The sequence below is a fragment of the Curtobacterium sp. MCLR17_034 genome, from assembly GCF_003234485.1.
GTDB lineage: Bacteria > Actinomycetota > Actinomycetes > Actinomycetales > Microbacteriaceae > Curtobacterium > Curtobacterium flaccumfaciens.
Map to the genome: position 1 here is coordinate 1 of NZ_QKTH01000008.1, position 57,671 is coordinate 57,671.

The window sequence follows — 57,671 nt, forward strand, 5'->3', positions numbered from 1 at the left end:
AGCGAGAGGGAAACGCCCGGTCACATTCCGAACCCGGAAGCTAAGCCTCTCAGCGCCGATGGTACTGCAAGGGGGACCTTGTGGGAGAGTAGGACGCCGCCGGACTTAACGGAGAAGAACCAGGGAACCCCTGACCATTCGTGGTCAGGGGTTTTCTGCGTTTGCGGCCCGTCCACAGGGCAGGTGGCAGGGACAGGCTCCGCGGTAGGGTTGTCGGGTCATGACTGCGCCATTCACCACTGCCTCCGGCTCCGACATCCGTGTCCGCTTCTGCCCGAGCCCGACGGGGACCCCGCACGTGGGGCTCATCCGCACCGCGCTCTTCAACTGGGCCTACGCCCGCCACACCGGCGGCAAGCTCGTGTTCCGCATCGAGGACACCGACGCCGCCCGCGACAGCGAGGAGTCGTACGCGCAGATCCTCGACGCGCTCCGCTGGCTGCGGCTCGACTGGGATGAGGGCGTGGACGCCGGCGGCGAGCACGGACCGTACCGGCAGTCCGAGCGCACCGCGATCTACGACGACGTGATCGGGAAGCTCAAGGAGTCGGGTCACATCTACGAGTCCTTCGTCACGCCGGACGAGATGGAAGCCCGGAACAAGGCGGCCGGTCGTGACCCCAAGCAGGGCTACGACAACCACGAGCGTGACCTGACCGATGCCGAGCGCCAGGCGTTCCGCGACGAGGGCCGCGAGCCGGCGCTCCGCCTGCGCGTCCCCGACCGTGACCTGAGCTTCGACGACCTGGTGCGCGGGGAGATCACCTTCAAGCAGGGCACGTTCCCCGACTTCGTGGTGGTCCGCCCGAACGGCAAGCCGCTGTACACGTTCACCAACCCGGTCGACGACGCCCTGATGGGCATCACCCACGTGCTCCGGGGCGAGGACCTGCTGTCGTCGACCCCGCGCCAGATCGCCCTGTACGAGGCGCTGTACGAGATCGGCCTCGTGCCCTCCATCCCCGTGTTCGGACACCTGCCGTACGTGATGGGGGAGGGCAACAAGAAGCTCTCGAAGCGTGACCCCGAGTCGAACCTGTTCCACCACCGCGCCGCCGGCATGATCCCGGAGGGGCTCGTCAACTACCTGGCGCTCCTCGGCTGGTCGATCGGCCCCGACCGCGACGTGTTCTCGATCGACGAGATGGTCGCGGCGTTCGACGTCACCGACGTGAACCCGAACCCGGCCCGTTTCGACCACAAGAAGGCCGAGGCGATCAACGGGGACCACATCCGTCTGCTCGCTCCCGAAGACTTCCGGTCGCGTCTGCTGCCGTACCTGTCGGAGTTCATCAGCGACCCGGCGACCCCGGAGCAGCTCGAGGTCCTGACAAAGGCCGCCCCGCTCGTGCAGGAGCGCATGCAGCTGCTCGGCGAGGCGCCGGCGATGCTCGGCTTCCTGTTCACCTCCGACGCCGACCTGGTGGTCGAGGACGACGCACTGGCCTCGCTCAAGGGCGACACGGCGACGGTCCTGACCGCGAGCACCGCCGCGCTCGAGGGCGTCCAGGACTGGACCACCGAGGCCATCGAGGGTGCGCTCCGTGCGGCCCTCATCGACGAGCTCGGCCTGAAGCCCCGCGTCGCCTTCGGCCCGCTGCGCGTGGCGGTGTCCGGACGCCGGATCAGCCCGCCGCTGTTCGAGTCGATGGAGATCCTGGGCAAGGAGTCCACCCTGACCCGGCTCCGCGCCCTCGCGGCGCGCTGACCGACCGTGAGCAGTACGGAGCACGCCGACCAGGTCGTGTACGACGTCGCGGTCATCGGCGCCGGGCCGGCCGGCCTGAGCGCTGCGCTCAACCTGGTCCGGGCGAAGCGCACCGTGCTGCTCGTCGACGCCAACCGTCCCCGGAACGCCGCGACGCTGCGGTCGCACGGTTTCCTGACGCGGGACGGCATCTCGCCGCTCGAACTCCGCAAGCTCGGGCGGACCGAGGTCGAGGGGTACCCGGAAGCGACGGTCGTCCAGTCCGTCGTCGACCTGGTGGCCCCGGACCCCGACACGGACACCTGGCAGGTGCACGGCTCGTGGCGCGGCACCGAGCTCGAGGCCCGCGCCCGGACGGTCGTCGTGGCGACGGGGTTGCGTGAGGAGTTCCCGGCGCTGCCGATGCTCCGCGCGTTCTACGGCACCGCGGTGCACAGCTGTGTCGAGTGTGATGCGTACGACAAGGCCGGGCAGCCGCTCGCCTTCATCTGCGAGACCGACGACGTGGTCGACCGGGCGCTGCTCATCGCCGCATGGACCGACGACCTGATCGTCTACACGAACGGGGTGGCACCGCTCGACGACGCCGGCCGCGCTCGACTGTCGGCCGCGGGGGTCGTCGTGGACGAGCGGGTCGTCGAGGACCTCGAGGGCGATCGCACCGGGATGACCGGCGTCCGACTCGCCGACGGCCACGTCGAGCCACGGACCGGTGGGTTCGTCCGACCGGTGTGGCACGCCGACCTCGACTGGCTGGGCACCGGCGCCACCACGAGTCCGAGCGCAACGAGCGGGAACACGGCCGCGAACGGCGACACGCCCGGAGCGCTCGACGGGCTCCAGCGCGACACGCAGGGACTCCTCGTGGTCGACCGGGTGGGCCGGACGTCCGTCCCGGGGCTCTACGCCGTGGGAGACGTCACACCTCCCGGGCCGGAGCAGCTCATCGTCGCCGCCGGACACGGAGCCGCGACCGCCGCCGCCGTGCACCGAGACCTGGTGGGTGGTCTTGCGGACCTCCGGGATGCTGTACAGTAGTTGATCGTGCCCCGGGTGACCGGGCCAGAAGGCCGACAGGCCTTTTGGGGTATGGTGTAATTGGCAACACAGCGGTTTCTGGTACCGTCGTTCTTGGTTCGAGTCCAGGTACCCCAGCACTCGACGAACAGCCCCCGGGACATCCCGGGGGCTGTTCTCGTTTCCGGGACCTTCTCGTTCCGAGCGTCCTCATCGGCGATGCACGGCGCATCCACGGTCACGCCACGGCTCATCCGGAGGTTGCGCGGAACCGCACGATCCCCGAGCCGGGCGAGCCGCCGTGCGGGAGGCGCCCACGGCGGTGCACCGGTCGTTCCGGAGTCGTACCGTCCGTGGCGGGCGCAGGCCGCGCCTCCAGGCCGGTTGCGGTTCCCCGCACCGGGCCGGAGCCTGCTCGCGGGTCGGGGGAGCGCGGACCTACGGTCGGAGGACCGTCGCGGGAGTCGTGGCGGTCCGCTGCTGAGCACCCGAGGTGTCATCGTGACCTCCGTCGACCCGCTGACGACCGTCGATCCCTGGAACCACCCCGCAGCCGTGCCCGCGGCGGCCGACCACTCCGTGCTGGACCGCTGGGACCGCGTGGTGGCGCTCCGGGGCGACGCCGCCGCGCTCGCGGGGGACGGTCGTCCGTACACCTACGCCGAAGCGGACCGGGCCTCGCGCGCGCTGGCCGCAGACCTGGCCGTGACGCTCCGACCCGACGACCACAGCGGCGCCGGTGTCGGCGACACCCCGGGCGGGGCATCGAAGCCGGTCGGCCTGATGGCGGGGCAGTCGACCGAGGCCGTGATCGGCATCCTGGCGCTGGTGCGTGCCGGACGGACCGTGGTGGTGCTCGACGACCACCTGCCCGCAGCACGCCTGGCACACGTGGCCCGGCTCGCCGGCGTCGACGAGATCGTCGCCGACACCGAGCGTGCAGCGCTGGCCGCCGACGTGGTCGCGGAACGGGACGGCCGGGTGCACGCACTCGGCGAACTGCTGGACGCGGGCGAACCGGGCGCGGCCCCGTCGGCGGACACCGTCGGCGTGCGCCCCGGCGGGCGGGACCCCTTCGCCATCGTCTTCACCTCCGGCTCGACCGGCATGCCGAAGGGCGTCGTCCTGACGCACCGGCAGCAGATCGCCGACGCCGAGCAGGACGCGGTCGCGCTCGGCCTCGGCCCGGGTGACCGGCTCGGTCTCGTCCTGCCGCTGTCGTTCGCCGCCGGGCTCCTGTTCTCGTTCGACACGTTGCTCTGCGGCGGCACCATCGTGCTGCTCGAGCCGCGTGAACTCGGTGTCGAGCGGCTGCTCGGGCGGTTCCGGGACGACGACGTGAACGTGCTCGTCTGCACCCCGCACCTGCTGCGCTCGATCATCGGGTCGCAGAATGCCCCAGGGGCGCACGGGACCGCCGCCGGGACCGCGCCGGTGCTCGGCGGGCTGCGTTTCCTGATGACCACGGGCGAGTCCGTCACCGGCGCCGACCTCGCCGCGGCTCGACGCCACCTGGACCCGGACACGCTGCTCCTGAACGCCTTCGGCTCGAGCGAGACCGCGTGCGTCGCGTACTGCCCGGTGGCGCCTGGGGAGCCGGTGCCCGAGGGCGTCGTGCCCGCAGGGTGGCCGTTGCCCGGCAAGACGGTCCTCGTGCTCCGTGAGGACGGCAGCCCCGCCGACCCGGGGGAGACCGGTGAGCTCGTCGTCGTCTCCGACGCCCTGACCGCGGGCTACTGGGGCGCGCCGGAGAAGACCGCCGAACGGGCCGGACGCACCGGCGAGGCCGAGGCCGTCGTCGGCATCCCCGTCGGGACCCCGAGCTGGCGGCAGGGCGACCTGGCACGCGTCGACCCCGACGGGCGGCTCGTGCTGCTCGGCCGGTCCGACGACGCCGTGAAGGTCCGCGGCTACCTGGTCGAGCCGAGTGAGGTCGAGGCGGCGCTCCGCGCGGTCCCCGAGGTGCACGATGCGGTCGTGACGGCACAGGTCGACCCCGGTTCCGTCACCCGGCTCGTCGCCTACGTGGTCGGTCGCCCGGGGCACCGCACCCCGGCACCGGGTGCGCTCCGACGGGCGCTCCGTGAGCGGCTGCCCGAGTACATGGTGCCGGCGTCGATCGTGCCGATGACCGAACTGCCGCGGAACGAGCGCGGCAAGGTCGACCGGGCCGAACTCCCCGGGGCACCGAGCGTCGAGACCGAGATGGTCGAGGGCGAGTACGACCAGTGGGAGCTCGTCGTGGGGCAGATCTGGGCCGAGGTGCTCGGCCTGCGGGGCGTGCACCTGGACGAGGACTTCTCCGCCCTCGGCGGCGACTCGCTGTCCGCCGAGGAGATGCTCGCCGTCGTGCAGGACCGGCTCGGGGTCGACCTGCGCTCCTCGGACGTGCTCGAGCACCCGACGCTCCGCGCCTTCGCCCGACGGGTGCGGAGCGGGACGAGCGCGCTGCCGAGCCACCCGGACGTCGTGAAGGTCTCCGAGGCGCGCGAGGGCGGCCGTCCGCCGGTGTTCTGCTTCGCCGGTGGCGGTGCCCTGGCGCTGACGTTCCTGCCGCTCTCGCGGCACCTGCCCGCGCACGACCTGTACGCGTTCCAGCAGCACGCCCTCGAGCGCCGTGGGATGCCGGACTGGAACATCGAGCGGAGCGCCCGCCGCTACCTCGCGCTGATGCGCATCGTGCAGCCCCGCGGCCCGTACCTGCTCGTCGGGCACTCGCTCGGCGGACTCGTCGCGCTCGAGATCGCCCGGCTCCTGACCGAGAGCGGCGAGCAGGTGGAGCACGTCGTCCTGCTCGACACCTACCTGCCCCGCACGAAGTCCGAACAGGCCCGCCTGCACTTCGGCCGGATGGAGCCGCGCGACCAGCCGAACACCGCCGTCCGCGCCGTGCAGCGGGGGCTCGACCGCGCCGTCAGGCGGGTGCTGCCCGCGGGTGTGCCCTACGGAGCGCTGTTCGCCAAGCGGCTCCGGGCGTACACCGCCGGCGTGCTGCGGCACGGTGGGCAGAAGGACTTCGACGCCTTCTTCGACCAGGCCGAGATCGTCACCAGGCGCCACCACCCGACGCCGTTCCACGGGCGCGCCACCTACGTCCTCGCCGACGCCAACCCCGACGCCGCCGGGTGGTCCGCCCTGCTGCGCGGGCCCACCGAGATGGTGCGGATCGCGAGCGAGCACACGTCGCTGCTGCGGGAACCGCACGTCGCCGAGCTGGCGGTCGCGCTGCGGGCCGCCTTCGAGACGGCGGACGTGCCGCAGGTCTGAGATTGGCCCACGACCGGACGGGAGGCGCGGTGCCGGCTGGCACCGCGCCTCCCGTCCGCTCGTCCTGCGTCCACCACCCGCCGGCCGCCGCGCCGGACCGCCAACCTGCACGACCGTTGCGGGTTTCCGTATCCGCACCCGGGTGTCCGCAAGGGACCGCACCGCGCATTGACCCTCCCGCTGGCCACGGCGATGGTTGGAACCGCGGGGGAGAGTACCCACTCACCCGCGGCAAGCAGGCGGCGTCGTACCCGCGTCCCGCTGCTCGACCGACGACGGTCACCGTCGTCGATGCGTCATCCGAGGACGCGCCGCTCGTCTCGACGAGCCACCACCCGACAGCAACCCTGACCCGACAGGACCGCGCCATGCCCGCACGTACCGTTCGCCCTGCAGACCCGAGGGTCTCCGTCGTCATCCCGGCACGGAACGAGGCCCGCAACCTCGAGATCATCCTCCCGAAGCTCCCGCCCGTGTACGAGGTGATCCTGGTCGACGGCAACTCCGTCGACGACACCATCGCCGCCGCGCAGCGCGTGATGCCCGACATCCGCGTCGTGCACCAGACCCGCAAGGGCAAGGGCAACGCCCTGGCCTGCGGCTTCGAGGCCGTCACCGGCGACATCGTCGTCATGTTCGACGCCGACTGCTCCGCGGACCCAGACGAGATCCCGCGGTTCGTCCAGGCACTCATCGACGGCGCCGACGTCGCGAAGGGCACCCGGTACTCGCTCGGCGGTGGCAGCGACGACATCACGATCGTCCGGAACATGGGCAACCGCGGTCTGAACATGCTCTGCAACATCATCCTCGGCACCCGCTACAGCGACCTCTGCTACGGCTACAACGCCTTCTGGGCGGACGTCCTGCCGGAGATCGGTCTGCTGTCGTCCGAGCTGCCGAAGCCGGCCGACGGTTCGATGCTGTGGGGCGACGGGTTCGAGATCGAGACCGTCCTGACCTGCCGCTGGTCGGCCGCCGAGCTCGCGATCACCGAGGTGCCGAGCCACGAGAAGCTCCGCGTGCACGGTTCGAGCAACCTCAACGCCGTGACCGACGGCATCCGCGTGCTGAAGTCGATCATGCACGAGCGTCGTCGCGCCGCGATCGGCCGTGCCGAGGTCCGTCGCGCGGCGATGAGCGTCGTGCCGCCGGCCGAGCAGCTCGCCGCGCCGGCTGCTGCGCCGGTTGCTGCTGCTCCCGTCGCTGCGGCGCCGGTCGCTGCGTCCGTCGCGACCCCCGTCGCTGCGTCCGCCGTCGCCGGGGCGTCCGTTGCCGGGGCAGCCGTCGTCGCGTCCGTCGTCGCCCTCGAGGAGGACGTCGCGTGACGACCGTCGCGGTCGTCATCTGCGCCTACACCCAGCAGCGCTGGGGTGACCTGCAGGACAGCGTCGAGTCGGCCAAGCGCCAGCCCGAGGGCCCCGAGGTCGTCGTCGTCATCGACCACGAGCCCGAGCTCCTGGCCCGCGCCGCCGCGCGCTGGCCGGAACTCCGGGTCGTCCCGAACACCGAGGACCGCGGACTCTCCGGGGCCCGGAACACCGGTGTCGCCCTGACCGACGCCGACGTCGTCGCGTTCCTGGACGACGACGCCACCGCGGACCCCGACTGGCTCGGGCACATGCTCACCGCGCTCGAGGACCCCGGCGTCGTCGGTGTCGGCGGTCGTGCCACGCCGTCCTGGCCGACCGCGACCGGCCCCGGCCCGTACGCCGACGAACTGCTCTGGATCGTCGGGTGCTCGTACCGCGGGCTGCCCGAGACCCCGGGCGACGTCCGCAACGTCATCGGGTCGAGCATGGCGTTCCGCCGTGACGCGATCCTGCTCGCAGGCGGCTTCCGCTCCGGCATCGGCCGCGTCGGCAACCAGCCGCTCGGCTGCGAGGAGACCGAACTCTGCATCCGCATCGCCCAGGCCCGTCCCGGCGCGCGGATCCGGCACGAACCGCGCTCGAACGTCTCGCACCGGGTCTCGCCGGACCGCGTGACGATGCGCTACCTGCGCCGCCGCAGCTACTACGAGGGCATCTCGAAGGCCGTGCTGAGCCGTCGGGTCGGCACCGGCGACTCGCTCGCCAGCGAGTCGACCTACCTGACCCGGGTGATCCCGGGCGCCGTGTTGCGCGAACTGCGCCACGTCGGTCGTGGCGGAGGACTGCGGGCGTACGCCATCGCGCTCTCCGTCGTCTCGACGGTCGCGGGCTACGCCGTCGGCCGGGTCCTCGGCACCGTCGTCGTGCGGACCCCACCCGCACCCGCCCCGCTCCCGCAGCCGGTGGGCACACCGTGACCCGCGCGACCCTGGCGATGGTCCTCTCGCCGGTCGTGACCGGGCCGCTCGTCCCCACCTGGGACGGCGCGCTCTGGGTCGGCGAGGTCGACCGTGCCGACGTGCACGCGTCGAGCCACCGGGACGTCATCGCCCTGCAGGGATCCGCCGGGTACGGGCGTGCCCGCCTGCTCGTCCGCGACCACGGCGAGCCGCTCGGCTTCGTCGAGGCCGAGATCACCGAACGCCGTCGCATCGGCGGCACCATCGACGTCCGTGCGCTCCAGCGCGCGATCCGGCCCATGCCGGCACCCGAGCGTCGGCCGGCAGCAGGTCTGGTGCTGCCGTCCGTCACCGTGGTGCTCTGCACGGACGGCGCCGCCGGCACGACCATGCGGTCGGTGCTCGCCAACGGGCACGCCGACTTCGACGTCGTCGTCGTCTCGCACGGCGCCGACGACGGCGGCGTGGCGACGGTCGACATCAGCGGACGTCACGTCACCACCATCCCGGCGCCCGAGGGCGGCCTCGCCGCCGCGCGGAACGCCGGCCTGCTCGTCGCGACCGGCGACGTCGTCGCGTTCGTGGACGAGGGTGCCGTCGTGGACGGCGACTGGATCGCCGCCATCGCCCGTGCCTTCGCGGCCGACCCCGACGTGGCCTGCGTCACCGGGCTCGTGCCGAGTGCCGAGCTCCGGACGCCGGCGCAGCGCTGGCACGACGACCGCACCCCCGGTGGGCGGACCGTCCGCCGGCGGGTCTTCCGGCTCGACGACCCGGTCCACGACCTCCCGCTGCACCCCTTCGCCGCCTCGGCCTACGGCACCGGCGCGAACCTCGCCGTGCACCGCGCGACCGCGCTCCGGATCGGCGGGTTCGACACCGCCTTCGGTCCCGGCACGCGCGTCGGCGGTGGCGACGACCTCGACCTCTTCACACGACTGCTGTTCGCCGGATCCGCGATCGCCGTCGAACCGGCCGCGATCGCGTGGCAGCGATCGGCGGACGACGTCGCGTCGCTCCGCGCCGCCGCTGCCGCGCACGGCCACGGACTCGGAGCCTGGATGACCAAGAACGCACTCGACCGCGACACGCTGACCGCCTCGGTGGACGCGGCGCCGGAGGCCATCAGCGCCTTCGCACGCCTCGGCCTCGAGCAGGGCGACGACGCTGCCGACGCTGCTCCGGCGAACGGCCACGGGACGGGCGCCGCGCGTGACGCGGACACCGTCGACGCCGTCGACGCGGAGTTCGCGGCGACGAAGCGCCGGTTGCGTCGCGTCGAGCGGCGATCCGTGCTCACCGCACCGGTCCTGGCGCTCCGCGAACGCATGGGCGGCGCGGGGACGATCGACCGGACGGCGCACGGTCGCCACGAGCTGCAGCGCGGCCTCGACACCGCGGGTCCGGCACGACCGATTCCGGGTGGCGCGATGGGCCCGGTGGCCCGACTCGGCGCCGCCGCGATCGTCGTGCTGACGCTCGTGCTGGCCGCCGTCGGCAGCGTCGTCGAGTTGCCCACCCTGCGGGCGAGCGCCGTCGCGGTCTTCCTGTTCGCGCTGCTCGGGGTCGCCCCGATGCTGCTCGTCCGTCCGATGTCCCTCGCCCGGTTCGCCGTCCTCGCCGTCACCGGGTCGCTCGTCGGCACGATCGGCATCGGCTACACCATGGCGACCTTCCACATCTGGGCGCCGACGGTCCCCTTCGTCGGTGTCGTCGTGCTCACCGCGGCGGCGCTCGCCGTCTCGGTACCCCGTGACGTGGCGGAGCTCCGTCGCGCCGGTCTCGTGCGCCGCGAGACCGCCCGGCCCCGGTGGAGCACGACCGCCACGGTGACGGCGCTCTCGCTCGGCGGGCTCGTCGTGGTGGTCGTCGCCGCGCTCACCCACATGGGCGACCCGGTGCCCGCAGGCCTGTTCGGCTCGCTCGGCCCCGGCCTGGTCGTCGGCCTCGTGCTCGTCGTCGCCGCGGCGGTCATCGCCCTGGTCCGCGGCCGCGCGCTCGCCGTGCCCGTCGTCGTGCTCGGCGGTGTCGTGCAGCTCGCCCAGGCGATCACGTACGGCGTGCCCACCGTGACCGCCGCCGCGCGGCACATCGGTGTCGTCGAGTACATCCGCCAGTTCGGTGGGACCAACCCGTCGGCCGACATCTTCCAGACCTGGTCCGGCCTGTTCGCCGGCGCCGCCTGGGTCGCCGACGTCGGGGGCATCGTCAACACGATCCTCATCGCCGCGTGGGTGCCGGTCCTGCTCGCCTTCAGCACGACCATCGCCGTCGGCGTCCTGGCGGCGCACTGGCTGCCCGGCGCCCGTCGGCCGTGGATCGCAGCGCTGCTGACCGCGATGACCGGTTCGCTCAACACCACGTACTTCTCGCCGCAGTCGACCGGCATCCTGATGTCGATCGTGATCCTCGTGCTCGCCACCGGACCGCTGCGCGATGCCGCCGTCACCACCGCCGACGGCTCCGTCGCCGCCAAGCCGCGGGCACGGCGCGTGGGGCTCTCGCGGATCGTCGCGATCACCCTCATCGGCATCGTGCTCGCCGTGACCCACCAGATCTCGCCGTACCTGACGGTCGCCGCACTCGTCACGCTCATCGTGTTCCGGATGCTCCGCCCCTGGTGGCTGCCCGCCGTCGTGCTCGTGCCGGCGGTGGTCTTCGCCGCGCTGAACGGCGACATCCTCGGACGGTTCCTGTCGCTCGCGGCGGTCGGACGCGTGCTCGACAACGTGCAGCCGCCCGCGCACGACATGACGGTCCTGCCGAAGCCGCTCGTCACGCGTCTGGCGTTCGACATCCCCGCAGCCGCGCTCGTGGTGCTCGGGCTCATCGCCGTGGTGACCGTCCTGATGCGGCGCGACCGGACGCACTGGGCGCTCCTCGCCACCGCCGCGAGCCCGATCTCGCTGCTCGTCGCCACGAACTACGGCCAGGAGGGCGTCTTCCGCGTCGTGCTCTTCGCGACGCCGTGGATCGCGATCCTGGCGGCGGCGCTCCCGATGCCCGCCGGTCGGTTCGCCCCGGTCGGGGCGGTCCTGCAGCGGGGGATGCGTCCGTCCGCGGTGCGGTTCGCGGTCGCCGGAGCAGCGGTGGCGGCGCTCGTCGCGATCGGTGCGTTCGGGCAGACCTCGCTCGACTGGAACCGCGTCATGACCCGGAGCCAGTCCGCGGCGACGCAGTACTACGACCGCACGGCACCCGCGGGCTCCGTGATGCTGCTCACCGGGTCGGCCAACGCCGTCCCGAGCAACACCGGCGCACGGTACTTCGACGTGGGCTACCTGTCCCGCGAAGCACTCGGCCCGTACCCGGACCCGACCGGCGGCTACGACGCCGAGGCGGACCTGTCGAACGTGACGCGGGAGCTCGTCGTGAACTGGTCGGCCACCGGCTACTACGCCCTGGTCGCGGAGCCCTTCGGCGCCTACGACGAGCGGTACGGCTACCAGAGCGACGCCGACTACCAGGAGCTCGCCGCCGCCATGGCGTCCTCGCCCTACTGGAAGCGGGTCTGGTCGTCCGGGACGACCGCGATGTACGAGCTGACGACGGAGGGCCTGCGCCATGCAACCGACTGAACCGACCTCCGACAGACCGCGACGGACGCGACGGGCCACCGTCGCGTCCGTCGCGGGCGTGCTCGCCACCGTGCTCGCCGTGCTGGTCGCGCCGAACCTCGTGGTGCAGCCCGCCGTGGCCGCGGCGGCCGACTGCAGCGCCGGGCGGGTGCTCAACGTCGTCGCCCACCCCGACGACGACCTGCTCTTCCAGGGCACGGACCTGCGGAAGGACATCGACGCGGGGCGCTGCGTGCGCTCCGTCATCGTCACGGCCGGTGACGCCGGCAAGCCCGACTGGTACTGGCAGGAACGCCAGGTCGGGCTGATGGCCGCCTACGCGAGCATGGCCAGCGTCGACCCGGCGTCGACGACCGGCTCCACGACGGTCGCCGGACGGACCCTGCTCACCGAGACCCTGACCGCCGACCCGCGGATCAGCCTGGTCTTCATGGACCTGCCGGACGGCAACGTCGAGGGCAACGGCTTCTGGGCGAACGGCTACGAGAGCCTCCAGCGCCTGTACACGGGCGACATGGACACGCTGCACACCGTCGCCGATGCCCCGCACGCCGCCACGTACACGCTCGCGCAGCTCCGGGCGACGCTGCAGGGGATCGTGCAGGACTTCGCGCCGACGGACATCCACACCCTCGACCACGAGGGCGAGTACGGCGACGGGGACCACAGCGACCACCACACGGTCGCGTACCTGACCGACCAGGTGCAGCAGCAGTACACCGGCGCGCACGGCTTCACCGGGTACATGGGGTACCCGATCGCCGACCGTCCGGCGAACCTGACGACGGCCGAGACCCAGGCGAAGGCCGACGCGTTCTTCACCTACGCCGCGCACGACAGTGAGACCTGCGCCTCGTACGAAGCCTGCTCGGCTCGACCCGAGACCTCGTGGCTCAGCCGGCAGTACACCGCCGGCTCGCCGGTGCCGACGGACCCCACCGACCCCACGGACCCGACCCCCGCACACAAGGACGTGACGGGTTCGGCGTCGGTGACGGCGAGTGCGGAGAACCCGGCTGATGGTCAGACGGCCATGAAGGCGGTCGACGGTGTGGTGAGCGGGTACCCGGATGCGCCGACGGCGGAGTGGGTTGCGCCGTCTGGTCGTGCGGGGACGTGGATCCAGCTCGGGTGGGCGGGGGCGACGGCGTTGGACGCGGTCGACCTCGCTGATCGGCCGAACGCGGTGGACCAGGTGCTGGGTGGGACGTTGACGTTCTCGGACGGCTCGAGTGTGACGGTGCCGGCGTTGAACAACGGTGGTGCGGTGCAGCGGATCACGTTCGCGGCGCGCAGTGTGAGGTGGGTGCGGTTCACGGTGACGGCGGTGAGCGGCGGGACGCAGAACGTGGGGCTCGCCGAGATCCGCGCGCTGGCCCCGGCCGACACGACGACGCCACCGACCCCGACCCGGACGGACGTGACGGCTTCGGCGTCGGTGACGGCGAGTGCGGAGAACCCGGCTGACGGTCAGACGGCTGTCAAGGCGGTCGACGGTGTGGTGAGCGGGTACCCGGATGCGCCGACGGCGGAGTGGGTTGCGCCGTCTGGTCGTGCGGGGACGTGGATCCAGCTCGGGTGGGCGGGGGCGACGGCGTTGGACGCGGTCGACCTCGCTGATCGGCCGAACGCGGTGGACCAGGTGCTGGGCGGGACGTTGACGTTCTCGGACGGCTCGAGTGTGACGGTGCCGGCGTTGAACAACGGTGGTGCGGTGCAGCGGATCACGTTCGCGGCGCGCAGTGTGAGGTGGGTGCGGTTCACGGTGACCTCGGTCAGTGGCGGGACGCAGAACGTCGGACTCGCCGAGATCCGGGCGTTCTCCCCGGCGAGCAACGGCGGTACGACCCCCACGCCGACGCCGACGCCGACTCCCACCCCGGGCCTGCGGGACGTCACCGGCTCGGCCACCCCGACGGCGATCGCCGACAACCCGGCCGACGGCCAGACCGTCGCGAAGGCCGTCGACGGCGTGGTGTCCGGCCACCCGGTCGACCACACCGCCGAGTGGGCCGTGCCCTGGGGACGGACCGGCATCTGGATCCAGCTCGACTGGGCCACCCCGGTCGCGCTCCAGCGCATGGTCCTGCACGACCGTCCGAACAGCGACGACCAGATCACGAGCGGCACGCTGACGTTCTCGGACGGCAGCCAGGTCGCCGTGGGCGAGCTCCCGAACGACGGCAGCGCCCGGACGGTCGACTTCACCGCCCGCAACGTCACCTGGGTGCGGTTCACCACCACCGGAGTGTCGAACAGCACGATCAACGTCGGTCTCTCGGAGATCCGCGCATGGACAGCTGGATGACCCCGGACGAGGACGGCCCCCGCCCCGTCGCCGAGCAGTCGGCCGCCGCGCACGGTGCCCCACCCGCGCACGGCCTCGGCGCCTCCCGTCACCGCACCCCGCTCCGGACACGGGGACGACGGGTCGCGATCGTGGCCGCCGCCCTGGTGGTCGCGGTCGGTGCCGTCGCCGCGGCGACCACCGGCACGACGTCCGTCGGCCCCGGACCCAGCGGGGTCGCGATGCCGACCGGCGACGGGGACGGCTGGAAGCGGGTGTTCTCCGAGGACTTCGACGAGTCCGCCCCGTCCGGCGGGTTCGAGGCGGCCTACGACGACCGGTTCACCGTCTACCACGGCTTCGCGGACACCGCGGGGACCGGTCGGTACCAGGCGTCCACGCTGAGCGCCCACGACGGGATGCTCGACATGCATCTGCGCACGACGAAGGCGGGCACCCCGCTCGCCGGCGGGGTCGTGCCGCTCGTCGACGGACGATGGGGCGGACAGACCTCCGGCCGCTACAGCATCCGGATGAAGAGCGACGAGGTCGACGGCTACGGGGTGGCGGTGCTGCTCTGGAGCGACGAGAACGTCTGGGCGCACGGCGAGATCGACTTCCCCGAGGGTGCGCTCGGAGCGCCCGCCTGGCTCAACGTGCACTGCCTGGTCGACCCGGCCGAGAAGTGCGTCCACCACGAGACCGACGCGTCGCTGGCCGACTGGCACACGTACACGATCGAGTGGACGCCGTCGCGGATGTCGTTCCTGGTCGACGACGAGGTCGTCGGGAGCACCACACAGGACATCCCCGTCGAACGCATGCACCTGGTCGTGCAGACGGGATCGCTCGAGGGCCTGCCGCCCCGGGACGCCGCCGGGTCGTTGCTGGTCGACTGGATGACGATCGACGTGCCCGCGGACGGCGAGAGCCCCCGGGCCACGCTGCCGTCCACGGAACCCACCGCCGGCTGACAGCGCCGAGCCCGGCGCAGACCGACGCCGCCGCCCGGTGCACGCAGACGACGCCGGGCCCGGCCCGGTCAGCGCCGGGCGTGTGCCAGCAGCGCCTGCAGCAGCGCGCGCACGTGCGGCTCGCGCCCGTAGCGGTCACGCACCCACGCGCGGCACCGTGCGGCGAGGGACGGGTCGAGCTCGGCGTCGTCGAGGGTGTCGAGCAGCTTCTCCGCCAGTGCGTCGGGGTCGGCCGGGTCGACGGTGTACCGCGCCCAGTCACCCGACAGGATCTCCCCGGTGCCGCCCGATGCGGCCGCGACGACGGGACGGCCGGTGGACATCGCCTCGACCACGACCCGGCCGAAGCCCTCGGGCTCGATGGACGGCGCCACCACGACGTCGGCGGCGTGCAGGAGCGGGACGACATCGTCCCGCTCGGGGAGCACGAGCACGGAACCGGCGGGGAGCGCGTCGATCGCGGCGTGCACGGCGTCGGCTTCCTCCGGGTAGAGGGCACCGGCCAGCACGAGGAGCGGCGCGGGCGCCGTGTGACCGGCCACGGGGGGAGTGGTGACCGGCACGCGTGCCGCGGCGGTCGTGCGGACGCGCCCCCACGCCTCCAGGAGGGCGAGCACGCCCTTCGACCGGGTGAGCCGACCGTAGTAGAGCACCGTCGGGGTGTCCTCGGCGATGCCGAGTGCCGCGCGGGCGTCGTGCACCGACGCCGGGGTGGCGGCCGGGAACGCGTCGGTGTCGACGCCGTTCGGCACGATCGTGATGCGGTCCGTCGGCACGCCGGACGCCGCCCAGGCGCGCGCCATCGCGTGCGAGACGGCGAAGTAGCGGGTGCGGCCGCCGGCTATCGGTCCGAGCCGCCGGTAGTTCGGCGCGTGGTGCAGGTGCACCGCGAGCGGGACTCCGGAGACGAGCGACGCGACCCGGCCGAACGGCAGGTACTCGGGGCGGTTCAGCCAGAGGACGTCGAGGTGTGATCGTCGGATCCGCAGTCCCTCGCGGGCGAAGCGCCAGGCGTCGCGGAGTGCCGTGGTGATGCCGAACCGGTAGTCGGTGGCCTCCACCAGGCGCACGCCCATCGCCTCGTAGGGCGGCGGGCCCTCGGCGGCGCGCGGGGACTGGGCGTTCCGGTGCCAGACCTCGACCTCGTGGCCGGCGGCGACGAGCTCGTGGGTGTCCTCGAGCACGCAGCGTTCGAGTCCGCCGGTGATGGCGAGTCCGGTCACCAGCACGCCGACGCGGAGTCGGCGGGTGCCGTCGGTTGCAGTCTGTCGCGGTCTCACGAGACACCACCCCTTGCGGTCTTCAGTCGGCGGAGGAACCAGGGGAGGCAGGCGACCACCCCGGCGATGCGGACCCAGTTCCAGAGCACGTCCTGCGGCAGGAGCAGGGACGCGGCGGCCACGACGAGCGCGGCGAGGGTCGTCAGGACGATCCGGGCTCCCGGTCCGCGCCATTCGCGGCGGTCGGGCAGGGCCAGCAACTGCATGGCGGCCAGGATCGCGTAGGCGACGACGGTGGCGAGGCCCGCGCCGGCGATGCCGAGCACGGGCACGAGCACGAGGTTCGCGCCGATGTTCACGGCGCCGGCGATCGCGGCGATGACGCCGACGGCGACACCGCGGCGTTCGACCAGCAGCAGGCGTCCGGTCGCACCGCTGGCGACCACGGGGAACGCGGTGATCGCGACGACGAAGACGACGACGGAGAGCTCCTGCACGCGGTACGACGCCGGGGCGAGGATCGGCAGCGCGACCGGTGACACCAGGGTCACGGCGAGCAGGACCGGTCCGAGCATCTTGTACAGCTCGTCGCGGGAGTGCATCGCGAGCTGCCGGCGGGCGACCGGGTCGCGGAGGGCGGCGAAGTGCGGAGCCCACGCTTGGTTCGTGAAGGTCAGGAGCAGGATGACGGCCGAGCCGACGACGTAGGCGATCTGGTAGCGGGCCACCTCGTCCGGGCCGAGCAGCCGCTGGACGACGATCCGGTCGCCGGCGTTCAGCACGAAGTACGACAGGTTGCCGAGGGCGATCGGCACGCCGAGGCGGAACGCCCGGGCGGTGGTCTTGCGGTCGAACAGGCCGGCGAGACGCGGGCGGGTCGCCGCGATGCCGATGACCATCGCCACGCCCTGGGCGACGACGCCGCCCCACGCGTAGGTGGTCGCGTCGGCCTGCACCCAGGTGAGGAGCCCGAGGCCGATGACCGAGCCGCCGATCGAGGACAGCAGGCTCGTGACCGCGAAGACCCGGATGCGGTCCTGGGCGACGAGCAGCGCGAGGGAGATCTGCACGATGGCGGCGGGGCCGGTCCAGAGCACGGCGACGAGGAGCAGCGGGTGGTTGCCGACGAAGCCAGCTGCGTCGGCCCAGACCGGGATCGTGGTGAGCGCGGCGACGGTGACGACGATCGCGGTGACCATGCCGACGGCGAGCAGGCCACGCGCCCGGCGGTCGTCGCCGTCCTCGGCGCGCTGCAGCACCGACGCCTGGTCGATGCCGAGGACTGCCAGGACGACGAGCGCCTGGTACAGGGCGATGGCCGAGGCGAGGACGCCGAACTCGGCCGGCGGCATGAGGTGCGCGAGCACCGGGGAGATGAGCGACGAGACGACGAGCTGCATCGACCAGACGACGACGTACAGCAGGCCGCGGCCGAACAGGACGGAGGCGCCCTTCCGTACCGCGACCGACCCGGTGTCGAGCGACTCGGGCACGGCGGCGACGGGTACGGGTGCCTCGCGCGCTGCGCGGGCCTCGCGGCGGGTCTGCGGGGGGAAGCTCACGGCGCGACCACCGCTGCCGCATCCTGCCGCGCCGACGCCGACGCCGACGCCGACGCCGACGCCGACGCCGACGCCGACGCCGACGCCGTCGCCGCGCCCGCGTTCTGGCGCAGCCCGGAGGCAGCGTCAACGACGTCGAGCAGGTCACCGCTCCGGTCGGTCGAGAACTTCCGCGCGAACAGGTGCTGCACCTCGACGTCCGCGTCCGTCCGACGCTCGAGCAGCTGCCCCGCGTCGGCGACGGTCAACCACGGCGGGCTCTTCCGCGCGGTGCCGTCCCACCCGATCCACCAGAGCGGCTGGGAGACGTGCTCGTCGGCGAACCCCGGTGTCAGCGACGGCGAGTTGAGCACCGACGGCACGAAGGTCTCGTCGGCGACCCAGGTGCGCTGCCAGAACCGGACCAGGTCGGGGCGCTGGTCCACGGTGTCCACGACCGCGGCGGCGTGCCGGCGGGCGAGGACCTTGAGCTGTGAGCCCCCGGCGAAGGAGACCTTCGCCGGCACGCGGCGGGGGACCGGCAGCCGGAGCATGTGCTTGCGCCACGCCCAGTGCCGGAACCGGATGCGGGAGATGCCGCCGTCACGGCCCCACGGTGCGAACGGCAGCGGGTTGACCGAGATGAACGACTCCTCCCGGTGGGACTCGAGCAGGGCCGTGATCTCGGCGGGGTTCGCGAGCGGGTAGTCGCTGCCGGTCAGGACGGCCACGTGCGAGGCGTCGGTCTCGGCCAGGGCGGCCCGGTAGCCGGACACCTCGGCGGCGACGTTCTCCCAGCGGGCCCAGCCCGTCCGGATGCGGGGGAGCAGCCGGACGCGGTCCGGCAGTCCGTCGGTCATGGCGCGGAACACCGTCTCGGGCGTGCGCGCGTCGCAGTGCAGGAACACCGGGAACGGGTCGAGCGCCTCGACGAGTCGGCGCACGTGTGCCGGGTCCTCGTGGGCGAGGACGATGCACGCGGGGACCGCGGGGGAGATGGCCATGGACGCGACGCTAACCGCGGCGTTCCGGGGCCGACAAGGCGACCCGTGCCCGTCTGCGGGGAAGCGGCGGTTTCCCGCACCGCCCCCGATCGGTCAGTGCTCGAAAGCGCCTGATCAGCGCTTCTTGCGGAACTTCTGGCAGTCGCAGAGTGCGCAGTCCGTGCCCGGACGGTAGTGCTCGTGGGCGTCCTGCACGTGGCCGCAGACGCAGGTCACGGCGTCGACCACGAAGACGCTCTGTTCCGAGTGGAGCACGGCGCCGAGCTCGTCGGTGGGGCCCATCGACATGCGTCCTCCTCGTGCCCGGCGTGCTGCCGCCGAGTCGTCCTCACGATCCTACCGTCCGGGGGTGTGCACTGGCGGCAAACCGCAAGTCGGACGACCGTCGCCGCAACCGCGGGCGGCCGCCGTTGACCCCGCAGCAGCCCCACCGGAGCATCGGACCATGACCGACCAGCAGGCCACCACCACCCGCGTGCTCACGCTCACGCCCGCGATGCCGTCCCCGGACGTGCCTGCCTGGGCCGGCGCGGCCTGGGTCGGCGCCGTCGACCGGCAGGAGGCGCTCGCCGCGTCCGCCGTCGAACTCGCCGGTGCCACCGGCTTCCGCCGCGCCCGCCTGCTCGTCCGTGACGGACGCGAGATCGCCGGGTTCGTCGACGTCAGCGTCGACGCGGACGGCGGCGTGGACCCGGCCGAGCTGGGACCGGCCCTGCGCGCGCTGCGCACCACGGGCCTCCCGGCCGCCCCCGCGGGGACGCCGGTCGGGCGCATCTCCGTCGTCATCGGTACCCGCGACCGGCCGGACGACCTGCGCCGCTGCGTGCGCTCGGTGCTCGCGTCCGAGCACGACGACTTCGAGGTCCTGGTCGTCGACAACGCGCCCACCACCACCGCGACCCGCGACGTGGTCACGTCGCTCGCGGACCCGCGCCTGCGGTACGTCCTGGAGGCCCGACCCGGCGTCTCGCGCGCACGGAACGCCGGACTCGCCCTCGCGTCCGGGGCCGTCGTCGCCTTCGTCGACGACGACGTGGTCGTCGACCGGCACTGGCTCGCAGCGCTCGCCGACGCGTACGCCCGCGACGCGGACGTCGTCTGCGTGACCGGCCTCGTGCCCAGCGGCGAACTCCGGACTCCCACGCAGCGGTACTTCGACGAGCGCGTCACCTGGGCGCGCAACACCGACCGCCGGGTGTTCCGCACGTCGGCGCCGCCGGCCGACCTGCCGCTGTTCCCGTTCTCCGTGGGCGCGTTCGGCACCGGTGCCAACATGTCGCTCCGCCGCTCGGCCGCGCTCGCCCTGGGCGGGTTCGACGTCGCGCTCGGCCCGGGCACCCTGGCCCGCGCCGGCGAGGACCCCGACCTGTTCACCCGGGTGCTGTTCTCCGGCGGCGCGCTCGCCGTGGAGCCCACGGCCGTCGTCTGGCACAAGCACCGGCCGGACCGTGCGGCGCTGCGCTCGCAGGCGCTCGGCTACGGCACCGGCCTCGGCGCGTGGGTCGCGAAGCTCATGCTGCGACCGCGCACCGCACTGGCCGTGCTGCGTCGGGCGGTCGGGGCGCTGCGGCAGCTCGGCGCGCTCGGACAGGGCACCGGTGCCGACGCCGACCAGGTGTCCGCCGCGGTGGACGCCGTGGGCGGGTGGCCCGTTGACGACGCGTTCCGCGAGGCGACGGCCGGCCTCAAGCGCGTCGAGCTCGTGGCGGCGCTCGGTGGTCCGTGGCGGTACGTCGTCGGGCGGTCGCGACGCGGGTGACCGCGGCGCGGGCGACCGCGCTCCGCGTGCGCGGTGCGCACGGTAGGCACCGCGTGCACCGCACGCACGTACCCGACGGACGGGAGGCCCGTGGCGACGCTGCCACGGGCCTCCCGTCCGTCCGGTGCGGACGTCTGCTGCACGCCGCCTACGGGCGGAAGCGGCCCTCCTCGACCTCGCGCCAGAACCGACGGCTGCGGAAGTACGCCGCCGGACCCGCCGGGAAGCCGCGGAACTCGTGGTACGCCAGCGAGCGCGGGATCCGGGTCGTGGAGGCCTCGGTGATGCTCTCCGCCGCGGCGTCACGCCGGCCGGCCAGCCTTGACACGAGCTGCTTCAGCTTGATCTTGCCGGCGCGGGGCATCAGCCGCGCGAGCACGATCGCGTGCCGGCGGTCCTTCGCGATGAGCTCGCACATCAGCGCCGTGAACCCGACGCCGTTCGAGTGGAGCTGCCCGTGCAGCCCGGCGAGGTCCTGCCGGTGCCGGTGGTGCACGACCGCGCGTGGTTCGAAGCCGATCCGGCCACCGCTCCACAGGATGTCGATGAAGATCGCCAGGTCCTCGCCGCCGCGGGCCGGCACACCGGCACCGAGCACGGGGTCGAACCCGCCGACGGCGTCGAACGCCGATCGTCGGACCGCCCAGTTCGCGCCGGCGCCGTAGCCGCCGATGCCGTACACGGCGAAGTGCTTCTGCACCGAGCCGTCGGGTCGGACGGCGCGGGCCTGCGCGTGCCGCATGACCCCGGGGACGTCGTCCGGCACGATCGTCACCGGCTGGAAGGTGCGCTCGCCGCTGAAGCCGCCGTAGTACGCCTCGTACCAGATCTGCGCGGGGGTCTCGAGCTCGACGGGCAGGATCATCCCGGTGACCGCGGCGACCTCGGGCTCGCGGACGAAGCGCGTGCCGATGGACCGGAGCCACTGTGCGTCGACCCGGACGTCGTCGTCGGTGAACGCGATGATCTCGCCGTGCGCTGCGGCGACCCCGGCGTTGCGACCGGCGGAGCAGCCCGGACGGCGTTCGGTGACCAGCCGGACGTCGCGGCCCTCGAGCAGCCCGGGCAGGGCGTCGACCTCGGGCAGCTTCACGCGGTTGTCGACGAGGATGACCTCGTACCGCGGGTAGTCGAGGTGCTCGAGGAAGTCGAGCAGCTTCCGGATGTCCTCGACCCGGGTGACGATGGTCGACACGACGATCGAGATGAGCGGGAGCTCGAGGTCGGGGATGGGGGTCTCCGTCGCACCGGAGGTCCGTGCGATGCCGTCGACCAGGGGCGCCATCGCGCGTGCGGCGTCGGCCGGGTCCGCGGTGAGCAGCACGTCGAGGGTGGTGACGGGGAAGCCGTCGCGGTAGCCGACGACGAGCGCGGAGGAACCCGACTCGTCGGCGACCAGGCGCGGCAGCGGAGCGTCGAGGTCGACGCTGACGACCCGACGGGGGCCGGGCACGGTGACGGAGGAGTGCAGGGTCATGGTCGGGACGCTACGACCGCCCGCGGTGTCCGGACAACGGACCGGACCAGCAGTGGCGGGGTTCGTGCGGGGTTCCGCAGCGCGGTGCGTGTGCCCCCGACGGGGGTGAGCGCTCACCCAGGAAGCCACGGGAACCTCATGGGTCACGCTCAGGTCACGGAACCGATGCAACCGGTTGCGCTCCCGCCGGACCGGGCGTAGCTTCCTCCACCAGCAGGCAGCGGCGCCTGCTCCAGGGCAGTGTCGTCGAACCCGGTCGATGCCCCCTGGTGATCTCAATGAGGAGACAACGCTGTGAAGACAACACGCTCCAGGGTGCGGTTCGCATCCGTTGCCGGGGTCGCCGTCATCGGCCTCGTGCTCACCGGCTGCTCGAGCGGGAGCTCCGGCGCCGGATCGGACGACGCCAAGAGCGGCCAGGACAGCCGCGGCCCCATCACCTACGTGCAGGGCAAGGACAACTCGAACGTCGTCCGCCCGCTCATCGCGAAGTGGAACAAGGCCCACCCGGACGAGAAGGTCACCTTCAAGGAACAGTCCGACCAGGCCGACCAGCAGCACGACGACCTCGTGCAGCACTTCCAGGCGAAGGACGAGAACTACGACGTCGTCGACGTGGACGTCGTCTGGACCGCCGAGTTCGCCGCCAAGAGCTGGCTGACGCCGCTGACCGGCGACATGAAGCTCGACACCTCGAAGCTCCTGCCGTCGACGGTGAAGACCGCCACCTACAACGACACCCTCTACGCCGCTCCGCAGACCTCGGACGGCGCACTGCTCTACTACCGCAAGGACCTCGTCAAGACGCCTCCCACCACGTGGAAGGAGATGATGGACGACTGCAAGATCGCGAAGGACGCCGGCATCGGTTGCTACGCGGGGCAGTTCGCGAAGTACGAGGGCCTGACGGTGAACGCCTCCGAGGCGATCAACGGCTCCGGCGGTTCGGTGCTCGGCAGCGACGGTGCGCCCGACGTCGACACCGACAAGGCGAAGGCCGGCCTGCAGAACCTGGTGGACGCGTTCGAGGACGGGAACATCCCGGCCGAGGCGATCACCTACCAGGAGGAGCAGGGCCGCACCGCGTTCGAAGCCGGCAAGCTGCTGTTCCTGCGCAACTGGCCGTACGTCTACAGCCTCGCCAAGACCGACGGCTCGTCGAAGGTCAAGGACACCTTCGGCATCGCGCCGATCCCCGGTGCCGACGGCGTCGGTGCCTCCACGCTCGGCGGCCACAACGCGGCCATCAGCGTGTACTCGAAGCACAAGGCCACGGCGCACGACTTCCTCGAGTTCCTGACCTCGGACGAGACGCAGAAGTTCTTCGCGACCCAGGGCTCGCTCGCCCCGGTCGTCGGTGACCTGTACACCGACCCCGAGCTGACGAAGCAGCTGCCCTACCTGCCGACGCTGCTCAAGTCGATCGAGTCGGCGGAGCCGCGCCCGGTCACGCCGTTCTACCCGGCCGTCACGAAGGCGATCCAGGACAACACCTACGCGGCGCTCAAGGGATCGAAGTCGGTCGACGAAGCCATGAAGGACATGCAGGACGCCCTCAAGTCGGCGACCAGCAGCTAGCGGCGCACGCCGCTTGATGGACGGGAGGCCCGTGGCGGGTCCGCCACGGGCCTCCCGTCCGCCCCCTACTTGCGTTCCGACACCCCCGGCAAGGAGGCCGACACGTGTCAGCAGCAACCGAGATCCCCGCAGCCATCCCCAACCCGACGGGCACGGAACCGAAGCGCCGACGGCGCAAGGGCGGACTCAACGCCGAGCACGGCCGCTGGGCCGTGTACCTCATCGGCCCGACGATCGTGCTCCTGGCGGTCGTCATCGGGTACCCCGTGGTCAGCGCGGTCATCCAGTCGTTCCAGCTCGACCAGGGCCTCGACAAGGCCACCGGCCTGTTCGTGCAGGGCGGGTTCGCCGGCGTCACGAACTACGTGCACTGGCTCGGCCAGCGGTGCGGGGACGTCGCGTGCCCGCCCGGCAACCTCGGTTCCCAGTTCTGGGTCGCCTTCGGGAACACGTTCTTCTTCACGTTCGTGACCGTGATCCTCGAGACCGTCATCGGTCTGTGGATGGCCATCATCATGAACCGCAACTTCAAGGGCCGCGCCCTCGTCCGTGCCGCGATCCTGGTGCCGTGGGCGATCCCGACCGCCGTCACCGCGAAGCTCTGGTACTTCATCTTCGACGCGAACGGTGTGCTCAACCACGTGATCGGGCACCAGGTCCTCTGGTTCTCCGACGAATGGGCGTCACGGTTCGCGATCGTCATCGCCGACACCTGGAAGACCACGCCGTTCATGGCGCTGCTCATCCTGGCCGGCCTGCAGCTCATCCCCGAGGACGTCTACGAGGCGGGGAAGATGGACGGCGCCTCGACCCTCCAGCGCTTCTTCCTCATCACGCTCCCGCTCGTCCGGCCGGCCCTGATGGTCGCCATCCTGTTCCGTGTCCTCGATGCCCTGCGCATCTACGACCTCATCGCGATCATGACCGGCGGTGGTGGTGGTTCCGGGAACGCGACCGTGTCGCTGTCGGTGCTGGTCGTCGACCAGATCCGGCAGGGGTTCAACGCCGCATCGGCCCTGTCCACCATCACGTTCCTCATCGTCTTCATCGTCGCGTTCGTCTTCGTCCGGTTCCTCGGCGCGAACGTCGTGCAGACGCAGGCAGCCCAGCAGAAGGGTGAACTCAAGTGACCCTCGCAGCAGATCGTCCCCGCCGCACCGCCGAGACCCGCGACCGGGCGACGGACCGTCCCGACGTGCGGGTCCGGCGCGAGACGGGCCCGAAGCTCCGGACCGCCGTGCAGGCCGTCGTCATCGCCGTGTGGTGCCTCCTGCCGTTCTACTGGATGGTCGTCACGAGCTTCCGCGAGGTCGGGTACACGTTCGACGCCACCCCGTGGTTCACCCACGTGACCCTCGACAACTACGCGACCGCGTTCTCGACCGCGCTGGGCAACCACCTCGGCCGAGCGCTCCTGAACAGCGTGTTCATCGGGGTCGCGGTGACCGTCATCGCCCTGCTCGTCGGCACCACGGCGGCGTACGCCCTCGCCCGGCTCGAGTTCCGCGGCAAGTCGCTCATCGCCGGCGCGATCCTGGCCGCGTCGATGTTCCCCGGCGTCGCCCTCATCTCGCCGCTGTTCCAGCTGTTCACCGACATCGGGTGGATGGGGTCGTACCAGGCGCTCATCCTGCCGAGCATCTCGTTCGTGCTGCCGCTGACCGTGTACACGCTCGCGTCGTTCTTCCGCGAGATGCCGTGGGACCTGGAAGAGGCAGCCCGCATCGACGGGTGCACCCGGGTGCAGGCGTTCCGGCGGATCATCCTGCCGCTCGCGGCGCCGGCGGTGTTCACCACGGCGATCCTGGCGTTCATCTCGAGCTGGAACGAGTACCTCATCTCGTCGCAGCTGTCGAGTGACGCGACCCAGCCGGTGACCGTGGCGATCGCCTCGTTCGCCGGGTCGCAGCCGCACCAGGAGCCCTACACGGCGGTGATGGCCGCCGGCACGATCGTCACGATCCCGCTGGTCATCCTCGTGCTGATCTTCCAGCGGCGCATCGTGGCGGGGCTCACCGCCGGCGGCGTGAAGGGCTGACGACCATGGCCCAGCGCGGACCCACCCGTCCCACCGCCCACATCGAGGAGTCGATCGGCTTCGTCGGGATGTTCGGCGTCCTGTTCCTCGGCGTCACGGTGTTCTGCGAGCTCACCGGGCGACCGGCGCTCGGCTGGGCGCTCACCCTGCTCGTGTGCGTGCTCGGTGTCGTCGCGCTCGACCGGTGGCGGGTCGCCGTCCTCCGCCGGACCGCACCGCAGGACGGCACGGGTGCGTCCGTGCCCCGGGGCGTCGGTGCTGCGCCCGCGGTCGCCCCGGTGCACACGTCGGTCACCGACCCCACCGGTCGCCGACCCCGACCCGGCGCGGACGGACGGGTGCACCAGCACGCCGGCTGGGACGAGGTCGCACCGGCTGCACGACGACCGGCGCGCCCCGCACGGGTCCCGCAACGCCGGGCGGACCGCGGCGTGCCCGCGGTGGCGGCCCGACGGGGTGGACCCGACGCACCGGCGGACGTGACGCACGGCACGGACGGCTGACGGGCCTCCCGGGTCGCACCGATGGGGATCCAGGAGATCGCGACCGTCACGGGGCTGTCGAAGTCCACCGTTTCGCGGGCGCTCCGCGGCATGTCGAACGTGGCCGACACCACGATCGAGCAGGTGCAGCGGGTCGCCGACGAACTCGGGTACGTCCCGAGCTCGGCGGCGGCCGGCCTCGCCACCGGGCGTCAGCGCGCCGTCGGGGTGGTCGTGCCCGTCATCGACCGCTGGTTCTACGTGAAGGCGCTCGGCGGTGTCGACGCGGAGCTCCGCCAGGCCGGGTACGACCTGGTCCTCTACAACCTCGGCGGCCCGGGCGGCGACCGCGACCGGGCGTTCCGGCGCTCGATGCTGCGGCACCGCGTCGACGGCCTCGTCCTGCTCTCCCTGGTGCTCGACGCCACCGAACGGGCCGAGCTCGAACTCAGCCGGCACCCCATGGTCGTCATCGGCGGCCCGGCACCGGGCCTGCGGAACGTGGGCGTCGACGACCGCGAGGTCACCCGGATAGCGGTCGAACACCTGCACGGCCTCGGCCACCGACGCATCGCCTACGTCGGCGGGCAGGACGAGGCCGGCATGAACGTCGCCGTGCCGCACCTGCGACGAGACGGGTTCCTCGACGCCGTGCGGTCGTCGGGACAGGCGGTGCCGGAACGGTGGTCCCTCGACGGCCGGTTCTCGTTCGCCGGCGGGACCGCTGCCGGGGCCGTGCTGTTCGCCGCGCCCGCGTCGGAGCGACCGACGGCGGTGCTCTGCGCGTCGGACGAGATGGCCCTCGGTGTCCTGCTGGCCGCACGCCGAGCCGGCCTCGCGGTCCCCGAGGACGTGTCGGTGATGGGGATCGACGGCCACGAGTACGGCTCGACCGTCGGACTCACCACCGTCGCGCAGGACCCGGTGGCGCAGGGACGCACCGCCGCACGGGCCGTGCTCGCCGAGGTCGACGGCGGTGTCGCCGGCCCGATCGCGGCGGCACCAGCGCACCTGGTCGTCCGCGCGACCACGGGTCCCGGCCCGCACGGTCCCGCGTAGGGTCGCCCGCATGGAGGTCACCAAACTCGAACACGCCTGCCAGGTCATCACCGAGGGGGACGCCCGCCTGGTCCTCGACCCGGGGAACCTCACCCGACCGGTCGACGTGACCGGGGTCGTCGCCGTCGTCGTCACGCACGAGCACCCGGACCACGTCACCCCCGAGCAGGTCCGGCGCATCCTCGACGCCAACCCCCGTGCGGTCGTCATCGGACCGGAGGGCGTGCGCGCGGCGCTCGCCGAGGCGGGCGTCACGGTGGACGTCGTCACGGACGGTGACCACCGGACGGTCGGCCCCTTCACGCTCACCTTCCACGGCACGCGGCACCAGCTGATCCACGCCTCGGTGCCGATCGTCGACAACACCGGCGTGCTCGTGAACGGCCGGCTGTTCCACCCGGGCGACTCCTACACGGACCCGGGCGTCCCGGTCGAGGTCCTCGCGGCACCCGTCGGGGCGCCGTGGCTCAAGGTCGCCGAGATGATGGACTACGTCGCCGCGATCGCGCCGTCCCGGGCGTACCCGATCCACGAGGCCACCCTGTCCGAGGTCGGCCTCGGCATGCACACGGGCCGGCTCCGCGAGGCCGTCGAGCCCGCCGGGTCGCTCGTCGTGCTGCGTCCGGGGGAGTCGCTGACGCTCTAGGGCTGCGCGGCGCGGCGCTGCGCTGCGCTGCGCTGCGCGGCCTGGAGGCCCGTGGCGGCGCCGCCACGCGCCTCCTGTCCGCATCGTGTGCAGGAACGGTCGGGTCCGTCCGCCCGAGGCGACCATTTCTGCTCACGAAGCGCGGCGCAGTCGCGCCGCGACCAGGCGGTCGAGCGTCAGGGCGTCCCACGGAGCGTGCCGCTCGGCGTCGTTGTCGAAGTACACGTAGACGTCCCGGCCGGCCTCGGCGTGCTCGAGGACCGTCGTCGCCCACCCGCCGAGCGCCTGGGGCGAGTACCCGTCGTGGTAGGTCCGAGGCGCGCCGTGCAACCGGAGGTACGCGAGCGGCGCCCCGGTGTCCGCCCGGAAGCGGGGGAAGTCGCCGGCGTGCGAGTCGACGAGGGCGACGCGGTGCCGGCCGAGCACGTCGAGGTGCTCGTCGCCGAAGCCGGCTGCCCGGACCTCGAGCGCGTGGTGGATCGACCACGCCGGTTCCTCGGGCACCGCGAGTCCGTCCGGTTCGGCGGGGACCTTGTCGTCGTGGTGGCGTGCGAGCTCAGCGGCGGCACCGTGCGTCCGGGGGAGCAGCCCGAGGAACGCGTCGAGCACCTCCGGCGTCGGCAGCAGGCGCTCGGGCAGCTGCCAGAGCACGGGCCCGAGGGTGTCCCCGAGCTCCAGCGGACCCGAGGCGAAGAAGTTCGCCAGCGCGGTGTCGACGTTCCGCAGCCGCAGCATGTGCGTGACGTACCGGCCGCCCTTGACCGCGAACCGGAACGGCTGCCCGCCCGAGGCCGCACGCCACGCCCGGTAGCGCGCCGGGCGCTGCAGCGAGTAGAAGGATCCGTTCAGCTCCACCGTCGGGAACCGCGACGCCACGTGCTCCAGCCACCGCCGCTTCGCGAGTCCCTCGGGGTAGAAGTCCCCGCGCCAGCCGTCGTACTGCCACCCGGACAGGCCGATCCGCACCGTGGCCGACGGGCAGCCGCTCACGTGTCTGGCCCGGGCGATCGCGTCGTGGTCGGCCGTCATCGATCCACCGTATGCCTGCTCCGACATGGCGGCACACCCGGGCGACACGCCCCGTTTTGGTGCGGATGCGAGCCTTGTGCAATACTTGTCGAGTTGTCGGAACGGCCCCATCGTATAGCGGCCTAGTACGCTGCCCTCTCACGGCGGTAACGCGGGTTCGAATCCCGCTGGGGTCACCACAGGTGACATGCTCCGAGTCCGACAACAGCCGCGGCCCCATCGTATAGCGGCCTAGTACGCTGCCCTCTCACGGCGGTAACGCGGGTTCGAATCCCGCTGGGGTCACCAGCACGCAAACCCCCGTCCAGCTCCGGCTCGGCGGGGGTTTCGTCGTCTCGGCTAGCCTGGATCGTCCCCGTCACCCGGGGAACGATCGCCTCGCGACGGGAGCACGATGCACGCCGAACGCCCACCGCACCTGCGCTGGAGGCTCGTCGCCCTGGTCGCCCTCGGCGGCGCGATCGGGACGGCCGTCCGCGCACTCCTCGCAGCGGCGTTCCCCGCGCACGACGGGATCAGCTGGACCATCCTCGGGATCAACGTCGTCGGGGCGTTCTGCCTCGGGTTCCTGCTCGACGCGCTCGCACGCCGCGGCCCCGACATCGGTCGTCGTCGCGCGGTCCGGCTGTTCGTCGGCACCGGCGTCCTCGGCGGTTTCACGACCTACAGCACGCTCGCGGACGACACCGCGCAGCTGCTCGACCTCGGGCGCTGGACGGCGGGCACCGGGTACGCGCTGCTGTCGGTCGTGCTCGGACTCGTCGCGGTCGTCCTCGGTCTGTGGGTCGCCGCGGCCACCCGGCCCCGCACCCGCCCCGAGCCGCTGCAGGACGTCCGATGAGCCCGCTCGAACTGGTCCTGGTCGCCGTTGGCGGAGGAGCCGGTGCCGCCCTGCGCTTCGTGCTCGACGGCGTCGTCAAGGGCCGCATCGCCGGTTCCCGGTTCGCCGGGTTCCCGGTCGGGACCCTGCTCATCAACGTGTCCGGATCGCTCGTGCTCGGGGTCCTGACGGGCCTCGGGCAGGCCGGCACCATCCCCGCCTCGACGGTCGCTGTGCTCGGGACGGGCATGATGGGTGGGTACACGACGTTCTCGACGGCGAGCGTCGAGACCGTACAGCTCCTCCGATCCGGCAAGACCCGGCTCGCCGTCCTGAACGGCCTCGGGATGCTCGTCGTCTCGGTCGGCGCAGCTGCGCTCGGCCTCTGGATCGGAAGGAACTCATGACCTCGGAACGCCCCGGCGAACTCGTCCTCGTCCGTCACGGAGAGACGGAGTGGTCGAAGAGCGGGCAGCACACCGGCCGCACCGACATCCCGCTCACCGACAACGGTGTCGAGCAGGCGAAGCGCGCGGGCCGGTACCTCGGGGACCGGTCGTTCGCGCTGGCGCTGTCGAGCCCGCTGCAGCGCGCCCGCGACACCGCGCACCTGATCGGCGTCGAGCCGGAGCTCGACGAGGACCTGTACGAGTGGGACTACGGCGCGTACGAGGGCCTCACCACCCCGCAGATCAAGGTGCTGCGCCACGGTCCGTGGGACCTCTGGACAGACGGCGTCCCCGCCGGCGACACCCCCGGTGAGAACGCCGCCGAGGTCCGGGTGCGCGTCGAGCGCATCCTGAACCGTGCCCGTCCGGTGCTCGCCGAGGGCCACGATGCGGTGTTCATCGCCCACGGCCACGTGCTGCGCGCGCTCGGTGCCGCGTGGATCCGGCTCGCGCCGCAGGACGGCGCCGTGCTGAAGCTCGGCACCGCCTCGGTCAGCATCCTCGGCTACGAACACGGCCGCCCCGTCATCGACGCCTGGAACATCCAGCCGCGCGACTGACGCGCTGGTGGGGTGGACGGGCTCGCGAAAGCGACAGACCCGCGGCACGCGGTGCCGTCCCGTCCGCGAAAGCGACAGATCCCCGCGGTTGTCCCGCAGCGATCTGTCGCTTTCGCAGGACGCAGTGGTCGCGACCATCGGCGGACGGGAGGCCCGTGGCGGCGCCGCCGCGGGCCTCCCGTCCGCCGTCCGCGCACGTTGCTTCCTCTGTCACGCGCGATGGCAGGCGGATTCGGGCGTACCTGGTCGAAAGGAACGACCAGGCACGCCCGGTTCGACCAGGCATGCCCGGTTCGACCAGGTATGCCCGGTTCGACCAGGCACGCCCGGTTCGACCAGGCATGCCCGGTTCGACGAGGTACGCCCGGTTCGACGAGGTACGCCCGGTTCGACGAGGTACGCCCGGTTCGACCAGGTACGCCCGGTACGCCCGGTTCGACCAGGTACGCCCGGAACGACCAGGCGCGTCAGACGGTGCGGATCGCGCTCGTCGCACCGAGGGCACGGCCACGCCGGCGCTCGATCGCACGCCCGACGAGCAGCAGCCCCACGCTGACCACGGCACCGAGCACGGTCTGTGCGATGCGGTCGAGCGCCAGCAGCTGGGGTGCCTCGGGGAGGCTCAGCCACGAAACCGCCAGGGCGAGCGGGGTGAGGAACAGCAGGCACACGGCGTAGTTCCGGGCGACGAAGATCTCGGCGAAGAACTGCCCGACGACGGCCAGCACGACGATCCACCACGCCGACGGCTCGAGCAGCAGGATGCCGACCGCGATCACGGTGCCGCCGATCGTGCCGACCACACGCTGCCCGGCGCGGACCACGGTGTGCCGCTGGCGGATCGCCGGCAGGGTCGACACCACCGCGATGACCGCCCAGTACGGGTGCCCGAGCCCGGGGATCGACTCCGCGACGGCCCCGGCGACGAGTGACCCGACGACGTTGAGCCCGACGGTCTCCCACAGCGCCGGCGTGCGGAGGACCGCGAGCGACCGGTGCTTGCGGTCGGCCAACGGGCGGAACCGGTGCGGGGCGTGCGGGTGGAACACGCGGCGGAGCACCGCTCCGGACATCGCGACGAGCCAGGCCCAGACCACCGAGCAGACGATGATCGTCGTGACGAGCGGGACGTCGGCCGGGCGCATCGGCACGAGTGCGGACACGACGAACGCGAACACCGGGAAGATCGGCTGCGCGGGGATCGCCCGGAGCGTGGAGAGGGTGCAGACCGCGACCACCAGGACGACGACGAGACCCACGGCCTGCAGCCAGAGCGGCGACCCGACGAGCCCGACCCCGATGCCGGCGAACATGCAGAGCGCCTGCAGCGCACCCGCGACGCCGGTGGTGACGGCACGCTGCCGGTAGGGCTCGGTCGCGCCGAAGATGGCGGTGAACCCGGCGAACATGGCGAAGGCGGCGTACGCCGGCATGCCGAGGGCGATGAGCAGCGCGAGCGGTGCGCCACCGGCGATCGCGGCGCGTGCCGCGCCCTCGAGGTTGATGGTCCGGGTCGAGTGCGCAGGTGTCGTCATGTCGTCACCATCTTCCCACCGCGACGGGTGTCGGGGAGTCGCCACGGGCCTCCAGGCCGTGCCGTCACGGGGTGACGGGCGTGCGACGGCGGGGTGACGGGCCCGCGGCGGGCGGGGTGCCGCGCGTTGGTATACCAATGGTAGAGTCGCCTGATCGCGCCGCGGTCGCGGCGCAACGACGAGGACGAGGAGGGCTGAGCTCATGGGAAAGACGCTCGCCGAGAAGGTGTGGGACGACCACGTCGTGGTCAAGGGCGAGGACGGCAACCCCGACCTCCTCTACATCGACCTCCACCTCGTGCACGAGGTGACGAGTCCGCAGGCGTTCGACGGCCTGCGGCAGGCCGGGCGACCGGTGCGTCGCCTCGACCTGACGATCGCGACCGAGGACCACAACACCCCGACGCTCGCCATCGACCGCCCCATCGCGGACCCGACGAGCCGGATCCAGATCGAGACCCTCCGTCGCAACTGCGAGGAGTTCGGCGTCCGGCTGCACTCCCTGGGTGACAAGGAGCAGGGCATCGTCCACGTGGTCGGCCCGCAGCTCGGCCTGACCATGCCCGGCATCACCGTCGTCTGCGGCGACTCGCACACCAGCACCCACGGGGCCTTCGGCGCGATGGCGTTCGGCATCGGCACGTCCGAGGTCGAGCACGTCCTCGCCACGCAGACCCTGCCGCTCAAGCCGTTCAAGACGATGGCGATCACGGTCGAGGGCACGCTGCGCCCGGGGGTGACGGCGAAGGACATCATCCTGGCCGTCATCGCGAAGATCGGCACCGGCGGCGGCCAGGGCTACGTGCTCGAGTACCGCGGCTCCGCGATCCGCGCCCTCTCGATGGAGGGCCGCATGACGATCTGCAACATGTCGATCGAAGCCGGCGCTCGCGCCGGCATGGTCGCCCCCGACCAGACCACCTACGACTACGTGCAGGGCCGTGACCACGCGCCCACCGGTCAGGACTGGGACGACGCCGTCGCCTACTGGGAGACCCTCGCCACCGACGACGACGCCGTGTTCGACGCCGAGGTGTTCATCGACGCGGACGAGCTCGAGCCCTTCGTCACCTGGGGCACGAACCCCGGCCAGGGCGTCTCGCTGTCCGAGAGCGTGCCGGACCCGGCCGCCTACAGCGACCTCAACGACCAGGCCGCCGCACGCCGCGCCCTGGAGTACATGGACATCACCGCCGGTACCCCGATGAAGGACATCGCCGTCGACGCGGTGTTCATGGGCTCCTGCACGAACTCACGCATCGAGGACCTGCGGGCCTTCGCGTCGATCATCAAGGGCCGTACCAAGGCCGACGGCGTCCGGGTGATGGTCGTGCCCGGCTCCGCGCGGGTCCGGCTCGAAGCCGAAGCCGAGGGGCTCGACAAGGTGTTCAGCGAGTTCGGCGCCGAGTGGCGGTTCGCCGGCTGCTCGATGTGCCTCGGGATGAACCCGGACCAGCTGGCACCGGGGGAGCGCTGCGCGAGCACCTCGAACCGCAACTTCGAGGGCCGCCAGGGCAAGGGCGGCCGCACACACCTGGTGTCGCCGCTCGTCGCCGCGGCCACCGCGGTGCGCGGCACGCTGTCGAGCCCGTGGGACCTGGAGACCGACGACGAGATCGCGGCGGCGACGTCCGCCACCGCCACCGAGGGGACCTTCTGATGGACAAGATCACCACCGTCACCGGCATCGCTGCCCCGCTCAAGCGGTCCAACGTCGACACCGACCAGATCATCCCCGCGGTCTACCTGAAGCGCGTCACGAAGACCGGCTTCGAGGACGCCCTGTTCTCCGGGTGGCGTCAGGACCCCGACTTCGTCCTGAACCAGGAGCGCTACCAGGGCGCCCGCGTCCTGATCGCCGGCCCCGACTTCGGCACCGGGTCGTCCCGCGAGCACGCCGTCTGGGCGCTCCGTGACTTCGGCTTCTCGGTCGTGATCTCGCCCCGGTTCGCGGACATCTTCCGGGGCAACGCCGGCAAGCAGGGCCTGGTCACCGCGATCGTGACCGAACCGGAGGTCGAGCGCCTGTGGGCCGCCATCGAGGCGAACCCGGGCATCGAGGCGACGGTCGACCTCGTGACGCAGCGCGTGTCGCTGGGGGATGTGGACGTCCCCTTCGAGATCGACGCTTACACTCGTTGGCGGTTGATGGAAGGGCTCGACGACATCGGGCTCACCCTCCGTGACGAGACCTCGATCACGGAGTTCGAATCCCGCCGCTCCAGTTGGCGGCCGAAGACATTGCCGGTGAAGTAGTGAACTCTCTCGTACAGGACGCAGCGGCCGCAGGGGCGCGCGTGGGCCTCAAGTCGGACGAGATCGTCATCCGCGGGGGCAAGCCGCTCGTGGGACGCATCGAGGTCCGTGGGGCGAAGAACCTCGCGACCAAGGCCATGGTGGCGTCGCTGCTCGGTGACACCCCGTCGATCCTCCGTGACGTGCCGGACATCTCCGACGTCAAGGTGGTCCGCGGGCTGCTCGAGGTGCACGGCGTGCGCATCACCGATCCTGCACGAGGCGAACTCATCCTCGACCCGTCGCGGGTCGAGTCGGCGCACTTCGCCGAGATCGACGCGCACGCCGGCTCGAGCCGCATCCCGATCCTGTTCTGCGGTCCGCTGCTGCACAAGCTCGGCGAGGCGTTCATCCCCGACCTCGGCGGCTGCCGCATCGGCGACCGCCCGATCGACTTCCACCTCGACGCCCTCCGCGCCATGGGCGCGGTCGTCGACAAGCAGGTCAACGGCATCCACCTGACGGCCCCGGACGGCCTGAAGGGCGCCTCGATCGAGCTGCCGTACCCGAGCGTCGGCGCCACCGAGCAGGTCCTGCTCTCCGCGACCCTCGCCAAGGGCGTCACGGAGCTGCGGAACGCCGCGATCGAGCCCGAGATCATGGACCTCATCGCGATCCTGCAGAAGATGGGCGCCATCGTCTCGGTCGAGCCGAACCGCGTCATCTTCATCGAGGGCGTCGAGTCGCTCCGCGGCTACACGCACCGCGCGATCAACGACCGCAACGAGGCCGCGAGCTGGGCCTCCGCCGCGCTCGCCACCAACGGCGACATCTTCGTCGAGGGCGCGAACCAGCAGGAGCTCATGACGTTCCTCAACGTCTTCCGCAAGGTCGGCGGCGGGTTCGACATCCAGGAGGACGGCATCCGGTTCTACCGCGAGCTGGACACCCTGAAGCCCGTCGTCATCGAGACCGACGTGCACCCCGGCTTCATGACGGACTGGCAGCAGCCGCTCATCGTCGCCCTGACCCAGGCCGACGGCCAGAGCATCGTGCACGAGACCGTCTACGAGAACCGCTTCGGCTTCACCGACGCCCTGAACGAGATGGGTGCCGACATCGTCGTGCACAAGGAGGGGCTGCCGGGCCACGACCGCCGTGTCGCCCGCCGCCCGTTCGAGCAGGCCGCCGTCATCACCGGTCCGACGAAGCTGCACGCCGCGAACGTCCGCGTCCCCGACCTGCGCGGCGGGTTCAGCCACCTCATCGCGGCGCTGACCGCCGACGGCGAGTCGCACATCACCAACGTCGGCATCATCAGCCGCGGCTACGAGCACTTCATCCCGAAGCTGCGCAAGCTCGGCGCCGACTTCGACTTCGCTGGGTAGGCACAGTGCCGGCAGAAGGAAAAGGCGACGGTCTGGAGGCCCGTGGCGGCTCCGACGCGCAGGTCGCGACCGGCCTCCCCGTGCGTGGGCGCCGGTGGCGCCGCGGTGAGCTGAACACCGCGTTCCGCATCGTCGCCTCGATCGTCATCCCGACGTTCCGGTTCTCGGCGCGCTACCACTGGCACGGCCCGAACCGCCTGCCGGCCGAGGGCGCGTTCGTGCTCGCACCGAACCACTTCACGAACATCGACCCGCTGGTCGTGGGCACCGCCGTGTACATCTCGAAGCGGGCGCCGCGGTTCCTCGCGAAGGCGTCGCTGTTCAAGGTCCCCGTGGTCGGCAAGCTCATGTCCGGCATGGGGCAGATCCCGGTCGAACGCTCCGGCCGGACGCGCCTGAGCGACCCGCTCGGTGGCGGCCGGTCCCTGGTCGAGCAGGGCGGGGCGATCATCGTCTACCCCGAGGGCACGCTCACCCGCGACCCCGACCTGTGGCCGATGCGCGGCAAGACGGGCGCGGTGCGGATCGCGCTCGAGAACGACGTGCCGCTCATCCCGATGGCCCACTGGGGCACGCAGAACATCATGGCCAGGTACGGCAAGAAGCTCCGGCTGTTCCCGCCGTCCCGGGTCGACGTGATCATCGGTGACCCGGTCGACCTGTCGGCGTACCGCGGTCGGCAGATCGACCAGCAGATGCTCGGCGAGGCCACCGAACTCGTCATGCGCGAGATCACCGCGCTGCTCGAGGTGCTCCGTGGCGAGCGGGCACCCGCGACCCGCTGGGACCCGGCGGCGAACAACCAGAAGGAGACCGGCCGGTTTGAGTGACCTCCGACCCCACGACGACCGACCCGACCCCGCCGCCGCGGCTCCGGGGGCCTTCGACACCGCCGCGATCCGGGTGGTCATGCAGTCGACCGACAAGCCCCGGGTGGCCGTGATCGGTGCCGGTAGCTGGGGCACCACGTTCGCGAAGGTGCTGGCCGAGGGCGGTGCGTCCACCGTGGTGTGGGCCCGACGCCCCGAGGTCGCCCGCGAGATCACCGAGACCAAGCGCAACTCGGACTACCTGCCCGGCATCAACCTGCCCCGCACCCTGACCGCCTCGACGTCGCTCGAGCGCGTGCTCGACGGCGCCTCGCAGGTGTACGTCTCGGTGCCCTCGCAGACCCTGCGCTCCAACCTCGCCGCGATCCGCGAGCTGCTGCCGGCCGACGTGCCGGTCGTCAGCCTGATGAAGGGCGTCGAGAAGAGCACGGGCCTGCGGATGAGCGAGGTCCTGCTGCAGGGCCTCGGCATCGACCAGGACCGCATCGCCGTGGCCAGCGGCCCGAACCTGGCGCTCGAGATCGCCCGTCGGCAGCCGACCGCCGCCGTGGTGTCGTCGTCTTCGTTGGAGACCGCCACCGACGTCGCCGCCGTCGCGACGAACCCGTACTTCCGGTCGTTCATCAACACCGACGTCATCGGCACCGAGTTCGGCGGCGTGCTGAAGAACCTCATCGCCGTCGCGATCGGCATCGTCGACGGGGTCGGCTACGGCGAGAACACCAAGGCCTCGATCATCACGCGCGGCCTCGCCGAGATGACCGACTTCGCGGTGTCGCTCGGCGCGCAGTCGTCGACGCTGTCCGGGCTCGCGGGCCTCGGCGACCTCATCGCCACGTGCCAGTCGCCGCTGTCGCGGAACAACACCGCCGGGCGGTTGCTCGGCCAGGGCTACCGGTTCGACGAGGTCGTCCGCCAGATGAACCAGACGGCGGAGGGGCTGGCCTCGGTCGCACCGATCCTCGAACTGGCCGCGGCGAACGGCGTCGACATGCCCATCGTCAGCCAGGTCGGCGAGGTCCTCGCCGGTAGGCTCGATCCGCGCAACATCGCGCCGCACCTCACCGAGACCGACGAGCCGCAGGGCGAGTGACCGGTCCCGCACCGAGTCACGAAGGGACTCCCGTGCCCACGATCCCCGAGGGAACCCCCATGCCCAGGACCACCGTCGCCGTGCTCTTCGGCGGTCGCTCGAGCGAGCACGAGATCAGCTGCGTGACCGCCGGCGGCATCATGGACGTCGTCGACCGGGCCGAGTACGACCTCGTGCCGATCGGGATCACCCAGGACGGCGCGTTCACGCTGCAGTCCGACGACCCGGCGCAGTGGACCATCCGCGACGGTGCGCTGCCCACCGTGCCCGACAACGGCACGCGGATCGCGTTCCCGACCTCGCCGGCCACCAACGAACTCGTCGTGTCCCACCCCGACGGCACGGTCACCGCGATCCCGGTCGACGTGGTGTTCCCGATCCTGCACGGCCCCTTCGGTGAGGACGGCACGATCCAGGGTCTGCTCGAGATCGCCGGGCTGCCGTACGTCGGCGACGGCGTGCTCGCGAGCGCCCTGGCGATGGACAAGCACGTCGCCAAGGCCGTGCTCGAGCACGCCGGGCTGCGGGTCGCACCGTGGACCACGGTGCTCCGTCGGCAGTGGGCGGCCGACCCGGTGGACGTCGCCGAGACGATCGCCGCCCACGGCTGGCCGCTGTTCGTCAAGCCGGCCCGCGCCGGGTCGAGCATGGGTGTCTCGCGCGTCGACGAGCCGTCGCAGCTGGGTGCCGCCATGGACCTGGCGTTCGAGCACGACTCCAAGGTCATCGTCGAGCCCCGCGTGGTCGGCCGCGAGGTCGAGGTCGCCGTGCTCGAGGGTCGTGACGGTGTGCCGCGCACGAGCCTGCCGGGCGAGATCGTCGTGGCCGAGGACGGCTTCTACGACTTCGCCTCCAAGTACCTGGGCGGCGACGAGTCGCTGCTCTGCCCGGCCCCGCTGACCGACGACCAGACCGACGAGATCCGCTCCATCGGTGCCCGCGCGTTCGAGGCCATCGGTGGTTCGGGGCTCGCTCGTGTCGATTGCTTCCTGACCGACGACGGCTTCGTCGTGAACGAGGTCAACACGATGCCGGGCTTCACGCCGCTGTCGATGTACCCGCGCTGCTGGGCGGCGTCGGGGGTGTCCTACGGCGAACTGATCACCGAGCTCATCGAGCTGGGTCGCGCCGCCGTCCGCTGACCAGGCCGTGCTGACCAGGCCGTGCTGACCAGGCCGTGCTGACCAGGCCGTGCTGGCTCGGTCGGCGCGCGAGCGCCAGCCGGGCGTCAGCCCTGCACGTCGGCGGGGTCGAGGCACTCGTGTCCGTCCTTGGGCAGTGACGACACGGCGTCGGACAGCTCCTGCACGACCGATGACGTGGTCTTCGTCGAGTCGACCACGACCTGCACGGCCGGTGACCGACCGAACGTCGTGTAGACGACCTGGTCGCCGCGGTCGTCGCGGATCCAGTCGACGCCGCCCTGCGAGAAGCACGGCAGGTCGGACACGGTGGGGACGGCGACACCGCAGTGGTAGATCGCCACCTCGGGGTCGCCCCAGGCCGCCGTGGCCTGCGCGTTCGTGTTCCGCAGGTCGAACTTCGAGTCCACGGTCGCGGGCAGTCGGACCTGCACGGCAGCGCACGCCGCTGTGTTCGCCGAGGGGGCTGCGGACATCGACACGGCGTTCGTGCACCCGGTCAGTCCGGCGGCGAGGGTGATCACGGCCCCGACGATCGCGAGGGTGCGAGGGGTGCGGCGCGCGGTGTCCATCGCCGTCCAGGCTACCGTTCTCGTGTGGATGCGACGGACGACGCCTGGGCCGGACCGACGGTGGGGGAGCTCGGCGAACTCGTCGTCCTCGACCGGATCACGAGCCGTCTGCCCGCGGGCACGCCGATCCTCGGCCCCGGTGACGACTGCGCCGTCGTCGCCGCTCCGGACGGCCGGTTCGTCGTCACGACGGACATGATGGTGCACGGTCCGGACTTCCGGTGGGCGTGGTCGTCGCCGACGGACATCGGCTGGAAGGCGGCCGCCACGAACCTCTCCGACGTCGCCGCGATGGGGGCTGTACCGAGCGGCCTCGTGATCGCTCTCGCTGCACCGCAGGGCACCCCCGTGGCCGTCCTCGAGGGCATCGCCGACGGCTTCCGGCTCGCCGTCGACGCACTCGCGCCGGGGTGCGGGGTCGTCGGGGGAGACCTCTCCACCTCGGCGACGTTCACGGTGGCCGTCACCGCCTTCGGTGACCTGCTGGGCCGCGCGCCCGTGCTCCGGTCGGGTGCGACCGTCGGCGACGTGCTCGCGGTGTCCGGCGAGCTCGGACGTGCCGCCCGTGGGCTGTCCCGGCTGTTCCGCGAGGGCGTCGACGGCCGGGGCGAGCCGGACCGTGCCGCGACGGTCGCGAGCGGCGCGGACGTCGACCCCGACGTGGGACGCCAGCGCCGCCCGGTCCCCCCGATCGCCGACGGGCCGCTCGCGGCCGGGGCCGGGGCCACCGCGATGCTCGACCTGTCCGACGGCCTGGCGATCGACGCCGGTCGGCTCGCCCGTGCCAGCCGGGTGACGCTCGAACTCGATGCCGCCACCGACCTGGACGAGGTCGCGCTGCACGGTGGCGAGGACCACGGACTGCTCGCCACGTTCCCGGCCGACGCGGTCCTTCCCGGGGGCTTCCGGCGCATCGGTGTCGTGCGGGAGCGCGGCGACGCGGACCTGCTGCGCGCCGGTGCCGCGGTGCCGACGACCGGCTGGGACCCCTACGCCGACTGGGACGGCGTCGCCGGCTGACCCGGCCCGGTCGGTGCACGACCGTGTTGCGACAGAACACGCGTCGTTCGACAGGTGCACTGTCGCAGAGCGCGCACGCGCCAGAACGCCTCAGCCGGCGGCGACGGCCTCCCACGCGACGGTCTCGCCGTAGCTGCGCTTGCTGAACGGCGCGAGCCCCGCCGGCCAGGTGGGCTCGGGGGAGCGCTTGCTCCGCTCGACCACGACGACGGCATCCGGCGTCAGCTTCGGCGACAGGGCCTCGAGCACCTCGGCGAGCTCGTGCTCGGTGACGTCGTAGGGCGGGTCGATGAACACCAGGTCGAAGGTGCGGACCGTCCCGCGCAGGTACCCGAGCACCGGCTGCGGCTGCACGTCGATCCGGACGCCCGGCACCCGCTGCTGCACGGCCTTCGCGTTCGCCCGGCAGGCCTGCGCGGCGGCGGACGCCCGGTCGACCAGAACGACCTCGGCCGCACCGCGCGAGGCCGCCTCGAGCCCGAGCGCGCCCGTCCCCGCGTACAGGTCGGCCACCGACGTGGCCTCGACGAGCCCCCGTGCCTCGAGCGACGAGAACAGCGCCTCGCGCACGCGGTCGCTCGTCGGGCGGGTGCCGGACTTCGGCACCCGGAGCGTCAGGGAGCCGGCGGCGCCGGCGATGATGCGGGTCATGCAGCCACCGTATCGGCCCGGCGGGTCCGGTCCGGCGTTCTCCACAGGCCGCTCGGGAGGCACGGGTGGGGTCGGTCGTGCCCGGTACCGTTGGAGCGTGGTCACCTCCGGAACCCCCGCTGCGCCGGCCGCGCCCGACCTCGGTCCGGCGCCGCTCGACGCGCGGCTCGCGAACGTGCTCGGCGGTCGGACGGCGACCGCGATCGAGAAGGCCTTCGGCTACCGCACGGTGGGGGAGTTCCTCGAGCACGCGCCCCGCCGCTACGCCGAGCGTGGTGCACTGACCGCCCTCGACTCGCTCGCGATCGGCGAACCGGTCACCATCGTGGCCGAGGTGGTCGATGTCCGTGAACGCACCATGCGCGCGCGCCGCGGCTCGATCCTCGAAGCGAAGATCGGCGACGGCAAGGGCCTGCTCACCCTCACGTTCTTCAACCAGGGGTGGCGCACGAAGGACCTCGTCCCCGGCGCCCGGGGCATCTTCTCCGGCAAGGTCAGCGACTACCGGGGTGCCCGGCAGCTCGCCCACCCGGACTACGAGCTGTTCGACCCCGACGACCCCCGCGCCACGGCCGAGCCCGGTTCCGACGAAGCGATCCGGTGGTCGCGCCAGCCGATCCCGATCTACCCGGCGACGGCCTCGCTCACGTCGTGGCAGATCGCGAAGTCCATCGGGATCGTCCTCGACACCCTGCCGGACCTGCCCGACCCGGTGCCGGCGTCCGCGCGGTCCCGGCTCGACCTCGTGCCGTTCCGCCGTGCCCTCGAGCTGCTGCACCGCCCCGAGAAGGTCGCGGACTTCAAGCGCGCGCAGGACGCCCTGCGCTACCGCGAGGCGTTCGTGCTGCAGACCGCCCTGGTGCAGCGCCGGATCGCGGCCCGTCGCACCGCGGCCACCCCGCGCGTGGCCGCCCCCGGTGGCATCCTCGAGCGCTTCGACGCCACCCTGCCCTTCACGTTGACGGACGACCAGCGCGCCGTCGGGGCCGACATCGACCACGACCTCGCCCGCACCTGGCCCATGCACCGGCTGATCCAGGGCGAGGTCGGTTCGGGCAAGACGCTCGTGGCGATCCGGGCGATGCTCACGGTGGCCGAGTCCGGCGGCCAGTCCGCGCTCATCGCCCCGACCGAGGTGCTGGCGGCCCAGCACCTGCGCTCCATCGTGAAGTTCCTCGGTCCGGACCTCGCCGCCGAGCTCCGACCGGTGATCCTGACCGGTTCGCAGTCCACCGACGAACGTCGCCGGGCCCTGCTCGCGGCGGTGTCGGGCAGCTCACGGCTGGTCGTCGGCACCCACGCGCTCCTGGGCGACCGGGTGGACTTCGCCGAGCTGGGGCTCGTGGTGGTCGACGAGCAGCACCGCTTCGGTGTCGAGCAGCGCGAGGCCCTCCGCACCAAGGGCACGACCCCGCCGCACGTGCTCGTGCTCACCGCGACGCCGATCCCGCGCACCGTCGCGATGACGGTGTTCGGCGACCTCGACGTCTCGACCATCACGGGCATGCCGTCGGGGCGCGCCGGCGTCGAGACCTTCACGGTCCCGCTGGCGGAGCACCCCGGATGGGAACCCCGGATCTGGTCCCGCATGTCCGAGGAACTCGCCAAGGGCCGCCAGGCGTTCGTCGTCTGCCCGGCCATCGACGACGCCCACACCGAGGACGACGGCGAGCCGGAGCCGGCCGACGGCGAGGACGACATCCCGAAGCGTGCCCCGGCGACCGTGCTCGCCACCGCCGAGCGGATGCGCACCATGCCCGTGCTCGAAGGGCGCTCGATCGCGGTCCTGCACGGCCGGATGACCGCCGACGAGAAGGACCGCGTGATGACGTCCTTCGCCGCCGGCGACCTCGACGTGGTCGTGGCGACGACAGTGATCGAGGTCGGCGTCGACGTCCCGAACGCGGCGATGATGGCCGTCCTCGACGCCGACCGGTTCGGGGTCTCGCAGCTCCACCAGCTCCGCGGCCGCATCGGTCGTGGGCAGTGGGCCGGCGTCTGCTTGCTGGTCACCTCGGCCGAGCTCGAGACCACCTCGCGCGAGCGCGTCGACGCCGTGGCCGCCTCGGACGACGGGTTCGAGCTCGCCCGGGTCGACCTCGAACTCCGACGTGAAGGCGACGTCCTGGGCGAACGGCAGTCCGGTGGGCGGTCCTCGCTCAACCTGCTCCGGGTGGTCGAGCACGCCGACCTCATCGTCGACGCGCGCGGAGAAGCGGAGCGCGTGCTCGAACCCGATCCCGAGCTCGAGGGGTCCCCGGCCCTCCGCGACGCCCTCGCCCGGCGTCTCGACGAGTCCGACGCGGCGTTCCTCGGCAAGAACTGACCCGGAGCCCGACGGCCCGCGCGGTATCGTCGCTGCCATGGCGCAGATCGCGGTGGTCCCCGGTTCCTTCGACCCCGTCACGCTCGGGCACCTCGACGTCATCGGCCGCGCGGCCGGGCTCTTCGACGAGGTGCACGTCCTCGTGGTGCACAACCCCGACAAGAAGCCGGCGATGTTCGAGGCGGTCGACCGGGTCCGGCTCATCAAGGACTCGCTGGTCGAGGTCGGCGCGCCGGAGACGGTCACGGTCGGCGAGTGGACGTCCGGGCTGCTGGTCGACTACTGCCGGCAGGTCGGGGCGAAGGTCCTGGTGAAGGGCGTGCGGTCCGGCGAGGACGTCGCGTACGAGACTCCGATGGCCATCATGAACCGCCACCTGGCCGACGTCGAGACGGTGTTCCTGCTGCCCGAGGCGTCGCGAGCGCACGTGTCGAGCTCGCTGATCCGCCAGGTGTCGTCCCTCGGCGGTGACGTCACGCCCTACGTGCCGAAGACGGTCGCCGACGCGCTCGCGTCCCGCTGAGCACGCTCGCTGAGCACACCCGCTGAGCGCGCCCGCCCAGTCCGCCCAGCCCGCCCAGCAACCGCACTGCGCTCATCGCGTCCGGACACGCCTGTCGCCACCTCGACTCTCGGCCCCGATCGCGCTAGGCTTGTCGATCGTGTCTTCCCCCGTGAACAGCCCCTACGCCCTGCGCGTGCGCGACCTCGCGCACCGGCCGGGTGAGATGCGCGAGCACTCGCTCGACATCGAGGTGCCCGACGCGATGGGGGCCGGTCTGATCGGCGTCCGACAGGGTGCCGAACTGCACATCGACGTCAAACTCGAAGGCCTGCACGAGGGCGTCCTCGTGTCCGGACACGCTTCGGCCGACGCCACGGGGGAGTGCTCGCGCTGCCTCATCGACATCAGCGAACCGATCGAGGTCGATTTCGCCGAGCTGTTCGCGTATGATGCCTCGGAGGATTTCGACTTCTTCGTTCGCGATGACCACGTGGACACCGAACAGGTCGTTCGAGATGCGGTGGTGCTGTCGCTGCCGTTCCAGCCGGTCTGCCGACCGGACTGCCCAGGACTCGACCCGGTGACGGGCGAGCGTCTGGCCGACCTCGGCGAGCAGCCCGCTCGTCAGGTGCTGGATCCCCGCTGGGCAGCGCTCAGCGCAATCGAGCTCGACGACAGCACCGACGGTGACACCACCGCACCGAAGACCACCGAGGGCGAGGAGCGGGCCGAGACCGAGTAGGTCCCGACACCGCCAGCCCCCGTACCGACCACCGACCAACCGAAAGAGATTCACCATGGCCGTTCCCAAGCGCAAGCAGTCCCGTGCGAACACGCACGCCCGTCGTTCGCAGTGGAAGGCCACGCCGATCCAGCTCGTGAAGACGATCGAGAACGGTCAGGTCACCTACAGCCTCCCGCACCGCGCGAAGGTCGTCGAGGACTCGGCCGGCACGCCCCTGTACATGGAGTACAAGGGCCGCAAGGTCGCCGACGTCTGATCGGACCGAACGCATGACGACAACGTCCGGCGCTGCGGGGTCTCGCCCCGCGGGGCCGGACGTCGTTCGTCTGCAGGGCATCCTCGGGGCCGACATCGACCTCGAGCTGCTCCAGCTCGCCCTGACGCACCGCTCCTACGCCTACGAGCACGGGGGCATCAAGCACAACGAGCGCCTCGAGTTCCTCGGGGACTCGATCCTCGGCCAGGCCGTGACCGTGAAGCTCTACCGGTCGTTCCCCGACCTCGACGAGGGTGACCTCGCCAAGCGTCGAGCGAGCCTGGTGTCGACCGTGGCGCTGGCCGAGATCGCCCGGATGATCGGGCTCGGCCGCTACCTGCGCCTCGGCAAGGGCGAGGAACAGACCGGCGGCCGAGACAAGTCGTCGATCCTGGCCGACACCGTCGAAGCCGTCATCGGCGCGACGTACCTGTCGGCCGGTCCCGACCCGGCGACCGAGCTCGTGCTCCGTCTGGTCGAACCGCTCATGATCGACCCGGACCGCTTCGGCGCGGCGATGGACCCGAAGACGAGCCTGCAGGAGCTCGCCTCGAGCCGCTCGCTCGGCAACCCGGCGTACCGCGTCACCGAGACCGGCCCGGACCACGACAAGACCTTCATGGCGACGGTCGTCCTCCAGGGCGAGGACATCGCCACCGGCACCGGGTCGAGCAAGAAGGCCGCCGAGATGGCCGCCGCGCTCGACGCCTGGACCCGGCTGTCCGGCCGAGCGGCCTGACCGCGTGCCCGAACTCCCCGAGGTCGAGGTCGTCCGCGCCGGCCTCGAACCCGCCGTCAGCGGTGCGCGGGTCCTGCACGTCGACGTGGTCGACGACCGTGCCCTCACCCGGCACGACGGCCCCGCCGAGGACTTCGTCGACCGACTGACCGGTCGCACGATCGCCGCGGCCGTCCGCCGGGGCAAGTTCCTCTGGATGCCGCTGCAGCCCGAGCACGACGGGGACCGCCCCGAGGCACTCGTCGCCCACCTCGGCATGAGCGGGCAGATCCTGCTCGGCCGTGGTCGACCGGCGGCCAAGCACCGGCGGATCCTCATCGACGTGCAGCCCGCGGGCACCGACCGCTCGGGTGCGGCGGAGCCCCCGGTGGAACTCGAGTTCGTCGACCAGCGCACGTTCGGCTCGATGGCGATCGACGTGATGGTGCCGACGATCGACGGTGCTCCTGCCGGGTTCGGCGGGCAGGTCGACGCGATCGACCCCGATGCCGTGTGGCGTCGGTGGGTGCCCGGGCAGGTGTCGCACATCGCCCGTGACCCGCTCGACCCCGCGTTCGACGACGACCGGTTCGCCGCGATGGCGCGGAAGCGTTCGAGCGGGATCAAGCGGGTGCTGCTCGACCAGGGCGTCGTGAGCGGCATCGGCAACATCTACGCCGACGAGTCGCTCTGGGCCGCGAAGCTGCACTACGACCGTGCCGCCGACCGGCTGACCCGTGCCGACCTGCGCCGGCTGCTCGACGAGGTCCGCGCCATCCTGCGCCGGGCGCTCGAGGACGGCGGCACGAGCTTCGACGCCCAGTACGTCAACGTCAACGGGCAGTCCGGGTACTTCTCGCAGCGCCTGAACGTCTACGGGCAGCAGGGGAAGCCGTGTCCACGCTGCGGCACGACGATCGTGCGCGAGGCCTTCATGAACCGGTCGAGCCACATCTGCCCCGTGTGCCAACCCCGTCCCCGCGCCCGCACGCGTTAGCCTGACGCCAACCAGAGCATCCGGAGACCGCATGTACTTGAAGAGCCTGACCATCAAGGGGTTCAAGTCCTTCGCGCAGCCGACGACGTTCGCGTTCGAGCCGGGCGTGACGTGCATCGTCGGCCCGAACGGCTCCGGCAAGTCGAACGTGGTGGACGCCCTGGCGTGGGTGATGGGGGAGCAGGGGGCGAAGACCCTCCGCGGCGGCAAGATGGAGGACGTCATCTTCGCCGGCACCTCGACCCGCGGTCCGCTCGGTCGCGCCCAAGTGCTGCTGACCATCGACAACAGCGACGGCCTGCTGCCGATCGAGTACTCCGAGGTGACGATCGCGCGCACGCTGTTCCGCAACGGCGGCAGTGAGTACGCCATCAACGGCGAGAACTGCCGGCTGCTCGACGTGCAGGAACTGCTGAGCGACACCGGTCTCGGCCGTGAGATGCACGTGATCGTCGGGCAGGGGCAGCTCGACAAGGTGCTGCACGCCACCCCGGAGGACCGCCGCGGCTTCATCGAGGAGGCCGCCGGGATCCTGAAGCACCGTCGCCGCAAGGAGAAGACCCTCCGCAAGCTCGACGCGATGCAGACGAACCTGACCCGCCTGTCCGACCTGGCCGGTGAGATCCGGCGGCAGCTGAAACCCCTCGGGCGCCAGGCCGAGGTCGCACGCAAGGCCCAGTCGGTCGCCGCGGTGTTCCGCGACGCCAAGGCCCGCATCCTCGCCGACGACGTGGTGCGCCTGCGCCGCGAGCTGCACGACCACCAGGAGGTCGAGGCGGGCCGCAAGTCCGAGCGCATCGTCCTGACCGAGCGGCTCGACCAGACCCGGGTGCGCCAGCAGCACGTCGAGCAGAGCATGGTCGGCGACGACGTCGACCGCGCCCGCACCGTCGTGCACCGGCTCGAGAGCGTGCAGGAGCGTCTCCGTGGCCTGTCGAGCCTGGCGAACCAGCGCCTGATGTTCCTCGCGCAGCAGGCCGACGCGCCACAGCAGGGCCCGACCGTCACCCAGGAGCAGGTCGCCGGGGTCCGTGCCGAGGCCGACCGCCTCGCCGCCCGCGCCGACGAGATGCTGGGCGGCTCGGCGACGACCGCCCGCGCGGTGCAGGACGCCCGCGCCGCGCTGGACGCCCTGGACGAACGCATCGCCGCCCAGGCAGCCCGGGTCTCGCAGCACGACCTCGAGGCACAGCGGCTCGCCAGCGCCGTCGACGTCGCCCGGTCGAAGCGCGGTTCCGCCGTCGCCGACCGCGAGCGGCGGGAGCGGGCACTGGCCGAGGCCGGGGAACGTGCCGAGCGTGCCGCGGCGGCCCTCGCCGAACTCGGTGTCGACCCGTCCGAGGGCGTCGACGAGTCCGCGCTCGCGCAGACCCTGGAGCAGGCGCGCGCCGAGCTCGAACGGGCCCAGACCACGCGCGACGAGCAGCGCGACCGCCTCCACGCCCTCGAACGCGAGCGGGACGCCCTCGACGCCCGAGTCACCGCGCTCGGCATGTCGATCGAGGTCCGCGACGGTTCGCAGGCCCTGATCGACGCCGGTCGCGCGGGCATCGTCGGTCGCCTGGCCGACAGCCTGACGGTCTCGCCCGGGTTCGAGGCCGCGATCGCCACCGCGCTCGAGGGACTCGCCGACGCCGTCCTCGCGGACGACCGCGGTGCAGCGCTCGACGCCGTCGACCACGCCCGCGCTGCTGACCTCGGCCGGATCGACGTCGTCGTCGCGGACGCCGCGCCCGTCCCAGCGGCCCTGCCCGAGACGCTGCCGTCCGGTGTCCGGCGCGCCACCGACCTGGTGCAGGGACCGCCGGCGCTCGCGTCGATCCTGCGGGACACGCTGGTCGCGGAGACCGACGACCTCGACCTGGAGGCGGTGCTCACGGCCGCCCCGCACGCCACGGTGGTCACGCGGTCCGGCGACCTCGTCCGCGCGGTCCGCGTGACCGGCGGCGGGGAGCGCGTCACCTCGCGCATCGAGCTCGTCGCGGAGCGCGACGACGCCGTGACGCGCCGCGACGCGATCGCGACCGACGCCGAGGACGCGGCCACGGGCCTCCAGGCCGCACGCAGTGCCGTCGAGGACGCACGCCGCCGTGCGGACGAGGCCGACGCAGCATCCCGCGCGTACACGCGGGCGAAGGCCGAGTACGACCGCACGAGTGCGTCGACGCGGGCGAAGGCGGAGAACGCCGCGGCCGAGGTCGAACGGCTGCGTGCCGCGCTGGCCGAGACCGACGGCGCCGTCGAGACCGCCGAGGCGGTGCTGGCCGAGGCCGAGTCGGCGCACCGGGCCTTCACCGAGCAGGAGCGTCCCGTGGTCGACGCGTCCGAGCGTCCCGCGCTGCAGGACGCGCTCGAAGCCGCACGTGCGGCCGAGGTCGAGCAGCGGATCCAGGTCGAGACCGTGCGCGAGCGGGTGCGCGCCGAACGGAACCGCGCCGACCAGCTCGAACGCCAGCTCGAGGCGGAGCGCGCCGCCGCCGAGGAGGCCGCCCGGCTCGCCGTCATCCGACGCGGCCAGATCCGGACCGCGGAAGCCGTGCTCGCCGACCTGCCCGGGGTGCTCGGTGCGGTCGACCGTTCGCTGGCCGAAGCGCGGGTGCAGCTGGCGACGGAGGAAGCCGAGCGGTCGAAGCGCAACACCGAGCTGCAGACGATCCGCAACGAGGAGCGCGAACTCCGCGACCGCCTGCAGACCATCACCGACGGCGTGCACTCGCTCGAGATGGAGATCTACGAGAAGAAGCTGCACGTGTCCGGCGTCCTCGACCGGGCGCAGAGCGAGCTCGGGCTGACCGAGGCCGTGCTGGTGGCCGAGTACGGGCCGCACGTGCCGGTGCCCGTCGACGTGCTCGTGGACCCGCGGGTGCGCGCGCGGAAGCACCGCGAGGCGGAGCGCGCGGCGGCGGCTGCAGCCGCCGAGGCCGCGGGCGTGACCGAGCCGGAGGAAGCTGCGGCAGACGCGGGCCCCGAAACCGACGACGTGGCCCTCGTCGACGCCGAGTCCACGCTGCCCGGCGGCCCCGCGCTGCCCGAGTTCGACACCACCGACGAGGTCGACCCCGCCGACGTCGAGACGGTGCCCTACGTCCGTGCCGAGCAGGAGCGCCGACTCAAGGCCGCCGAGCGCGACCTCGGGCAGCTCGGCAAGGTGAACCCGCTCGCACTCGAGGAGTTCCAGGCGCTCGAGCAGCGGCACGCGTTCCTCGCCGAGCAGCTCGAGGACCTGCAGAAGACCCGGACAGACCTGCTGACGATCATCGACGAGCTCGACACGAAGATGCAGACGATCTTCGAGTCCGCGTTCAACGACACGAAGGAAGCGTTCGACGTCATCTTCCCGATCCTGTTCCCGGGCGGCTCGGGGTCCATCAACCTGACCGACCCGACCGACCTGCTCGGCACCGGGATCGACGTGCAGGTGAAGCCCGCCGGCAAGAAGATCGACCGCCTGACCCTGCTGTCCGGCGGCGAGCGGTCCCTGGCGGCGGTGGCGCTCCTCGTCGCGATCTTCACCGCGCGGCCGTCGCCGTTCTACATCATGGACGAGGTCGAGGCGGCACTCGACGACGCCAACCTGGGCCGCCTGCTGACCGTGTTCGAGCGCCTGCGCGAGTCGTCCCAGCTCATCGTCATCACGCACCAGAAACGGACGATGGAGATCGCCGACGCCCTGTACGGGGTGTCGATGCGGCAGGACGGCGTCTCCGCGGTCGTCGGCCAGCGGGTGCAGAAGCGCGAGCCGACGGACGCGGTCGCGGTCGCGTAGCCGTCTGGTCGCAGGCCCGTTCCGCGAAAGCGACAGATCTCCGCCAACTGTTCGCGGCGATCTGTCGCTTTCCCGGGGTTCGCAGTGGGTCGGCGACGGGATCTGTCGCTTTCGCAGTGCAGTCCACGCGGCCCCGGACAGACGGGAGGCGCGGTGCCAGCTGGCACCGCGCCTCCCGTTCTGTCAGGTGCGTCCGGACAGGACGCCGGGTCGCTACGCGCGACCGCGGATCGTCCGGAGCAGCCAGCCGATGACCGCCAGCAGGATGAGCACGATGCCCACCCAGAGCAGGAACTTCAGCGCACCGACGAAGATGCCGCTGAAGAGCAGGACGAGGCCGACGATGATCGCGATGATCAGCAGTGCGGGCATGAGGGTCTCCTATCCCTGGAACGAGACCGAGCAGATGCCCGGGCCGACAGGGACGCTACTCCTCGGCGTGCCGACGCGTTCGCTCAGCCGACGAGATCGCGTTCGCTCAGCCGACGAGGTTCTGCACGAACACGTGCGGCGTGAAGCCCGTCAGGTCGTTGATGCCCTCGCCCTGCCCGATGAGCTTGATCGGGATGCCGGTCTTCTCCTGCACGCTCAGCACGAACCCGGCCTTGGCCGAGCCGTCGAGCTTCGTGATGACGAGGCCGGTCACACCGGCGCCCTCGATGAAGGCCTGGGCCTGGGCGAGTCCGTTCTGGCCCGTCGTCGCGTCGAGGACGAGTAGAACCTCGCTGATCTCGGTCTGCTTCTCGACCACGCGCTTGATCTTCGTGAGCTCGTCCATCAGGCCGGCCTTGGTGTGCAGCCGCCCGGCGGTGTCGATGACGACGATCTCGGTCTGGTCGCGGATCGCCTTCTCGACGGTCTGGTACGCCACCGACGCCGGGTCCTGCCCGGGCTGCGACGGACGGACGACGTCGACGCCGGCGCGCTGGGCCCAGGTGGCGACCTGCTCGACCGCCGCGGCGCGGAACGTGTCCGCCGCCCCGACGAGCACCGTGCGGTCGTACGTCTTCAGGAACTTGGCGAACTTGCCGATCGTCGTGGTCTTGCCGACGCCGTTCACCCCGACGACGAGCACCACGGCGGGCCGCGCGCTGAGCTTCAGGGTGGTGTCGAGCTTGGAGAGCCGTTCCTCGAGGACTTCGCGGAGCATGCGCTGCAGGTCGGCGGGGTCGGTCGTGCCGTACCGGTCGACGCGGGCGTGCAGGTCCTCGATGATCTCCTCGGAGATGTCGGGCCCGAAGTCGGCGCCGATGAGGGCGGTCTCGAGGTCCTCCCACGTGGTCTCGTCGATCGTCTTGCGCTGGAAGAGGCCGCGCAGCCGTGTGGACAGTGACCAAGAACTCGCCATGCTCCCAGCTTAGAGCGCGGCACATGTCCGCTGTGCCCGGTATGCTCGGGATCACGAAGGGGAGTATTCCCTCTCGGTGACCCCGTCAGTACGGTCCGGAACGATCCGGCCCCGGGGCGCCGGTCGTGCGACACCGGTTCCGGTGCCGAGCGACGGAAGAGACCTTCAGGCCTCGGCGTACCCGCACAGCAGCGGCACGCCCTACCTGAAGGAAACCGTGGACGTCCCACTCTTCGTCTGGCTCATCACGATCGCCGGCATCCTCGCGCTGCTGGTGTTCGACTTCTACTCGCACGTCCGCACGCCGCACGTGCCCCACATCCGCGAATCCGCGTTCTGGTCGGCCTTCTACATCGGGCTGGCGATCCTGTTCGGCATCGGCATCCTGGTGTTCGGCGGCGGGCAGGCCGGTGGCGAGTACTTCGCCGGCTGGCTGACCGAGAAGGCGTTGTCGGTCGACAACCTCTTCGTCTTCCTCATCATCATGTCGAGCTTCGCCGTGCCGAAGGAGTTCCAGCAGAAGGTCCTGCTGGTCGGCGTCGCGATCGCGCTCGTCGCCCGCGGCGTCTTCATCGCCCTCGGCGTCACGATCATCGAGAACTTCTCGTGGGTCTTCTACCTGTTCGGTGCGCTGCTGTTCTGGCTCGCCTGGTCGCAGGCCCGCAGCGGCAACGACCACGGCAGCGAGGGCGAATCCCGGCTCATCCGGATCCTCAAGCGCATCATCCCGACCTCGGACCACTACGACGGCGACCGTCTGACCACCCGCGTCGACGGCAAGCGGCTGTTCACCCCGATGCTGCTCGTCATGGTCGCGATCGGCCTGACCGACGTGCTGTTCGCGCTCGACTCGATCCCCGCGATCTTCGGGCTGACGCAGGACGCCTTCATCGTGTTCACGGCGAACGCGTTCTCGCTGCTCGGTCTCCGGCAGCTGTACTTCCTGATCGCCGGGCTGCTCGAGCGCCTCATCTACCTGGGTCAGGGCCTGGCCGTCATCCTCGCGTTCATCGGTGTGAAGCTCGTCTTCCACGCCATGCACGTCAACGAGCTGCCCTTCATCAACGGCGGTGAGCACATCGAGTGGGCGCCGGAGATCCCGATCTGGTTCTCGCTGGGCTTCATCGCGCTGACGATCGCGGTCGCCACGACCGCGTCGCTGGTGGTCTCGAAGCGCCGCCAGGAGCGCGGGCTCACCCCGACCGGCCAGCCGAAGGAGTCGGTCGAGGCCGACGCGAAGTAGTCGTCACCACCTGACGGACGGGAGGCGCGGTGCCAGCTGGCACCGCGCCTCCTGTCCGTCCGTGTGTCGGCCGGAGCGTCAGACGGCCTGGCGACCAGGGGTCGCGTCGAGCAGGTGGGCCAGGTGCTCGGGAACCGAGCCGCCGCGGGCCACCGTCGCCCGTGCCCACAGCCGACCCGCCCGGTACGACGACCGGACCAACGGTCCGGCGAGCACCCCGGCGAAGCCCATCTGCTCGGCGACCTGGCGGAGCTCGACGAACTCCTCCGGCTTGACCCAGCGCGCGACCGGCAGGTGCCGGGGCGACGGGCGGAGGTACTGCGTCAGCGTGATGATGTCCGTGCCCGCGTCGTAGAGGCGCTGCAGGGCGTCCTCGATCTCGACGCGCTCCTCGCCCATGCCGAGGATCAGGTTCGACTTCGTGACGAGTCCGGCGTCGCGGCCCTGGGTGATGACGTCGAGGGAGCGTTCGAACGTGAACGCCGGCCGGATCCGCTTGAAGATCCGCGGGACGGTCTCGACGTTGTGGGCGAAGACCTCGGGACGGGCGTCGAACACCGGGCCGAGCTGGTCCGGTCGCCCGTTGAAGTCCGGCACCAGGATCTCGACGCCGGTGCCGGGGGAGTGCTCGTGGATCGCCCGGATGGTCTCGGCGTAGAGCCAGGAGCCGCCGTCGGGCAGGTCGTCGCGTGCGACGCCGGTCACGGTCGCGTACCGCAGGCCCATCTCCGCCACGGAGTCCGCGACCCGGCGGGGCTCGTCACGATCGAGCGGTTCCGGCTTGCCGGTGTCGATCTGGCAGAAGTCGCAGCGACGGGTGCACTGCGAGCCGCCGATCAGGAAGGTGGCCTCGCGGTCCTCCCAGCACTCGAAGATGTTCGGGCAGCCGGCCTCCTGGCAGACCGTGTGCAGCTGCTTGTCGCGCACCAGGCTCGACAGCTCGCGGAACTCCGGACCCTGGGTGGCACGGGTCTTGATCCACGCGGGCTTCGTCTCGATCGGGGTCTCGGCGTTCCGGGCCTCGACCCGGAGCATGCGGCGGCCTTCGGGGGCGAGGGTCATACGAGGGTCTCCTGTCGGGCGGGCGCGGTGCTGGTGCTCGTGCTGGTGCTGGTGCTGGTGCTGGGGGCCGTCGTGCTGATCCGGCGGCCGCTGTGCATCCCGTCGACGGCCTGTCGGACGCGGTCTGCGACCAGGGGTGCGAGGTCGTCGACGGTCACGCGGGCACGCCCCACGTGCGCCGCCGCGGCGCTCAGCGTCGTGACCCCGGCGTCCGCGATGCCGCACGGGACGATCGCGGAATAGGCGTCGAGGGCGTTGTCGCAGTTGATCGCGATGCCGTGGCTCGTCACGCCCTCGGCGACGTGCAGGCCGATCGCGCCGACCTTGGCGGCGGGGGACCCGTCCGTGCCCGGCACCCAGGCGCCGCTGCGACCCGCGACCCGTTCGGCGTGCACTCCGACGGCAGCCGCGGCGTCGATGACGACCTGCTCCAGGTCGCGCACCCAGGCGACGACGTCGAGGGGTTCGGCGAGCCGGACGATCGGGTAGGCGACCAGTTGCCCCGGCCCGTGCCAGGTGATGCGTCCGCCACGGTCGGTGTCGACGACCGGGGCGCCGTTCGTCGGCAGGTCGGACGGTTCGGTGCGGCGTCCGGCGGTGTACACGGACGGGTGCTCGCAGAGGACGAGGGCCCCGGGGGAGCGGCCGGCGACGACGTCGGCGTGCAGGTCCCGCTGCAGGGCGAGGCCGTCCGCGTAGTCGAGCAAGCCGTGGTGGCGGACGATCTCGAGTTCCGGCATGCGGCGAGCGTACGACAGTTTCTGGACGGCGTCCAACAACCGGGTGCTTGACCTCAACAATGGTTGAGATGGTCCGATGAGGACATGGACATCCGACAGGTACAGCTCGCCACCCGATCGCTCGCCGACACCGCCCGGTTCTACGAACGACTGGGGTGCTCGGTCGAGATCGTCGACGCCACGGCGCGCATCGTGGTGGGGTCGACGCTCCTCGTGTTCCGCGAACTGCCGGAGATGACCGGAGCCCTGCACCTGGCGATCACGATCCCCACGGGGGCCTTCGACGCGGCCAAGGCCTGGATCGCCGGGCTGACGACGGTGCTCGGTACGGATGACCAGGACGAGTTCGAGGGGCCGCCGAACTGGAACTCGCGGTCGGTCTACTTCGAGGGGCCCGACCAGCAGCTCCTCGAGCTCATCGAGCGGCGGGACCTCGAGTCGGGCGCCCGGCGCGCCGGCGACGGTTCCGGCACCGGCACCGGCACCGTCGTCCCGCTCGTCTCGGTCAGCGAGGTCGGCATCCCCGTCCCCGACGTCCTCGGCGCCGTCGAGGCCCTGCGACGCGCCGGTCTCGAGCCGTACGCCAACCCGCCGGGGGAGTCGTTCGCGGCGGTGGGCGACGTGGACGGTCTCGTGATCCTGGTGTCGCCCGACCGACGCTGGTTCCCGACCGGTGACCGGAGCCCGTCGAGCGCGCCGGTGGTCATCGACGTGGGGCTCGGGGCGCCGCTCGAGCTGACCGAGGGTGTCCTCCTGCGGTGAACGGGCCGGTGTCGTCGGCGGGAGCCTTGTAGAATCGACGGATCATGGCGCAATTCGGTTCACTCTCCGATCGGCTGACCGAGACCTTCCGCAATCTGCGGAGCAAGGGTCGGCTGACTCCGTCCGACGTCGACGGCACCGTCCGCGAGATCCGGCGGGCGCTCCTCGACGCCGACGTCGCGCTCGAGGTCGTCAAGGCGTTCACCGCATCGGTGCGCGAGCGTGCCCTCTCCGACGAGGTCAACCGTGCGCTCAACCCGGCGCAGCAGGTCGTCCAGATCGTCAACGAGGAACTCGTCGGCATCCTGGGCGGGCAGCAGCGACGGCTCGAGTTCGCGAAGAAGCCGCCGACGGTCATCATGCTCGCGGGTCTGCAGGGTGCCGGTAAGACCACCCTCGCGGGCAAGCTCGGCAAGTGGCTCAAGAAGGACGGCCACACCCCGATGCTCGTCGCGGCGGACCTCCAGCGTCCGAACGCTGTGCAGCAGCTGCAGGTCGTCGGCGAGCAGGCCGGCGTGCACGTGTTCGCGCCCGAGCCCGGCAACGGTGTCGGCGACCCGGTCAAGGTCGCCAAGAACGCCATCAAGGCCGCGATCGACCAGCAGTACGACACCGTCATCGTCGACACCGCCGGTCGACTCGGTGTCGATGCCGAGCTGATGAAGCAGGCCGCGAACATCCGCAAGGCCGTCGACCCGGACGAGGTCCTGTTCGTCATCGACGCGATGATCGGTCAGGACGCCGTCAACACGGCCCGTGCCTTCCAGGAAGGCGTCGACTTCACGGGTGTCGTGCTCTCGAAGCTCGACGGTGACGCCCGTGGTGGCGCCGCCCTGTCGGTGGCCAGTGTGACCGGCCGCCCGATCATGTTCGCGTCGACGGGTGAGTCGCTCGACGACTTCGAGCCGTTCCACCCGGACCGCATGGCGAGCCGCATCCTCGACCTCGGCGACATCCTGTCCCTCATCGAGCAGGCGCAGGGCGCCTTCGACGAGGAAGAGGCGCGCAAGGTCGCGGACAAGATCGCGACCGACAACTTCACGCTGAACGACTTCCTGCAGCAGATGCAGCAGCTCCGCAAGGCCGGCTCGATCAAGGGCATGCTCGGGATGCTCCCGGGAGCGAAGGGCATGCGCGAGGCGCTCGACAACTTCGACGAGCGCGAGATCGTCCGCACCGAGGCGATCATCCAGTCGATGACGCCCCAGGAGCGCGAGCTCCCGAAGCTCCTGAACGGTTCGCGCCGTCTGCGCATCGCGCGCGGTGCCGGATCGACGGTCACCGAGGTCAACGCGCTGGTCAACCGCTTCGAGCAGGCCGCCAAGATGATGAAGACCGTCGCCCGCGGTGGCGTGCCGCAGATGCCGGGCATGGGTCCGATCCCGGGCATGCACGGCGGCAAGAAGCAGCAGCAGGGCGGCAAGAAGAAGTCGAAGGTGGGCAACCCCGCCAAGCGCGCGGCTTTGGCTGCCGGCGCTTCGGCTGCGCCGCAGCAGGCCCCGCAGGGGTCCGGCCTCGGCCTCGGCGGCGCCAAGGGCGGCAAGGCACCCACCGAGGAAGAGCTCGCGTCGCTGCAGAAGTTCCTGGGTCGCTGACGCGGCTCGCGATCGCGACCACCTGACGGACGGGAGGCCCGGTGCCAGCTGGCACCGGGCCTCCCGTCCGTTCGTGGTCGCGCCGCGACGTTCCTTCCCCTCGCACGCGCGATGGAAAGTGGAATCGGGCGTCCCTGGTCGAAAGGAACGACCAGGTACGCCCGATTCGACCAGGTACGCCCGATTCGGTTCGGTCGCGGCTAGAGCGCTTCGCGGAACTCCGTCACCAGGTGGCGGACGACCTCGCGCAGGTCGCCGCCGTTCTCCTGCGCGACCTGCAGCTGCCGCTGGTACGAGGCACCGCGCTCGATCATCGTGTCGAGGTGGTGCAGTTCGTCCTGGCAGCCGAGCCGTTCGGCGATCGGGTCGAGCCGCTG

At 71.8% G+C, this 57,671-nt stretch carries 49 protein-coding genes, 3 tRNA genes and 1 rRNA gene (1 of these 53 running past the window's edge); 39 read left to right on the plus strand and 14 right to left on the minus strand.

Annotated features, from left to right (window positions below):
* From rrf to DEI98_RS09870, 10 genes are all read left to right on the plus strand, one after another.
* Positions 1 to 105 (plus strand): 5S ribosomal RNA (rrf, locus tag DEI98_RS09825); the annotation flags it as partial.
* Positions 106 to 220: 115 nt separating this feature from the next.
* On the plus strand, positions 221 to 1,708 hold the full coding sequence (gene gltX / locus DEI98_RS09830; RefSeq protein WP_111100644.1) for a glutamate--tRNA ligase: 1,488 nt from the start codon (positions 221 to 223) through the stop codon (positions 1,706 to 1,708).
* 6 nt (positions 1,709 to 1,714) lie between these two features.
* Entirely contained in the window at positions 1,715 to 2,746 is a 1,032-nt protein-coding gene (locus DEI98_RS09835) for an NAD(P)/FAD-dependent oxidoreductase (RefSeq protein WP_111100645.1), read from the plus strand.
* Between the two features lie 45 nt (positions 2,747 to 2,791).
* A tRNA-Gln gene (locus tag DEI98_RS09840) sits at positions 2,792 to 2,863 on the plus strand.
* A gap of 363 nt (positions 2,864 to 3,226) precedes the next feature.
* Positions 3,227 to 5,992, plus strand: a complete 2,766-nt coding sequence (locus DEI98_RS09845) for a non-ribosomal peptide synthetase (protein ID WP_181438002.1) — start codon at positions 3,227 to 3,229, stop codon at positions 5,990 to 5,992.
* A 368-nt stretch (positions 5,993 to 6,360) separates the two neighbouring features.
* A complete protein-coding gene (locus DEI98_RS09850) occupies positions 6,361 to 7,320 on the plus strand; it encodes a glycosyltransferase family 2 protein (RefSeq protein WP_110865640.1) in 960 nt (319 codons plus the stop codon).
* Positions 7,317 to 8,282: a glycosyltransferase family 2 protein gene (locus DEI98_RS09855; protein WP_111100647.1), complete on the plus strand. Its 966-nt coding sequence runs from the start codon at positions 7,317 to 7,319 to the stop codon at positions 8,280 to 8,282. The genes DEI98_RS09850 and DEI98_RS09855 overlap by 4 nt, the downstream gene beginning before the upstream one ends.
* Positions 8,279 to 11,842 (plus strand): glycosyltransferase, encoded by a 3,564-nt coding sequence (locus tag DEI98_RS09860; protein WP_111100648.1) that lies wholly within the window; start codon positions 8,279 to 8,281, stop codon positions 11,840 to 11,842. The genes DEI98_RS09855 and DEI98_RS09860 overlap by 4 nt, the downstream gene beginning before the upstream one ends.
* 58 nt (positions 11,843 to 11,900) lie before the next feature.
* Positions 11,901 to 14,150: a PIG-L family deacetylase gene (locus DEI98_RS09865; RefSeq protein WP_181438003.1), complete on the plus strand. Its 2,250-nt coding sequence runs from the start codon at positions 11,901 to 11,903 to the stop codon at positions 14,148 to 14,150.
* Positions 14,135 to 15,103, plus strand: coding sequence for a glycoside hydrolase family 16 protein (locus DEI98_RS09870; RefSeq protein WP_111100650.1), 969 nt, complete (start codon positions 14,135 to 14,137; stop codon positions 15,101 to 15,103). The genes DEI98_RS09865 and DEI98_RS09870 overlap by 16 nt, the downstream gene beginning before the upstream one ends.
* A gap of 68 nt (positions 15,104 to 15,171) precedes the next feature.
* On the opposite strand, the gene DEI98_RS09875 is transcribed toward DEI98_RS09870, so the two are convergent.
* From DEI98_RS09875 to DEI98_RS18665, 4 genes are all read right to left on the minus strand, one after another.
* On the minus strand, positions 15,172 to 16,383 hold the full coding sequence (locus DEI98_RS09875; RefSeq protein ID WP_181438004.1) for a glycosyltransferase family 4 protein: 1,212 nt from the start codon (positions 16,381 to 16,383) through the stop codon (positions 15,172 to 15,174).
* Positions 16,380 to 17,885: a lipopolysaccharide biosynthesis protein gene (locus tag DEI98_RS09880; protein ID WP_084741203.1), complete on the minus strand. Its 1,506-nt coding sequence runs from the start codon at positions 17,883 to 17,885 to the stop codon at positions 16,380 to 16,382. The genes DEI98_RS09875 and DEI98_RS09880 overlap by 4 nt, the downstream gene beginning before the upstream one ends.
* Positions 17,882 to 18,868 (minus strand): beta-1,6-N-acetylglucosaminyltransferase, encoded by a 987-nt coding sequence (locus DEI98_RS09885; RefSeq protein ID WP_111100652.1) that lies wholly within the window; start codon positions 18,866 to 18,868, stop codon positions 17,882 to 17,884. Before DEI98_RS09885 ends, DEI98_RS09880 begins: the two co-directional genes overlap by 4 nt.
* Positions 18,869 to 18,982: 114 nt before the next feature.
* Positions 18,983 to 19,156 (minus strand): hypothetical protein, encoded by a 174-nt coding sequence (locus DEI98_RS18665; RefSeq protein ID WP_181438005.1) that lies wholly within the window; start codon positions 19,154 to 19,156, stop codon positions 18,983 to 18,985.
* A gap of 157 nt (positions 19,157 to 19,313) precedes the next feature.
* Between DEI98_RS18665 and DEI98_RS09890 the strand changes: the two genes are divergently transcribed.
* Positions 19,314 to 20,627: a glycosyltransferase family 2 protein gene (locus DEI98_RS09890; RefSeq protein WP_181438006.1), complete on the plus strand. Its 1,314-nt coding sequence runs from the start codon at positions 19,314 to 19,316 to the stop codon at positions 20,625 to 20,627.
* A 148-nt stretch (positions 20,628 to 20,775) separates the two neighbouring features.
* On the opposite strand, the gene DEI98_RS09895 is transcribed toward DEI98_RS09890, so the two are convergent.
* The gene (locus DEI98_RS09895; protein WP_111023947.1) at positions 20,776 to 22,104 is read right to left on the minus strand and encodes a glycosyltransferase; all 1,329 of its coding nucleotides are present in this window, start codon (positions 22,102 to 22,104) and stop codon (positions 20,776 to 20,778) included.
* Positions 22,105 to 22,398: 294 nt separating this feature from the next.
* Here DEI98_RS09895 and DEI98_RS09900 point away from each other — a divergent pair, with 294 nt between their 5' ends.
* From DEI98_RS09900 to DEI98_RS09925, 6 genes are all read left to right on the plus strand, one after another.
* On the plus strand, positions 22,399 to 23,682 hold the full coding sequence (locus tag DEI98_RS09900) for an ABC transporter substrate-binding protein (RefSeq protein ID WP_071405683.1): 1,284 nt from the start codon (positions 22,399 to 22,401) through the stop codon (positions 23,680 to 23,682).
* 104 nt (positions 23,683 to 23,786) lie between these two features.
* Positions 23,787 to 24,812 carry a carbohydrate ABC transporter permease gene (locus DEI98_RS09905; RefSeq protein ID WP_111094560.1) on the plus strand — a complete coding sequence of 342 codons (1,026 nt, stop codon included), beginning with the start codon at positions 23,787 to 23,789 and terminating at the stop codon, positions 24,810 to 24,812.
* A gap of 65 nt (positions 24,813 to 24,877) precedes the next feature.
* Positions 24,878 to 25,720, plus strand: a complete 843-nt coding sequence (locus DEI98_RS09910; protein ID WP_071405697.1) for a carbohydrate ABC transporter permease — start codon at positions 24,878 to 24,880, stop codon at positions 25,718 to 25,720.
* A 5-nt stretch (positions 25,721 to 25,725) separates the two neighbouring features.
* Complete coding sequence (locus tag DEI98_RS09915; RefSeq protein ID WP_111033418.1) at positions 25,726 to 26,223, plus strand: hypothetical protein; 498 nt, start codon at positions 25,726 to 25,728, stop codon at positions 26,221 to 26,223.
* A 21-nt stretch (positions 26,224 to 26,244) separates the two neighbouring features.
* Complete coding sequence (locus tag DEI98_RS09920) at positions 26,245 to 27,261, plus strand: LacI family DNA-binding transcriptional regulator (RefSeq protein WP_111100655.1); 1,017 nt, start codon at positions 26,245 to 26,247, stop codon at positions 27,259 to 27,261.
* 10 nt (positions 27,262 to 27,271) lie between these two features.
* A complete protein-coding gene (locus tag DEI98_RS09925; protein ID WP_071405679.1) occupies positions 27,272 to 27,907 on the plus strand; it encodes an MBL fold metallo-hydrolase in 636 nt (211 codons plus the stop codon).
* Positions 27,908 to 28,039: 132 nt separating this feature from the next.
* On the opposite strand, the gene DEI98_RS09930 is transcribed toward DEI98_RS09925, so the two are convergent.
* Complete coding sequence (locus DEI98_RS09930) at positions 28,040 to 28,936, minus strand: DUF72 domain-containing protein (RefSeq protein ID WP_111100656.1); 897 nt, start codon at positions 28,934 to 28,936, stop codon at positions 28,040 to 28,042.
* 103 nt (positions 28,937 to 29,039) lie between these two features.
* On the opposite strand from DEI98_RS09930, the gene DEI98_RS09935 reads away from it, so the two are divergent.
* The 5 genes from DEI98_RS09935 (at position 29,040) to DEI98_RS09955 (ending at position 30,765) form a co-directional block, all read left to right on the plus strand.
* Positions 29,040 to 29,115, plus strand: a tRNA-Glu gene (locus tag DEI98_RS09935).
* Between the two features lie 33 nt (positions 29,116 to 29,148).
* Positions 29,149 to 29,224, plus strand: a tRNA-Glu gene (locus tag DEI98_RS09940).
* Between the two features lie 106 nt (positions 29,225 to 29,330).
* Positions 29,331 to 29,777: a CrcB family protein gene (locus tag DEI98_RS09945; protein ID WP_111100657.1), complete on the plus strand. Its 447-nt coding sequence runs from the start codon at positions 29,331 to 29,333 to the stop codon at positions 29,775 to 29,777.
* Positions 29,774 to 30,163: a fluoride efflux transporter CrcB gene (crcB, locus tag DEI98_RS09950; RefSeq protein ID WP_110863954.1), complete on the plus strand. Its 390-nt coding sequence runs from the start codon at positions 29,774 to 29,776 to the stop codon at positions 30,161 to 30,163. Before DEI98_RS09945 ends, crcB begins: the two co-directional genes overlap by 4 nt.
* Positions 30,160 to 30,765: a histidine phosphatase family protein gene (locus DEI98_RS09955; RefSeq protein ID WP_027465908.1), complete on the plus strand. Its 606-nt coding sequence runs from the start codon at positions 30,160 to 30,162 to the stop codon at positions 30,763 to 30,765. Before crcB ends, DEI98_RS09955 begins: the two co-directional genes overlap by 4 nt.
* Before the next feature lie 467 nt (positions 30,766 to 31,232).
* Here the strand turns inward: DEI98_RS09955 and DEI98_RS09960 are convergent, their stop codons facing one another.
* The gene (locus DEI98_RS09960) at positions 31,233 to 32,300 is read right to left on the minus strand and encodes an FUSC family protein (protein WP_111100658.1); all 1,068 of its coding nucleotides are present in this window, start codon (positions 32,298 to 32,300) and stop codon (positions 31,233 to 31,235) included.
* Between the two features lie 202 nt (positions 32,301 to 32,502).
* Here DEI98_RS09960 and leuC point away from each other — a divergent pair, with 202 nt between their 5' ends.
* The 6 genes from leuC to DEI98_RS09990 all read left to right on the plus strand — a co-directional run bounded on the left by leuC (position 32,503) and on the right by DEI98_RS09990 (position 38,988).
* Positions 32,503 to 33,960 carry a 3-isopropylmalate dehydratase large subunit gene (gene leuC / locus DEI98_RS09965; protein WP_111100659.1) on the plus strand — a complete coding sequence of 486 codons (1,458 nt, stop codon included), beginning with the start codon at positions 32,503 to 32,505 and terminating at the stop codon, positions 33,958 to 33,960.
* A complete protein-coding gene (leuD, locus tag DEI98_RS09970; protein WP_111023957.1) occupies positions 33,960 to 34,556 on the plus strand; it encodes a 3-isopropylmalate dehydratase small subunit in 597 nt (198 codons plus the stop codon). The genes leuC and leuD overlap by 1 nt, the downstream gene beginning before the upstream one ends.
* A complete protein-coding gene (murA, locus tag DEI98_RS09975) occupies positions 34,556 to 35,923 on the plus strand; it encodes a UDP-N-acetylglucosamine 1-carboxyvinyltransferase (RefSeq protein ID WP_111023958.1) in 1,368 nt (455 codons plus the stop codon). The genes leuD and murA overlap by 1 nt, the downstream gene beginning before the upstream one ends.
* 5 nt (positions 35,924 to 35,928) lie before the next feature.
* A complete protein-coding gene (locus DEI98_RS09980) occupies positions 35,929 to 36,753 on the plus strand; it encodes a 1-acyl-sn-glycerol-3-phosphate acyltransferase (RefSeq protein ID WP_084741194.1) in 825 nt (274 codons plus the stop codon).
* 79 nt (positions 36,754 to 36,832) lie between these two features.
* On the plus strand, positions 36,833 to 37,846 hold the full coding sequence (locus DEI98_RS09985) for an NAD(P)H-dependent glycerol-3-phosphate dehydrogenase (RefSeq protein WP_031259730.1): 1,014 nt from the start codon (positions 36,833 to 36,835) through the stop codon (positions 37,844 to 37,846).
* Between the two features lie 59 nt (positions 37,847 to 37,905).
* On the plus strand, positions 37,906 to 38,988 hold the full coding sequence (locus tag DEI98_RS09990; RefSeq protein ID WP_071244873.1) for a D-alanine--D-alanine ligase family protein: 1,083 nt from the start codon (positions 37,906 to 37,908) through the stop codon (positions 38,986 to 38,988).
* 86 nt (positions 38,989 to 39,074) lie between these two features.
* On the opposite strand, the gene DEI98_RS09995 is transcribed toward DEI98_RS09990, so the two are convergent.
* Positions 39,075 to 39,560 carry a DUF3515 family protein gene (locus DEI98_RS09995; RefSeq protein WP_111100660.1) on the minus strand — a complete coding sequence of 162 codons (486 nt, stop codon included), beginning with the start codon at positions 39,558 to 39,560 and terminating at the stop codon, positions 39,075 to 39,077.
* Positions 39,561 to 39,584: 24 nt separating this feature from the next.
* On the opposite strand from DEI98_RS09995, the gene thiL reads away from it, so the two are divergent.
* Positions 39,585 to 40,580 (plus strand): thiamine-phosphate kinase, encoded by a 996-nt coding sequence (gene thiL / locus DEI98_RS10000; RefSeq protein ID WP_111100661.1) that lies wholly within the window; start codon positions 39,585 to 39,587, stop codon positions 40,578 to 40,580.
* Positions 40,581 to 40,670: 90 nt separating this feature from the next.
* Here the strand turns inward: thiL and DEI98_RS10005 are convergent, their stop codons facing one another.
* Complete coding sequence (locus tag DEI98_RS10005) at positions 40,671 to 41,231, minus strand: RsmD family RNA methyltransferase (protein ID WP_110863961.1); 561 nt, start codon at positions 41,229 to 41,231, stop codon at positions 40,671 to 40,673.
* A gap of 97 nt (positions 41,232 to 41,328) precedes the next feature.
* Here DEI98_RS10005 and DEI98_RS10010 point away from each other — a divergent pair, with 97 nt between their 5' ends.
* The 7 genes from DEI98_RS10010 (at position 41,329) to DEI98_RS10040 (ending at position 50,544) form a co-directional block, all read left to right on the plus strand.
* On the plus strand, positions 41,329 to 43,557 hold the full coding sequence (locus tag DEI98_RS10010) for an ATP-dependent DNA helicase RecG (RefSeq protein ID WP_258370794.1): 2,229 nt from the start codon (positions 41,329 to 41,331) through the stop codon (positions 43,555 to 43,557).
* 37 nt (positions 43,558 to 43,594) lie between these two features.
* Complete coding sequence (gene coaD, locus DEI98_RS10015) at positions 43,595 to 44,080, plus strand: pantetheine-phosphate adenylyltransferase (RefSeq protein ID WP_071405665.1); 486 nt, start codon at positions 43,595 to 43,597, stop codon at positions 44,078 to 44,080.
* Positions 44,081 to 44,231: 151 nt separating this feature from the next.
* Positions 44,232 to 44,804 carry a DUF177 domain-containing protein gene (locus DEI98_RS10020; protein WP_071405664.1) on the plus strand — a complete coding sequence of 191 codons (573 nt, stop codon included), beginning with the start codon at positions 44,232 to 44,234 and terminating at the stop codon, positions 44,802 to 44,804.
* Positions 44,805 to 44,859: 55 nt separating this feature from the next.
* On the plus strand, positions 44,860 to 45,063 hold the full coding sequence (gene rpmF, locus DEI98_RS10025) for a 50S ribosomal protein L32 (protein ID WP_017888273.1): 204 nt from the start codon (positions 44,860 to 44,862) through the stop codon (positions 45,061 to 45,063).
* 13 nt (positions 45,064 to 45,076) lie between these two features.
* The gene (gene rnc, locus DEI98_RS10030; RefSeq protein WP_173034235.1) at positions 45,077 to 45,802 is read left to right on the plus strand and encodes a ribonuclease III; all 726 of its coding nucleotides are present in this window, start codon (positions 45,077 to 45,079) and stop codon (positions 45,800 to 45,802) included.
* A 4-nt stretch (positions 45,803 to 45,806) separates the two neighbouring features.
* Positions 45,807 to 46,778 (plus strand): bifunctional DNA-formamidopyrimidine glycosylase/DNA-(apurinic or apyrimidinic site) lyase, encoded by a 972-nt coding sequence (gene mutM / locus DEI98_RS10035; protein ID WP_111100662.1) that lies wholly within the window; start codon positions 45,807 to 45,809, stop codon positions 46,776 to 46,778.
* Between the two features lie 31 nt (positions 46,779 to 46,809).
* Entirely contained in the window at positions 46,810 to 50,544 is a 3,735-nt protein-coding gene (locus DEI98_RS10040; RefSeq protein ID WP_111100663.1) for an AAA family ATPase, read from the plus strand.
* 213 nt (positions 50,545 to 50,757) lie between these two features.
* Here DEI98_RS10040 and DEI98_RS18670 read toward each other — a convergent pair whose 3' ends face one another.
* Entirely contained in the window at positions 50,758 to 50,916 is a 159-nt protein-coding gene (locus DEI98_RS18670) for a hypothetical protein (RefSeq protein ID WP_171907827.1), read from the minus strand.
* 106 nt (positions 50,917 to 51,022) lie between these two features.
* Positions 51,023 to 51,892 (minus strand): signal recognition particle-docking protein FtsY, encoded by an 870-nt coding sequence (ftsY, locus tag DEI98_RS10045; protein ID WP_017888268.1) that lies wholly within the window; start codon positions 51,890 to 51,892, stop codon positions 51,023 to 51,025.
* 217 nt (positions 51,893 to 52,109) lie between these two features.
* On the opposite strand from ftsY, the gene DEI98_RS10050 reads away from it, so the two are divergent.
* Complete coding sequence (locus DEI98_RS10050; RefSeq protein WP_110859106.1) at positions 52,110 to 53,135, plus strand: TerC family protein; 1,026 nt, start codon at positions 52,110 to 52,112, stop codon at positions 53,133 to 53,135.
* Positions 53,136 to 53,213: 78 nt separating this feature from the next.
* On the opposite strand, the gene lipA is transcribed toward DEI98_RS10050, so the two are convergent.
* Both lipA and lipB read right to left on the minus strand, forming a co-directional pair.
* Positions 53,214 to 54,197 carry a lipoyl synthase gene (lipA, locus tag DEI98_RS10055; RefSeq protein WP_111100664.1) on the minus strand — a complete coding sequence of 328 codons (984 nt, stop codon included), beginning with the start codon at positions 54,195 to 54,197 and terminating at the stop codon, positions 53,214 to 53,216.
* The gene (gene lipB / locus DEI98_RS10060; protein ID WP_111100705.1) at positions 54,194 to 54,937 is read right to left on the minus strand and encodes a lipoyl(octanoyl) transferase LipB; all 744 of its coding nucleotides are present in this window, start codon (positions 54,935 to 54,937) and stop codon (positions 54,194 to 54,196) included. Before lipB ends, lipA begins: the two co-directional genes overlap by 4 nt.
* 84 nt (positions 54,938 to 55,021) lie before the next feature.
* Between lipB and DEI98_RS10065 the strand changes: the two genes are divergently transcribed.
* Positions 55,022 to 55,699 carry a VOC family protein gene (locus DEI98_RS10065; protein ID WP_111100665.1) on the plus strand — a complete coding sequence of 226 codons (678 nt, stop codon included), beginning with the start codon at positions 55,022 to 55,024 and terminating at the stop codon, positions 55,697 to 55,699.
* A gap of 44 nt (positions 55,700 to 55,743) precedes the next feature.
* A complete protein-coding gene (ffh, locus tag DEI98_RS10070) occupies positions 55,744 to 57,294 on the plus strand; it encodes a signal recognition particle protein (RefSeq protein WP_110863968.1) in 1,551 nt (516 codons plus the stop codon).
* A gap of 200 nt (positions 57,295 to 57,494) precedes the next feature.
* On the opposite strand, the gene DEI98_RS10075 is transcribed toward ffh, so the two are convergent.
* A protein-coding gene (locus tag DEI98_RS10075; RefSeq protein WP_181433023.1) for a glutamate--cysteine ligase crosses the window boundary here: on the minus strand, positions 57,495 to 57,671 show its 3' end. The gene runs 963 nt beyond the window's last position; the window shows 177 of its 1,140 coding nt (coding positions 964-1,140); its start codon lies off the right edge, out of view — the gene reads right to left on this strand; it ends in the stop codon at positions 57,495 to 57,497.

Excerpts from the sequence above, each read along its gene's own strand:
- DEI98_RS09930 (WP_111100656.1), bottom strand. The coding sequence starts at position 28,936 with ATGACGGCCGACCACGACGCGATCGCCCGGGCCAGACACGTGAGCGGC.
- DEI98_RS09870 (WP_111100650.1), top strand. The coding sequence starts at position 14,135 with ATGGACAGCTGGATGACCCCGGACGAGGACGGCCCCCGCCCCGTCGCC.
- lipB (WP_111100705.1), bottom strand. The coding sequence starts at position 54,937 with ATGCCGGAACTCGAGATCGTCCGCCACCACGGCTTGCTCGACTACGCG.
- DEI98_RS09915 (WP_111033418.1), top strand. The coding sequence starts at position 25,726 with ATGGCCCAGCGCGGACCCACCCGTCCCACCGCCCACATCGAGGAGTCG.
- DEI98_RS09945 (WP_111100657.1), top strand. The coding sequence starts at position 29,331 with ATGCACGCCGAACGCCCACCGCACCTGCGCTGGAGGCTCGTCGCCCTG.
- DEI98_RS18670 (WP_171907827.1), bottom strand. The coding sequence starts at position 50,916 with ATGCCCGCACTGCTGATCATCGCGATCATCGTCGGCCTCGTCCTGCTC.
- DEI98_RS09895 (WP_111023947.1), bottom strand. The coding sequence starts at position 22,104 with ATGACCCTGCACTCCTCCGTCACCGTGCCCGGCCCCCGTCGGGTCGTC.
- DEI98_RS09920 (WP_111100655.1), top strand. The coding sequence starts at position 26,245 with ATGGGGATCCAGGAGATCGCGACCGTCACGGGGCTGTCGAAGTCCACC.
- leuC (WP_111100659.1), top strand. The coding sequence starts at position 32,503 with ATGGGAAAGACGCTCGCCGAGAAGGTGTGGGACGACCACGTCGTGGTC.
- DEI98_RS09885 (WP_111100652.1), bottom strand. The coding sequence starts at position 18,868 with ATGGCCATCTCCCCCGCGGTCCCCGCGTGCATCGTCCTCGCCCACGAG.
- ftsY (WP_017888268.1), bottom strand. The coding sequence starts at position 51,892 with ATGGCGAGTTCTTGGTCACTGTCCACACGGCTGCGCGGCCTCTTCCAG.
- DEI98_RS10065 (WP_111100665.1), top strand. The coding sequence starts at position 55,022 with ATGGACATCCGACAGGTACAGCTCGCCACCCGATCGCTCGCCGACACC.
- DEI98_RS09850 (WP_110865640.1), top strand. The coding sequence starts at position 6,361 with ATGCCCGCACGTACCGTTCGCCCTGCAGACCCGAGGGTCTCCGTCGTC.
- DEI98_RS09955 (WP_027465908.1), top strand. The coding sequence starts at position 30,160 with ATGACCTCGGAACGCCCCGGCGAACTCGTCCTCGTCCGTCACGGAGAG.
- leuD (WP_111023957.1), top strand. The coding sequence starts at position 33,960 with ATGGACAAGATCACCACCGTCACCGGCATCGCTGCCCCGCTCAAGCGG.
- ffh (WP_110863968.1), top strand. The coding sequence starts at position 55,744 with ATGGCGCAATTCGGTTCACTCTCCGATCGGCTGACCGAGACCTTCCGC.
- coaD (WP_071405665.1), top strand. The coding sequence starts at position 43,595 with ATGGCGCAGATCGCGGTGGTCCCCGGTTCCTTCGACCCCGTCACGCTC.
- rnc (WP_173034235.1), top strand. The coding sequence starts at position 45,077 with ATGACGACAACGTCCGGCGCTGCGGGGTCTCGCCCCGCGGGGCCGGAC.
- lipA (WP_111100664.1), bottom strand. The coding sequence starts at position 54,197 with ATGACCCTCGCCCCCGAAGGCCGCCGCATGCTCCGGGTCGAGGCCCGG.
- DEI98_RS09995 (WP_111100660.1), bottom strand. The coding sequence starts at position 39,560 with ATGGACACCGCGCGCCGCACCCCTCGCACCCTCGCGATCGTCGGGGCC.
- rpmF (WP_017888273.1), top strand. The coding sequence starts at position 44,860 with ATGGCCGTTCCCAAGCGCAAGCAGTCCCGTGCGAACACGCACGCCCGT.
- DEI98_RS09925 (WP_071405679.1), top strand. The coding sequence starts at position 27,272 with ATGGAGGTCACCAAACTCGAACACGCCTGCCAGGTCATCACCGAGGGG.
- DEI98_RS09985 (WP_031259730.1), top strand. The coding sequence starts at position 36,833 with ATGCAGTCGACCGACAAGCCCCGGGTGGCCGTGATCGGTGCCGGTAGC.
- DEI98_RS10005 (WP_110863961.1), bottom strand. The coding sequence starts at position 41,231 with ATGACCCGCATCATCGCCGGCGCCGCCGGCTCCCTGACGCTCCGGGTG.
- gltX (WP_111100644.1), top strand. The coding sequence starts at position 221 with ATGACTGCGCCATTCACCACTGCCTCCGGCTCCGACATCCGTGTCCGC.
- crcB (WP_110863954.1), top strand. The coding sequence starts at position 29,774 with ATGAGCCCGCTCGAACTGGTCCTGGTCGCCGTTGGCGGAGGAGCCGGT.
- DEI98_RS10040 (WP_111100663.1), top strand. The coding sequence starts at position 46,810 with ATGTACTTGAAGAGCCTGACCATCAAGGGGTTCAAGTCCTTCGCGCAG.
- DEI98_RS09890 (WP_181438006.1), top strand. The coding sequence starts at position 19,314 with ATGACCGACCAGCAGGCCACCACCACCCGCGTGCTCACGCTCACGCCC.
- DEI98_RS09960 (WP_111100658.1), bottom strand. The coding sequence starts at position 32,300 with ATGACGACACCTGCGCACTCGACCCGGACCATCAACCTCGAGGGCGCG.
- DEI98_RS09990 (WP_071244873.1), top strand. The coding sequence starts at position 37,906 with ATGCCCAGGACCACCGTCGCCGTGCTCTTCGGCGGTCGCTCGAGCGAG.
- DEI98_RS18665 (WP_181438005.1), bottom strand. The coding sequence starts at position 19,156 with ATGTCGATGGGCCCCACCGACGAGCTCGGCGCCGTGCTCCACTCGGAA.